Source organism: Gluconacetobacter dulcium, from assembly GCF_014174165.1.
GTDB classification, from domain to species: Bacteria; Pseudomonadota; Alphaproteobacteria; order Acetobacterales; family Acetobacteraceae; genus Gluconacetobacter; species Gluconacetobacter dulcium.
Genome location: NZ_JABEQN010000022.1, coordinates 1 through 57,325, shown reverse-complemented (window position 1 = coordinate 57,325; position 57,325 = coordinate 1). Strand labels below are relative to the sequence as shown.

Annotated in this window: 49 protein-coding genes, 4 pseudogenes and 1 riboswitch (1 of these 54 cut by a window edge); of the genes and pseudogenes, 33 read left to right on the top strand and 20 right to left on the bottom strand. The window is 62.5% G+C overall.

Annotated features, from left to right (window positions below; genetic code table 11):
• From HLH25_RS15840 to HLH25_RS15830, 3 genes are all read right to left on the bottom strand, one after another.
• Nucleotides 1-130, bottom strand: the beginning of a protein-coding gene (locus HLH25_RS15840; RefSeq protein WP_182974990.1) for a glycosyltransferase family 25 protein. The gene continues 605 nt to the left of window position 1, outside the view; the window shows 130 of its 735 coding nt (coding positions 1-130); the start codon lies at nt 128-130; the stop codon falls past the left edge of the window.
• A gap of 901 nt (nt 131-1,031) precedes the next feature.
• Nucleotides 1,032-1,964: a glycosyltransferase family 2 protein gene (locus HLH25_RS15835; protein ID WP_182974989.1), complete on the bottom strand. Its 933-nt coding sequence runs from the start codon at nt 1,962-1,964 to the stop codon at nt 1,032-1,034.
• 416 nt (nt 1,965-2,380) lie between these two features.
• Entirely contained in the window at nt 2,381-2,620 is a 240-nt protein-coding gene (locus HLH25_RS15830; protein ID WP_182974988.1) for a hypothetical protein, read from the bottom strand.
• Nucleotides 2,621-2,786: 166 nt separating this feature from the next.
• Between HLH25_RS15830 and HLH25_RS15825 the strand changes: the two genes are divergently transcribed.
• From HLH25_RS15825 to HLH25_RS15815, 3 genes are all read left to right on the top strand, one after another.
• Complete coding sequence (locus HLH25_RS15825) at nt 2,787-3,179, top strand: hypothetical protein (RefSeq protein ID WP_182974987.1); 393 nt, start codon at nt 2,787-2,789, stop codon at nt 3,177-3,179.
• Nucleotides 3,180-3,408: 229 nt separating this feature from the next.
• Entirely contained in the window at nt 3,409-5,757 is a 2,349-nt protein-coding gene (locus HLH25_RS15820; protein ID WP_182974986.1) for a TonB-dependent receptor family protein, read from the top strand.
• A gap of 14 nt (nt 5,758-5,771) precedes the next feature.
• Complete coding sequence (locus HLH25_RS15815; RefSeq protein WP_182974985.1) at nt 5,772-7,139, top strand: PepSY-associated TM helix domain-containing protein; 1,368 nt, start codon at nt 5,772-5,774, stop codon at nt 7,137-7,139.
• A 24-nt stretch (nt 7,140-7,163) separates the two neighbouring features.
• Here HLH25_RS15815 and HLH25_RS15810 read toward each other — a convergent pair whose 3' ends face one another.
• From HLH25_RS15810 to HLH25_RS15785, 6 genes are all read right to left on the bottom strand, one after another.
• Nucleotides 7,164-7,808 (bottom strand): SCO family protein, encoded by a 645-nt coding sequence (locus tag HLH25_RS15810; RefSeq protein ID WP_182974984.1) that lies wholly within the window; start codon nt 7,806-7,808, stop codon nt 7,164-7,166.
• 413 nt (nt 7,809-8,221) lie between these two features.
• The gene (locus tag HLH25_RS15805) at nt 8,222-9,880 is read right to left on the bottom strand and encodes a long-chain-fatty-acid--CoA ligase (RefSeq protein ID WP_182974983.1); all 1,659 of its coding nucleotides are present in this window, start codon (nt 9,878-9,880) and stop codon (nt 8,222-8,224) included.
• A 71-nt stretch (nt 9,881-9,951) separates the two neighbouring features.
• On the bottom strand, nt 9,952-11,253 hold the full coding sequence (locus tag HLH25_RS15800) for an OmpP1/FadL family transporter (protein ID WP_182974982.1): 1,302 nt from the start codon (nt 11,251-11,253) through the stop codon (nt 9,952-9,954).
• A 430-nt stretch (nt 11,254-11,683) separates the two neighbouring features.
• Nucleotides 11,684-12,619, bottom strand: a complete 936-nt coding sequence (locus tag HLH25_RS15795; RefSeq protein WP_182974981.1) for an electron transfer flavoprotein subunit alpha/FixB family protein — start codon at nt 12,617-12,619, stop codon at nt 11,684-11,686.
• Between the two features lie 2 nt (nt 12,620-12,621).
• Nucleotides 12,622-13,371: an electron transfer flavoprotein subunit beta/FixA family protein gene (locus tag HLH25_RS15790; RefSeq protein ID WP_182974980.1), complete on the bottom strand. Its 750-nt coding sequence runs from the start codon at nt 13,369-13,371 to the stop codon at nt 12,622-12,624.
• Entirely contained in the window at nt 13,368-13,553 is a 186-nt protein-coding gene (locus HLH25_RS15785; protein WP_182974979.1) for a hypothetical protein, read from the bottom strand. Before HLH25_RS15785 ends, HLH25_RS15790 begins: the two co-directional genes overlap by 4 nt.
• Nucleotides 13,554-14,139: 586 nt before the next feature.
• Between HLH25_RS15785 and HLH25_RS15780 the strand changes: the two genes are divergently transcribed.
• The 5 genes from HLH25_RS15780 to HLH25_RS15760 all read left to right on the top strand — a co-directional run bounded on the left by HLH25_RS15780 (nt 14,140) and on the right by HLH25_RS15760 (nt 20,807).
• Nucleotides 14,140-15,279 (top strand): thiolase family protein, encoded by a 1,140-nt coding sequence (locus HLH25_RS15780; protein WP_182974978.1) that lies wholly within the window; start codon nt 14,140-14,142, stop codon nt 15,277-15,279.
• Complete coding sequence (locus tag HLH25_RS15775) at nt 15,279-17,630, top strand: 3-hydroxyacyl-CoA dehydrogenase/enoyl-CoA hydratase family protein (protein ID WP_182974977.1); 2,352 nt, start codon at nt 15,279-15,281, stop codon at nt 17,628-17,630. The genes HLH25_RS15780 and HLH25_RS15775 overlap by 1 nt, the downstream gene beginning before the upstream one ends.
• A gap of 19 nt (nt 17,631-17,649) precedes the next feature.
• On the top strand, nt 17,650-19,440 hold the full coding sequence (locus HLH25_RS15770) for an acyl-CoA dehydrogenase C-terminal domain-containing protein (RefSeq protein ID WP_182974976.1): 1,791 nt from the start codon (nt 17,650-17,652) through the stop codon (nt 19,438-19,440).
• 76 nt (nt 19,441-19,516) lie between these two features.
• Entirely contained in the window at nt 19,517-20,002 is a 486-nt protein-coding gene (locus HLH25_RS15765) for a PaaI family thioesterase (RefSeq protein WP_182974975.1), read from the top strand.
• Nucleotides 20,003-20,213: 211 nt separating this feature from the next.
• Nucleotides 20,214-20,807 (top strand): chalcone isomerase family protein, encoded by a 594-nt coding sequence (locus HLH25_RS15760; RefSeq protein ID WP_182974974.1) that lies wholly within the window; start codon nt 20,214-20,216, stop codon nt 20,805-20,807.
• Nucleotides 20,808-20,918: 111 nt separating this feature from the next.
• On the opposite strand, the gene HLH25_RS15755 is transcribed toward HLH25_RS15760, so the two are convergent.
• Nucleotides 20,919-21,692: a TetR/AcrR family transcriptional regulator gene (locus HLH25_RS15755; RefSeq protein WP_246402569.1), complete on the bottom strand. Its 774-nt coding sequence runs from the start codon at nt 21,690-21,692 to the stop codon at nt 20,919-20,921.
• A 252-nt stretch (nt 21,693-21,944) separates the two neighbouring features.
• Here HLH25_RS15755 and HLH25_RS15750 point away from each other — a divergent pair, with 252 nt between their 5' ends.
• The 3 genes from HLH25_RS15750 (at nt 21,945) to HLH25_RS15740 (ending at nt 24,796) form a co-directional block, all read left to right on the top strand.
• Complete coding sequence (locus HLH25_RS15750) at nt 21,945-22,922, top strand: NAD(P)H-dependent flavin oxidoreductase (RefSeq protein WP_182974973.1); 978 nt, start codon at nt 21,945-21,947, stop codon at nt 22,920-22,922.
• 160 nt (nt 22,923-23,082) lie between these two features.
• Nucleotides 23,083-23,292: a hypothetical protein gene (locus HLH25_RS15745; RefSeq protein WP_114726614.1), complete on the top strand. Its 210-nt coding sequence runs from the start codon at nt 23,083-23,085 to the stop codon at nt 23,290-23,292.
• A 76-nt stretch (nt 23,293-23,368) separates the two neighbouring features.
• Nucleotides 23,369-24,796 (top strand): cryptochrome/photolyase family protein, encoded by a 1,428-nt coding sequence (locus HLH25_RS15740; protein ID WP_182975006.1) that lies wholly within the window; start codon nt 23,369-23,371, stop codon nt 24,794-24,796.
• Here HLH25_RS15740 and HLH25_RS15735 read toward each other — a convergent pair.
• Nucleotides 24,793-25,713 (bottom strand): delta(1)-pyrroline-2-carboxylate reductase family protein, encoded by a 921-nt coding sequence (locus HLH25_RS15735; protein WP_182974972.1) that lies wholly within the window; start codon nt 25,711-25,713, stop codon nt 24,793-24,795. The two genes, HLH25_RS15740 and HLH25_RS15735, sit on opposite strands and share 4 nt — an antisense overlap.
• 56 nt (nt 25,714-25,769) lie before the next feature.
• On the bottom strand, nt 25,770-26,801 hold the full coding sequence (gene add / locus HLH25_RS15730; protein WP_220791851.1) for an adenosine deaminase: 1,032 nt from the start codon (nt 26,799-26,801) through the stop codon (nt 25,770-25,772).
• 230 nt (nt 26,802-27,031) lie between these two features.
• Here add and HLH25_RS15725 point away from each other — a divergent pair, with 230 nt between their 5' ends.
• The 7 genes from HLH25_RS15725 (at nt 27,032) to HLH25_RS15695 (ending at nt 36,379) form a co-directional block, all read left to right on the top strand.
• Nucleotides 27,032-28,267 carry an acyl-CoA dehydrogenase family protein gene (locus HLH25_RS15725; protein ID WP_182974971.1) on the top strand — a complete coding sequence of 412 codons (1,236 nt, stop codon included), beginning with the start codon at nt 27,032-27,034 and terminating at the stop codon, nt 28,265-28,267.
• 276 nt (nt 28,268-28,543) lie between these two features.
• Complete coding sequence (locus tag HLH25_RS15720; protein WP_182974970.1) at nt 28,544-29,752, top strand: acyl-CoA dehydrogenase family protein; 1,209 nt, start codon at nt 28,544-28,546, stop codon at nt 29,750-29,752.
• 36 nt (nt 29,753-29,788) lie between these two features.
• Entirely contained in the window at nt 29,789-31,030 is a 1,242-nt protein-coding gene (locus HLH25_RS15715) for an SfnB family sulfur acquisition oxidoreductase (RefSeq protein ID WP_182974969.1), read from the top strand.
• An 8-nt stretch (nt 31,031-31,038) separates the two neighbouring features.
• The gene (locus HLH25_RS15710; protein ID WP_182974968.1) at nt 31,039-32,139 is read left to right on the top strand and encodes an ABC transporter substrate-binding protein; all 1,101 of its coding nucleotides are present in this window, start codon (nt 31,039-31,041) and stop codon (nt 32,137-32,139) included.
• On the top strand, nt 32,132-33,130 hold the full coding sequence (locus HLH25_RS15705) for an ABC transporter permease (protein ID WP_182974967.1): 999 nt from the start codon (nt 32,132-32,134) through the stop codon (nt 33,128-33,130). Before HLH25_RS15710 ends, HLH25_RS15705 begins: the two co-directional genes overlap by 8 nt.
• Nucleotides 33,124-33,927 (top strand): ABC transporter ATP-binding protein, encoded by an 804-nt coding sequence (locus HLH25_RS15700; RefSeq protein ID WP_182974966.1) that lies wholly within the window; start codon nt 33,124-33,126, stop codon nt 33,925-33,927. The genes HLH25_RS15705 and HLH25_RS15700 overlap by 7 nt, the downstream gene beginning before the upstream one ends.
• A 103-nt stretch (nt 33,928-34,030) precedes the next feature.
• Entirely contained in the window at nt 34,031-36,379 is a 2,349-nt protein-coding gene (locus HLH25_RS15695; protein WP_182974965.1) for a TonB-dependent receptor family protein, read from the top strand.
• 54 nt (nt 36,380-36,433) lie between these two features.
• Here the strand turns inward: HLH25_RS15695 and HLH25_RS15690 are convergent, their stop codons facing one another.
• The 4 genes from HLH25_RS15690 to HLH25_RS15675 all read right to left on the bottom strand — a co-directional run bounded on the left by HLH25_RS15690 (nt 36,434) and on the right by HLH25_RS15675 (nt 39,548).
• Entirely contained in the window at nt 36,434-36,679 is a 246-nt protein-coding gene (locus tag HLH25_RS15690; protein WP_182974964.1) for a DUF6587 family protein, read from the bottom strand.
• Nucleotides 36,676-38,520, bottom strand: a complete 1,845-nt coding sequence (gene feoB / locus HLH25_RS15685; protein ID WP_182974963.1) for a ferrous iron transport protein B — start codon at nt 38,518-38,520, stop codon at nt 36,676-36,678. The genes HLH25_RS15690 and feoB overlap by 4 nt, the downstream gene beginning before the upstream one ends.
• A gap of 15 nt (nt 38,521-38,535) precedes the next feature.
• Nucleotides 38,536-38,775: a FeoA family protein gene (locus HLH25_RS15680; protein WP_114726625.1), complete on the bottom strand. Its 240-nt coding sequence runs from the start codon at nt 38,773-38,775 to the stop codon at nt 38,536-38,538.
• 320 nt (nt 38,776-39,095) lie between these two features.
• Complete coding sequence (locus HLH25_RS15675; protein WP_182974962.1) at nt 39,096-39,548, bottom strand: hypothetical protein; 453 nt, start codon at nt 39,546-39,548, stop codon at nt 39,096-39,098.
• 261 nt (nt 39,549-39,809) lie between these two features.
• On the opposite strand from HLH25_RS15675, the gene HLH25_RS15670 reads away from it, so the two are divergent.
• The 5 genes and pseudogenes from HLH25_RS15670 to HLH25_RS15650 form a co-directional block, all read left to right on the top strand.
• The gene (locus HLH25_RS15670; protein ID WP_182974961.1) at nt 39,810-41,174 is read left to right on the top strand and encodes an Nramp family divalent metal transporter; all 1,365 of its coding nucleotides are present in this window, start codon (nt 39,810-39,812) and stop codon (nt 41,172-41,174) included.
• A gap of 106 nt (nt 41,175-41,280) precedes the next feature.
• Nucleotides 41,281-41,433 carry a hypothetical protein gene (locus tag HLH25_RS15665; protein ID WP_182974960.1) on the top strand — a complete coding sequence of 51 codons (153 nt, stop codon included), beginning with the start codon at nt 41,281-41,283 and terminating at the stop codon, nt 41,431-41,433.
• A 14-nt stretch (nt 41,434-41,447) separates the two neighbouring features.
• Nucleotides 41,448-41,861, top strand: a pseudogene (locus HLH25_RS15660) (transposase); the annotation flags it as partial.
• A 153-nt stretch (nt 41,862-42,014) separates the two neighbouring features.
• A complete protein-coding gene (locus tag HLH25_RS15655) occupies nt 42,015-42,635 on the top strand; it encodes a hypothetical protein (RefSeq protein ID WP_182974959.1) in 621 nt (206 codons plus the stop codon).
• Between the two features lie 106 nt (nt 42,636-42,741).
• Nucleotides 42,742-42,864: pseudogene (locus tag HLH25_RS15650) on the top strand (IS5/IS1182 family transposase); the annotation flags it as partial.
• 57 nt (nt 42,865-42,921) lie between these two features.
• Here HLH25_RS15650 and HLH25_RS20780 read toward each other — a convergent pair.
• A complete protein-coding gene (locus tag HLH25_RS20780) occupies nt 42,922-43,176 on the bottom strand; it encodes an integrase core domain-containing protein (protein WP_375288989.1) in 255 nt (84 codons plus the stop codon).
• Nucleotides 43,148-43,490, bottom strand: a pseudogene (locus tag HLH25_RS15640) (transposase); the annotation flags it as partial. The pseudogene HLH25_RS15640 and the gene HLH25_RS20780, both read right to left, overlap by 29 nt.
• Nucleotides 43,491-43,616: 126 nt before the next feature.
• Nucleotides 43,617-43,834, top strand: a riboswitch (cobalamin riboswitch).
• Nucleotides 43,835-43,953: 119 nt separating this feature from the next.
• On the opposite strand from HLH25_RS15640, the gene HLH25_RS15635 reads away from it, so the two are divergent.
• The 7 genes from HLH25_RS15635 (at nt 43,954) to HLH25_RS15605 (ending at nt 51,477) form a co-directional block, all read left to right on the top strand.
• Nucleotides 43,954-46,065 (top strand): TonB-dependent receptor plug domain-containing protein, encoded by a 2,112-nt coding sequence (locus tag HLH25_RS15635; RefSeq protein WP_182975004.1) that lies wholly within the window; start codon nt 43,954-43,956, stop codon nt 46,063-46,065.
• Nucleotides 46,040-46,912, top strand: coding sequence for an ABC transporter substrate-binding protein (locus HLH25_RS15630; protein ID WP_246402567.1), 873 nt, complete (start codon nt 46,040-46,042; stop codon nt 46,910-46,912). The genes HLH25_RS15635 and HLH25_RS15630 overlap by 26 nt, the downstream gene beginning before the upstream one ends.
• Nucleotides 46,909-47,913, top strand: a complete 1,005-nt coding sequence (locus HLH25_RS15625; protein ID WP_182974957.1) for a FecCD family ABC transporter permease — start codon at nt 46,909-46,911, stop codon at nt 47,911-47,913. Before HLH25_RS15630 ends, HLH25_RS15625 begins: the two co-directional genes overlap by 4 nt.
• The gene (locus HLH25_RS15620) at nt 47,910-48,677 is read left to right on the top strand and encodes an ABC transporter ATP-binding protein (RefSeq protein WP_182974956.1); all 768 of its coding nucleotides are present in this window, start codon (nt 47,910-47,912) and stop codon (nt 48,675-48,677) included. The genes HLH25_RS15625 and HLH25_RS15620 overlap by 4 nt, the downstream gene beginning before the upstream one ends.
• A gap of 205 nt (nt 48,678-48,882) precedes the next feature.
• Complete coding sequence (locus tag HLH25_RS15615; RefSeq protein ID WP_182974955.1) at nt 48,883-49,707, top strand: UDP-2,3-diacylglucosamine diphosphatase; 825 nt, start codon at nt 48,883-48,885, stop codon at nt 49,705-49,707.
• Nucleotides 49,708-49,779: 72 nt separating this feature from the next.
• Entirely contained in the window at nt 49,780-50,817 is a 1,038-nt protein-coding gene (locus HLH25_RS15610; protein ID WP_182975002.1) for a glycosyltransferase family 4 protein, read from the top strand.
• Nucleotides 50,818-51,198: 381 nt separating this feature from the next.
• Complete coding sequence (locus HLH25_RS15605) at nt 51,199-51,477, top strand: hypothetical protein (protein ID WP_182974954.1); 279 nt, start codon at nt 51,199-51,201, stop codon at nt 51,475-51,477.
• Between the two features lie 11 nt (nt 51,478-51,488).
• Here HLH25_RS15605 and HLH25_RS15600 read toward each other — a convergent pair whose 3' ends face one another.
• Nucleotides 51,489-51,722, bottom strand: coding sequence for a hypothetical protein (locus tag HLH25_RS15600; RefSeq protein WP_182974953.1), 234 nt, complete (start codon nt 51,720-51,722; stop codon nt 51,489-51,491).
• 1,193 nt (nt 51,723-52,915) lie between these two features.
• Nucleotides 52,916-53,050 carry a hypothetical protein gene (locus tag HLH25_RS20585; protein WP_259657260.1) on the bottom strand — a complete coding sequence of 45 codons (135 nt, stop codon included), beginning with the start codon at nt 53,048-53,050 and terminating at the stop codon, nt 52,916-52,918.
• A gap of 206 nt (nt 53,051-53,256) precedes the next feature.
• On the opposite strand from HLH25_RS20585, the gene HLH25_RS15595 reads away from it, so the two are divergent.
• The 3 genes and pseudogenes from HLH25_RS15595 to pstC form a co-directional block, all read left to right on the top strand.
• On the top strand, nt 53,257-53,451 hold the full coding sequence (locus HLH25_RS15595) for a hypothetical protein (protein ID WP_182974952.1): 195 nt from the start codon (nt 53,257-53,259) through the stop codon (nt 53,449-53,451).
• A 620-nt stretch (nt 53,452-54,071) separates the two neighbouring features.
• On the top strand, nt 54,072-56,654 hold the full coding sequence (locus HLH25_RS15590; protein ID WP_246402563.1) for an EAL domain-containing protein: 2,583 nt from the start codon (nt 54,072-54,074) through the stop codon (nt 56,652-56,654).
• Between the two features lie 365 nt (nt 56,655-57,019).
• Nucleotides 57,020-57,325: pseudogene (gene pstC, locus HLH25_RS15585) on the top strand (phosphate ABC transporter permease PstC); the annotation flags it as partial.

Below are 57,325 nucleotides of genomic sequence, written 5' to 3'. Positions count from 1 at the left end.
GACCTTGCCTGTCTTCTTCTTTATATATTATGGCTTCGAAGCGTTCGATGTTGGGGAGGTGCTCATTTGACTGTCTGAAGATGGTGTATTGACCTCTTGCATCCTGTCGATTTATAACAATGAATTTCATTCTGGGGTCCTTATTGAACAATAAACAATCTATGCAAAAATGTCGAAAACGACTCATTTCTTATTATATATCATTATTTTATTTGTGTCCAGAAAGTGCCTATAGGGTGTCGCCTCGTCTCTTTGCAATATCGCTTTATACAGGGGGTGTGGCTTCTATTTAAGCCCTGTCTGCAAGGTTATTTTGCGGATGATCCGACGCGGAATTTCCTATGTTTTCTTGATATTCGTCAATACATACTGATTATTCCGTTATACGACACGTTAGCTCGTCTGTTCTTAAGCCTGAACGGTGTCGATTACGTCCTCTCGGCTGACGATCGGATCGTCGCCGACGGAGTGATGGATGGCCGGTTACTGGCCGTGAGCACCGAAGCGCAGGAAACGCGCGGAGGACACGCCACCAGGGCGCATTTTCGGTCAGGCTCTGAAAGAGGTTGGAATCCTCACGTTGCGCCATCTTTTCAATGTCCTATGCTTGTCATCCGGGGCGCCATCCCCCCGGTATCTGTTCAGGGCACAAGGAAAAGAAGGGGTGGCCTTACTCTAACTCGGCCCGTCATGGCGTGGAAGATCCCGACCCGTCCCCTTCCTGTTGAGCCGGGGGTGGACACCCTCGGCTCAACGGTCCTTTATCGCACACGGCGACAGCACAGTCATAAGACAAGCAGATCCTGTTGAATGCGTGCATTCAAATAGGTGAAGATTCTCATGAAAACAATGAACTAGAGCATTTCAACCAAACCGGCTTTCGGTGGAAATGCTCTGGCATCGCGGTGTTCCATCAACGTACGAACCATTTTGGTATTCAACGGTGCATGAGCGAAGCCCAGTGGACGACGCTCATGCCGCGGATGATGTGTGGTTTCAAATCGAATAACGAGGTACCAGTCGTGGATAGATCAGAAATTTCTTTTTTCAATCTTGGCGGCTATTTCTGAGATGGCCTTGGACATCGCGATAATACTCATTCCTAATACGTGCATGTGATTAAGTATCTGATTGGTGTAGTGAGAATTTATGGATTTCCCGTGAATAAATGTGGCCTGGAAATCGGTCAGGTTGTCGCCGTTGTTTATGGCGTTTCTGATAACGTTATTTCGGTAGGCCAGATGATAGTCGAATTTCTTTTCATGTCGGCTGGTGTCGGAAGCGGTGCCCGTCGGCTCCCTGTGATGATAGGAGCATAGAAAGTCTTGTATGATTCCGATCTCACCGCGCATTATAAGTCTTATGAAGAGATCATAATCTTCATAATGCTGCATGTTTGTATTGACGTTTCCAGAAAGATCAATCAGCTTCCGTCTGAATAGGAAGGTGATTGGAAGTATGACGCCTATATGGGAAAGGTAGATGCTGACATCCACCAAGGTTCCTGTTTTTTGACCTCCCGTATCGGTCTTTTCTTTTGTGATGATTCGATCGCCGTCGACGTATTCGTAGACGTCATAATTACTTGTTGTTACGCCGCAAAAGACATCATCTTTGTCAGCATCAAGATACGAAACGGTTTTCTCCAGGAAAAGAGGTTCCAGAGTGTCATCATCATCATGTATGAGGATATAGTCTTCTGTTGCCACGCCGATCCCAAGTGACATGGCGCCCCCACGACCATATGAAATGGGGAGGTTTATGGACGTTATTTTTTCAGAGAATTTCTTTTCATATGGTTGAAGAATGGGCTTCAGTTCTTCGGCGTTTCCACCGTCGTTGATAATATAGATGTGCCAATTGCTGAATGTTTGACTTGAGACAGATTCGAGAGCCCTTTTGAGAAAAATCGGCCTGTTTTTTGTTCTTATAATGATACCAACCTTACTTTTCCTGGCTTCCATAAGATGATTTCTCCTGCGCGCCATTTTTAATGAATGGTATATTTTGTCAGAATTTCGTCGCGTTGTCGATTGTGAGTAGACGAAATTTTTTCTCTATTTATTTGAATAGAGTGTCCGAGCGCATTTAAAAATAGAGGAACAGTTTTGGATAATGAAAGCAGAGTATGCCAAGACCGTCTTGGTCGGGACATCATTGGCGGGACTCTTTCCCGTGATGCTGCGTATTTGCATGCGGGATCTGTGGAGGAATGTAGGCCGGCGAGCGAGAACGGTTCGCAAGGACCGGCGTGAGGCTTATCAGTCTCAGGATCGTCCGAAGACCCATGTGCCGGTTAATCGGGTTGTATGCTCTGTTGACGGCTCGCTCTGGCGGTGCCTTCGGCTGTGGACCGACCGAAAGCACCGCACGGCGGAGATCAGATCTCTTCTTCTTCTTCCTCGCCGTCGTCGCCATAGACAGGCTCGACGGTGATGGTGTCGTTGTTGCCGGCGCGGAGGGTTTCGGCGTCGCGTTCGGCTTCCTCTGCGGTCTCGTAGAGCTTGCCGTCGTCCGGGTCGTCGTTCCAGCCTGCTTCCGGGTCCCAGAACTGCACCTCGTCGTCGCCGATTTCCCGTATCACGAGATAGCCGACGATCACGTCGTTTTCGTCTTCCATGATGTCCCCCCTTCTTCCTGCTGGACGGCCGACGTATGGACGATGCGGCTAAAAAAGGAAGGGAAAAAATGGCCCGCCGGCGAGATGGGGGCCGGTTCCTGCATTTATGACGGTTCGGATATGCTAGGCAGGTCCGCGGAAAGGCCCTAAGAGCGAACTTATGGGCATGATGCGCGACAGCAAGGCGAGGTGGCGGGCCGCATGGCCGCTGGTTCTGCTTGCGCTGGTCGCGCGGCTGACGCTCGGCGGGTTGGCGAGTCCGCAGGCCGTGTTCGACGATCCGCTGGCGCAACTGGCCAGTCTGTCGGTGTTCTGTGACAGTGGTCATCCTGCGGCACCGGGGCCTGATGGGTCGCATCACGGCGGTAGTGGGCAGGCGGACGGCTTCGTGCTGTTGGCCGAGGCGCTCGACACGCCGGCCTTGACCGTGGGCAGTGTCGCTTTCGTGGCGTGCACTGTCATTGCCATAGGGATGGGGTGGGTGTTCCCTCCTGTTCGCGGGCCGCCCTTTCGGCATCGTTTCAGCCTTTATCCTCAAGGACCACCCGCCCTGGCCTGAGAGCCTGTTCGGTCATGCACGCTGGCGGCGATCCGACGCGCATTTTCTGGTTTTGGTGCTTGTGGTCATATGGCCGCCGGCTTTGAGGCGCGGGAAGGCACGGTGGAGGTGACCTCGGTGGGGCGCTTTCGTTTGCCAGCCCGTATCTCGAATCAGGTTCTGAATACGTTCTCGTGACCATCGTGCGCTGTGCGGTGGGCTTTCGTATCGGTCTTTCAGGTCTGAATTCATGTCCATCAGAATTGTCCACGCAGGTGGACCGGGGTTGGTGGCCGGCGCGTTGGCGCTGGTCTGCGTGCATGCTGCTTTTGCTCAATCGGTCGAGGAGAGGCGCCCGGCTGTCGTGCCGCATGATCGAGGGCGTCTCGCGCGTGCTGTGCCGGTTGCGCCCGTTGCTTTTGTTGCTCCGGCGGGAGAGCGGATGACCGTGCGCGGTTCGGGGCGGGGGGCAGCGACGGTTCGGCCGGCGGGGCAGACGACCTACAGTGCCGAGCGGGGCAGCTTTGCCAATCAGGTGGGGCAAAGTGTTGCGGATATGGTCGTGACCATTCCCGGCGTCAGCTTTGTTGCGGGGAACGGGCCGCGTGATGTCGTGGTGTCGGTGCGTGGGTCGGGGGATCGGCAGTCTTACGGGCTGAAGAACCTTCAGGTACTGGAAGATGGCTTTCCGGTTACCCAGCCCGATGGCACGGCGCGGTCGGATCTGATCGATCCGCATGCCTATGAGGGGGTGGATGTCTTTCAGGGACCGGCTTCCACCGTGTACGGGAATTATGCGATCAATGGGGCGATCAATTTCCGCACTCGCACCGGTGCCGATATCCATGGGCTGGAACTGGGGTCGGATTTCGGCAGTTTCGGCATGTTCAATCAATATGTCACGCTGGGTGTCGGCGGGCGGTCGTATGATCTGGCGGTCTTTGGCAGCGACGTGCGGGGGAATGGCTTCATTGCCAACAGTCGCTATGCGACCTCGACCGAGAATGTGCGCTTGCGCGTCAACCTGACGGAACGGGATCGGTTGATCCTGAAATTCGTCAATAACGTCACGGATGCGTTTCTGCCTCTGCGGCTGTCTCTGGCGCAGTATCGGCTTAACCCTTATCAGCAGGGCTGTGCCGTTGCCGCGGATGCGGCGGCGGGGTGTGCCACGGTGAATCTGCTGGTCAATGGCCATTATGGCGCGACCGTCGCCCGGACCCCGCAGCAGGCGGGGCTGGGCCGGTTTGACCGTCGGACCATCGTCGGTCTGCGCTGGGAGCATGATTTCGACAGTCGGACGACCTGGCGCAACCAGTTTACTTATGATCAGCGCCATATCGACCAGCCGACTTCTGTTGCCAGCTATGTGGGGCCTTATAATTCCTACAATGCCAGCAGCGATGTGACGAACCATGCGCGGCTGGGGGCAACCAGCCTGACGACGTTCGGCGGTATCAGTTTCGATTATCTGGATTTCGGATCGCAGGTTTATAACGTCACGCCGGCAGGCGGGGCGACGCGCGGGGGGTTGAACGGGACATCGTACGGGCATCAGTGGAATCTTGGCGCCCGGTTCCAGGAGGACTGGCAGTTCGCGCCGCAATGGCATGCGGTGGTCGGGTTGGGAGGGACCTATTCCGATCTCGGGGCGATCCAGAACCTGTATAGCTACAGTGCCGCCGGGCAGCGTGTGACCGGGATTACGGCCAATCGCTTCTTCTTCAATCTCGCGCCGGAAGCGGCGCTGATCTATGCGCCGGATCGCGACTGGACGCTGCATGCGCGCGTCGGCACCGCCTATGCCACGCCGACGACATCGAACCTGTTCGTGACCCCGCAGGGAAATTATGGCAACAATACCCATCTGAGGAGCGAGACCAGCGTGGGGGTTGACCTGGGGGCGGACTGGCATCCGTTTGCCGGGCTCGATCTTCAGGCGACGGGGTTCTACGAATTCTATCGCAATGAGTTGGTCAGCCAGTCGGCCGGGGTCGATACGGTCAGTTCCTTCACGTTCAATGCTCCGGCGTCGCAGCATCGGGGTGTCGAACTGGGAGCGGAATGGACGCCGCTGCGCCGTGCTCTTCCCGGCGGACGGATCAGGCTGAGTTATACCTACGACAACCAGATCTATACCGATTACACCGAGGTGATGTCCGGCAGCGGGGTGTCGCGCGCGTTCGATCGAAGCGGCAGGCGGATTCCGGGCGTGGTTCCGAATTTTCTGAACGCCCGCTTTCTCTATGACCAGCCGGACGGTCCGCTGGAGGGGCTTGGCGGGTATGTCGAGGTGACCTGGCGGAGCGATTACTGGCTGGATAATGCCAATCGATTGCGGGCGCCTGGTTATGCTCTGGTCAATCTGGAACTGCATTACGACCCGCCGAAACGCCTTGGCTGGGTGCATCGGCTGCATGCGTATGTCGAAGTGCAGAATCTCGCCAACCAGACTTACGTGGCTGGTGCGGCGAACATTGCAGATGTGTTGCGGGCCGATGGAACGCAGGCAAGGGCGGCGGTGCTGGCGACGCGGACCGGGTCGATCTATGCCGGGTCGCCGCGCGCCGTGTTTGGCGGCGTGCGGGTGCATTTTTGACGGAGGGCATGGTGATGCGTGAGGGACGAGTCGTCTTCTGGCCCCAATATCGGACGGTCTGGCGCTGGCATATGCTGGCGGGGCTGTTCTGCCTGCCCTTCGTTGCCTTTCTGGCGCTGACAGGCACGATCTATCTGTTCAAGCCTCAGATCGATGATCTGATCGACTGGCGCTATGACCATCGTGTGGCGCCGGGGATGGTGGCTCCCGCGTCGGCGGAGGTGCGTGCGGCGCTGGGAGCGGTGCCGGGAAGCCGGTTCATGGCTTATGAACTGCCTCGTCCGGCGCATGGCGCGGCGCGGGTGATCGTCCTGCGGGGTGACGAGGCGATCCGGGTTTATGTCGATCCGTCGTCGTTGACGGTTCTTGGGCAGGTGCCTGAAGAATCGCGGTTCGAGCGGCTGGTGTTCAAGCTGCATGGACAATTGCTGCTGGGCAATACCGGGTCGGTCATCATGGAGATGGTGGCGTCCTGGACGATCGTGTTGATCATGACCGGTCTTTATCTGTGGTGGCCCCGTGGGCGAAGGGGGCTGGCGGGGATTGTCTATCCGCGGCTTGGGCTCGCCGGACGGGCGCGATGGCGGGATCTGCATGCGGTGAGCGGATTGTGGCTGTCGCTGGTGCTGGCGCTGTTTCTGGTTTCGGGCCTGCCCTGGTCGTTCGTCTGGGGGCATGCACTGCAATCGGTCGAGCATCGGGTCGGGCGCCTGATGACGGTGTCGGATTGGGAAATCGGCGCTGTTCCCGTTCGCGATACGATCGCGGGGCATCCGGTTGCGGCTCCTGCCGGCATGGGGGGCATGGCCGACATGCCGGGTATGGAGATGGGGGGCGGGCAGACGGTGGAACCGGACGGTCTTGCCGGGCTCGATGCCGTGGTCGCGACGGGTGTGCGGCTGGGGTTGCCGGCACCGGCTCTTGTGACGCCGCCCGCATCGGCGGGAGCGCCATGGGAGGTCCGGTCGGATACGCAGGATCGGCCGTTACGGGCCAGTGTGCAGATCGGAGCGGATGGACGTGTGCTGGCGCGCCGGGATTTTGCCGGCAAGGGGCTGGTTGATCGTGTGGTCGGTTATGGTGTGGCGGCGCATGAAGGGCAGTTGTTCGGCTGGCCTAACCAGTTGCTCAACCTGCTGGTGGCCAGCGGGCTGGTGACCATGACTATTGCCGCGACCATTTTATGGCTGCGTCGTCGGCCACCTGGCGGTTGGGGCGTGCCGGCTGCCTTGCCGGACCGGCGGGTGGGAACAGGGGCCGGTCTGGTGATGCTTCTGCTGGGGGTGTTGCTGCCGGAGTTGGGCGCGTCGCTGCTGCTGCTGGCGATAGCGGCGTGGATGACCGGACGTCGTATTCCGCCTGACGGATCGGGGCGTATTTGAAAGGGTGAATGGTCCGGCAGGATGTCAGGCGTTGGGCAGGAGGGTGCGCAAGCGATCGGCGATGCTCTGGGGACTGGAATCGACGGGGAATATCGCCGCGAGATGGTTGTTGCCGTCCATCAGATAGAGGACGGAGCTGTGATCCATCAGATAGGCGCTGTCCGCATGGCTGGAGGTGGGGGTGTGGCGGCGGGCCAGGACGTGGAAGGAAGCGAGCACCGGCTCGATCTGGGCGGAACTGCCTGTCAGCCCGACGATACGGGGTGAGAAACGGGCAACATAGTCGTGGATGACCGAGGGGGTATCGCGCGCGGGATCGACGGTGACGAAGACCGGTACGACGGAGGCGGCGCGGGGGCCGAGCTGATCCAGCGCGGCGGTGACGGTTGCCAGCGTCAGCGGGCAGATATCGATGCAATGCGTGTAGCCGAAATAGATCAGTGTGTAGCGGCCGTGGAAAGCGGCCTGGGTGATGGGCTGGCCCTGCTGGTCGGTCAGCGCATATGGGCCGCCGATGGTGGGGTGAGGGCGGTCCAGCACCAGCGTGCGCAATCCGGCGGCGGCCAGAAGAAGGCCGAGCGCGGCCACCGTGAACAGCGCCGCGCGTGTCCAGGGGCGGCCCCGTGTGGACGGGGAGGAACGGAAGCGGGGCGGGGTCTTTTTCGGCATGCCTCTTGTCGTGCGGGGCGATGAAGCGTTGCATATTACTTGTTTTTGCAGTGGATTGCGACTCCTGCGGCGAATCCCGGCGCGGGGATGGCCCTTTGTGACAATTCAGTGCCTTAACGAAAAAACATGCTTCGCCAGGTTTCGGCATGTTTCCATTGGCAGCGCAGAGAGGCCCGTCCAGGCGCGCATCCATCCTGAAAAATGGTCTTCTTGATGGTGGTTGCGCTGCCGATATTGTCTGTCTGCGCCGATTGGGGCCGCCCGCTGGACGACGATGGCACGTCCTGCGCGGAAGATGAGGGCGGCAGGTCGGGGCGACGCAGTCCAGGTGGTATGGCGGTGGCCAGGGATTATGGGCGGAAGCCCTGCTTACCGCGACGCGGGTCGGCGTGGGCTTTCTGCACCATCGAATATCAGCTGGTGATGCCTTCCTGAATTTTCAGGTCCTTTCGAGACAGTTTTCCGATCAGGGTCTTGGGCAGGGAGTCGCGGAAGACGATCTCGCGCGGGCGCTCGATCTTGGAGACATACTGTTCCAGGTGGGTCGCCAGTTCGGCCGCCGTGACTGTGGAATCGGGGCGGAGGGTGACGAAAGCCTTGGGCGACTGGCCGCGATAGGAATCGGGCACGCCGATGACCAGCGCTTCCAGCACGGCGGGATGCCGGTGAAGGGCTTCCTCGATGACGTGCGGATAGACGTTGTAGCCGCCGCAGATGATGATGTCCTTGAGGCGGTCGACCAGGAAGAGATAGCCGTCCTCGTCGAGATAGCCGACATCGCCGGTGCGGAAATAGCCGTCCGGCGTGAAGGCGGACGCATCTCCCTCGCCCTTCCAGTAACCGGACATCACCTGCGGACCCTTGACGCAGACTTCCCCCTTTTCCATGACCGGCAGGCGGCGGCTGATGTCGTCGAGGCTGCGGATTTGCAGGTCGGTGTGCAGGACGATCTTGCCGCAGGAGCCGTCACGGACGGCATGAAGGGGATTGAGCGTGAGGACCGGCGAGGTCTCGCTCAGCCCGTAGCCTTCGATGACCGGGCACTTGGCCGTTTCCTCGAAACGCTTGCGCAGGGCGACCGGCAGGGGGGCGCCGCCGGAAATGATGGCGCGCATATGGCTGAACAGGTCGGGTGACAGGCCGGGGTCGCGGAGCAGGGCGGTCTGGATGGTCGGGACGGCGGGCATGAGCGTGATCCGGACCCGCCGCATGGTCGCGAGGGTGGATTGCGTGTCGAAGCGCGGCAGCAGCACGATCTCGCCACCGCGTTCGATGGTGAGCAGCATGACGGCCATCAGCGCGAAGACATGGAACAGGGGGAGGATGCCCAGCGTGGTCGGAGGTTCGCTCAGGGCGTCCCGCGCCATGTCCTTGATCTGTTCGATATTGGCCAGAAGATTGCCGTGAGTGAGTTTGGCCGCTTTGGGAATACCTGTGGTGCCACCGGTGAATTGCAGGACGGCGACATCGTGCATCGGGTCGATCGTGACATGCTTGACAACGGTCTTGCTGTGGGCGAGCGCGTCGTAGGTGACGATGCGTTTGTCGGCTGGGAAATGGTAGATGTCTTTTGATTTGAGGACTTTGAACAGGGCCCCTTTGACTGGCGGCAGGGCGTGCGAGAACGGGCAGACGACGATGCGCCGAACCGACGTGTTCTCCGCCGCCCGATAGGCGGGTTCGGCGATGGCTGCGAGGTCCGAGATCACCAGAACCGACACGTCTGCGGTCTTGAGGATCTGGTGGACCTCGTGCTGGACGTATAGCGGGTTGAGATTGACGACGATGCCGCCGATGCGTTGCACCGCGAAGAAAAGGATCACGGCGTAAGGCGTGTTGGGCAGCGAGACGGCGACGCGATCGCCCTTGGAGACACCGATATCCTTCAGGCCGCCGGCAACATGCTCCACCGCCTGGAAGACTTCGCGATAGGCGAGCTTGCGCCCCATGAAGTCGATGGCGAGGGCGTTGGGATGGCGGAATGTCGAAACGCGCAGAAGTTCGAACAGATCCTGAATCGAATCACCTGACGCGGTATGACGCAGTATGGTGCTTTCATTCATGGCATTCATGGGAAAACCCTTCAATCGGGCGGGATGGGAGACCCTGGTGGAGGGTCGATCCCGTGAGATCCCGCTGTCGTTCAGAAACGTGTCCTCACACCGAAGGCGACGACGTTGCCGTAATCGTTATAGGAGCCGATCAATCGGCCTGATGTTTCCGAGGCGGCATCGTTTATTTTTGGATTGGTGCCAAAAATATGGGCGTAGGACAGGGTAAGAGTCAGCCGTTTGATCGGCGTGTAGTCCACGCCGCCGGCCAGGTCGAACCGGTTGGTGTCGGGCGTGATCGTGTTGCGGTTCCTGACGGTCGTCGGGCTCTGGTCGTAGCTGAAGCCGCCGCGCAGCAGGACGGCCTTGGACACCTGGTATGTCGCGCCGATGCCGCCGAACCAGCTATTGCGCCAGTTGACCGGGATCGAGGAACTGAGGCCGCCGGGGTGGTCCGAGGTGTTGTTCAGCGAATGCAGGAGGGACCAGTGGGTCCATTCGCCCTGCAACATGATGGTCCAGCGTGGCGACAGAACACGGGTGATGCCGAAAGAGACGCTGTCGGGCAAGGTCACCTGCATGGCGCCATGGCCGCTCTGGGCGATCAGCGAACCGTTGATCAGCGGATTGGCGGCCAGGAGCGGGGGCGGTGAGAATTTGGTACGGGTGGAAAGGTCGTAGGAGATGCGCGACTGGTAGTTGATGCCGATCTGGGTTGCGTCGTCGGGCTTGTAGAGGATGCCGGCATCGTAGCCGAAGCCGAAGGCGTTTCCGGCCATGTCGACCGTCGTCGGACCCAGGGCGTTCAGCGGACCCAGATTGACGCCGCGCGTAAAGCGGCCGGCGAGAAAGCCCATGCGGGGGCCGACACCGATGGAAAGACGCTTGTTGAAGCGGTAGGAGGCCATGATCCCGAGTTCGTAGTCCGTGACCGCACTGACAAGGCTCTGGTAGCGCCCGACCCAGTTGGAGGGGTAATTGGCGCGCTGGCCGTAGGGGGTGTAGAACCCGTAGCCGATCGCCCAGTGCGGATCGATCTTCAGGACACCGTATCCGGCGGCGGTGGCGGCGTCGGTGATGCCGCGATTGCCCTGCACGCCTGGCGTGGTGACGCCGGGGCCCATATAGTTCTGGCCCGAGAAGCGGGCGACGGGGCCGGCGTAGAAGACGTTGCTCTGCAATTCGCTGTGGTCGAGAAAGGACATGCCGGCCGGGTTCATCAGCACGGTGGACGCATCCCCCGCGCGGCTGACGGAGCCGACATAGGCGTTGCCCAGCGAAACAGCATCGGTCTCGCGCAGGGCGAAACCCGAAGCTGCGGCCCGGTGGACGGGGATGAACAATGTCTGGGTGAGGAGGGCGCTGCATGCCATCAGCGTGATTTTATTTTTCATTATTGGACTGACCATCTCAGCATTTAAACCAAACATTTGGTAGGTTAAGCCGGCAAGCGCTTTCTCCATGTCTCTGATCCGGGAAAACTATGGGCTCCGTTTGGCAGGCTTGCAAGAAAATCAGGGCTGGAATCGGAAGAAGCGCGCTTCACACTCTCTCGACTGGCAAAGCCGCGAACGGGCGGCCCAAACGTCAAAAAAAGGCTGAAGTTCCAATGAGTGTTTGGACGGGAGCTTTTTTGCGAGGAAAAGGAGCCCAGGCGGCATGTGCCGGGGCTGAGCCGCCGGCTAAGCGGTCGATGCTCGGTTCCGCTGCGGGATGCGGGTGCCCGGTTTGCGGTGTGGACGCGGGGAGAGGCGGTCTTCTTGCAGAACAGTCGTTAGGTGAGGGGCGGCCACGCCGCGCGTGGTCGCCCCGCCATGGCAGGGATTATCCGAGAGCTTCGGTCAGGGCGGGTACGATCTGGAACAGATCGCCGACCAGGCCGTAATCCGCCACCTGGAAGATGGGTGCGTCTTCGTCCTTGTTGATGGCGACGATCACCTTGCTGTCTTTCATGCCGGCCAGATGCTGGATGGCGCCGGAAATGCCGCAGGCGATATAGAGGTCTGGGGCGACGATCTTGCCGGTCTGGCCGACCTGATAGTCGTTGGGGACGAAGCCCGAATCGACGGCCACGCGAGAGGCGCCGATGGCGGCGCCCAGCTTGTCGGCCAGTGGTTCCAGAATCTTGAAGCCTTCCGCGCTTTGCAGGCCGCGACCGCCGGAGACGATGATCCGGGCGGCTTCGAGCTGAGGTCGCTCGGTGCTGGAATGCTCCGCCGAGACGAAATGCGCTTTCGACCGGCAGGGGGGCGGCGTGACGGTTTCGATCGGGGCGGTGCCGCCTTCGGCTGGTACGGGGTCGAAACTGGCCGTGCGGATGGTGAGGAGTTTCTTTGCGTCCGATGAGCGCAGGGTGACCAGCGCGTTGCCGGCGAAGATCGGCCGCACGAAGGTTTCGGCGTCCTTGATCTCCATGACATCGGGGATGATCTGCACGTCGAGCAGGGCGGCGGCGCGGGGGAGGGCGCTTTTGCCGATGGTGGTCGCGGCGGCCACGATGTGGTCGTACTCCGGAGCAAGGGCGACGAGCAGGGCCGCGAGCGGCTCCGCAAGAGCGTGGGCGAAATCCTCGCCCGATACGGTGCGGACCTTGCGGATGCCGGGGATCTTCGCGGCAGCCGCCGCCGCGGACTCGATGGTCTCCGGGCCGCCGGTGACCAGCACATCCACGTCGCCGAGTCTGGTGGCCGCCGCGATGGCCGAGCGGGAGGTCTGGGGAATGGTGCCGTCTTCGGCATCCAGCAGGACGAGTGCGGTCATGATCAGATCACCTTGGCTTCGTTGCGCAGTTTTTCGACCAGTTCCGCGACGCTGCCGACCTTGATGCCGGCCTTGCGGGTCGGGGGCTCGGCGATCGAGAGCGTGGTGAGCCGGCGGGTGAGGTCGATGCCGAGATCGGCGGCCGACAGGGTTTCGAGCGGCTTCTTCTTGGCTTTCATGATGTTGGGCAGGGAGGCGTAGCGCGGTTCGTTCAGGCGCAGATCGGCGGTGACGATGGCGGGGAGCGTGAGGGAGAGGGTCTCCGAGCCGCCATCGACTTCGCGCGAAACGGTGAGGCTGTCTCCGGTTTTCTCCACGCGGCTGGCGAAGGTGGCCTGCGGCCAGTCCAGCAGGCCGGCGAGCATCTGGCCGGTGGCGTTCATGTCGTCGTCGATGGCCTGTTTGCCGAGGATGACCAGATCGGGCGTCTCGCGCTCGACGAGGATTTTCAGGATCTTGGCGACGGCGAGCGGTTCGGGGCTTTCCTCCGACTGGACCAGGATCGCGCGGTCGGCGCCCATGGCCAGGGCGGTGCGTAACGTGTCGGCGGCCTGCGGGACGCCGATCGAGACGACCAGGACTTCGCTGGCGATGCCTTTTTCACGCAGGCGCAGGGCTTCCTCGACGGCGATTTCATCGAAAGGGTTCATCGACATCTTGACGCCGGCGGTCTCCACGCCGCCGCCATCGCGCCTGACGCGCACCTTCACGTTGTAATCAATGACACGTTTGATGGGGACAAGGATTTTCATGGGACCTCGGGGATGAAAATGCGGAACGCCTCGCGTTCGGTCTGGGTATGGATGGTCTCGTGCGCGACCGGGCTTTGGCACCTCGGGCGCTGGGGCTGCCTCAGCCCGGTCGCCATCGCCGGGCCGGCCGGGGCACGGATGCGCGCGGCGGCGGACTCCATGGCATCCTGTGGCTCATGCATGCGTCTCCCGCGCTCCCGCACCGGCCGCCTGGAGCGGCCTCTGACGGAGCGGCACCGTTCAGCAAGGGCAGTATATCGCCGTGCCGTTTTATCGAACAGTCGATAGGTAGAAATATGATGGCGGCACAGGATGATGGGAGTGGCTTCCTGGGGCGGGAAATATCGTAGAATAATGATAAGAAAAGGAATTGTTCGTGTTCTGTCCTTTCGTCACATATTTGAGATCGCATTCGGGCTTGCGCGTGGTGGCTGGGTGCAAGGGTGATCCGGCGTTTGGTGATGGGGATTCTTCCGTCGATTTTCGGCGGAAGAAAGGAATTTCTAACGATCGTTCGTATTAATTTTCAGGGGCATGAAGGGGTGTTGGTCTGTAAAAATATGAGATTAATCTATTGATATAAGATGATTTTTACTCTGATCGGCGCTGCCGGGATGGTGGCTGGCACCATCAATGAATCGTGTCATCACGACAAAGCGTCTTTTCTGAAGCGGCCTCGTTCCCTTATCAAGGCGAGGCACAATGCGCGCCTTCGCTTCGAACAAACGTTAGACATAATAAACGAAGGCATTGCCAGGAGCGCTATTCATGAATTCCGTTGTCATCGCAGGGTATGCGCGATCGCCGTTTCAGCTCGCGCGCAAGGGGCAGTTCGTCAGGACACGCCCTGACGACATCGCCGCACAGGTCGTGCGTGGGCTGGTGGAGCGCACGGGAGTTGCGCCGGAGGATATCGAGGATCTGATTCTGGGCTGTGCGTTCCCGGAAGGAGAGCAGGGCTTCAATCTGGGCCGGATCGTGGCGTTGCTGAGCGACCTGCCGCTTTCGGTGGGCGGCGTGACGGTCAACCGGTTCTGCGGGTCGTCGATGCAGTCGGTCCACATGGCGGCCGGGGCGATCCGCATGGGGGCGGGGGAAGCCTTTATCTGCGCGGGCGTGGAGAGCATGACGCGCATCCCGATGGGCGGGTTCAACCCGCTGCCCAATCCGGCACTCTACAAGAAGCGGCCGGGCGCCTACATGGACATGGGCATCACCGCCGAGAATGTCGCGCGGAAATACGAAATCAGCCGTGACCAGCAGGAACAGTTCGCGCTGCGCAGCCAGGCGCGTGCCCGCGACGCCATTGCGGCGGGTCGGCTGGAAGCGGAGATCGTGCCGATCCAGACCCGTGACGGTGTGGTTTCGGCCGATGGCTGTCCGCGTCCGGATACCACGGCGGAGGGGCTGGCCGGCCTGAAGCCCGCTTTCGATGCGGCCGAGGGCACGGTGACGGCGGGAACGTCTTCGCCGCTGACCGATGGGGCGGCGTCGGTGCTGGTCTGTTCCGAAGCGTATGCCGACCGCAAGGGGTTGCCGAAGCTGGCGCGTATCCGCTCGATCGCCATTTCGGGCTGCGAGCCCGAGGTGATGGGGCTGGGGCCGATCCTGTCCTCGCGCAAGGCGATGGAGCGCGCGGGGATCACGATCGAGGATGTGGGCGTCGTCGAACTGAACGAGGCCTTTGCTTCGCAGTCGATCGCCTGTGCCCGCGAACTCGGCGTGCGGGATGCGACGCTGAACATCGATGGCGGCGCGATCGCGCTGGGCCATCCGCTGGGTGCCACGGGGGCGCGCATCGTCGGCAAGGCGGCGCAGCTTCTGGAGCGTGAGGGCGCGCGCTACGCGCTGGCCACGCAGTGCATCGGCGGTGGACAGGGCATCGCCACGGTCTTGGAGCGCATCTGATGACCCAGGATGTGACATCTGGCGGGGGCGGCGGCGTGCGGCCGGTCTTCTCCCGCGTCTGCGTGATCGGCTCGGGCGTGATGGGGGCGGGGATCGCCGCCCAGATCGCCAATGCCGGGGTGCCGGTGGTGCTGCTCGACCGCAAGGTGGAGGGGGCGGACCCGAATGCCCTGGCCAACGGCGCGATCGCCAAGGCGTTGAAGACCGAGCCGGCGCCCTTCATGGACCCGGCGGCGGCGAAGCTGATCGCGACCGGCAATATCGACGACGACCTGCCCCGTGTGGCCGATTGCGACTGGGTGGTCGAGGTGATCATCGAGCGGCTGGACCTCAAGCAGGCGCTGTATCGCCGCCTGGATGCGGTGCGGCGGCCGGGGACGCCGGTTTCGTCCAACACCTCGACCATTCCGCTGGCGCGGCTGGTGGACGGGATGCCGGAGAGCTTCCAGCGGGATTTCCTGATTACTCATTTCTTCAACCCGCCGCGCTACATGCGGCTGCTGGAGGTCGTGGCCGGGCCGATGACCGATCCGGCGCATGTCGCCGCCGTTTCGGATTTCTGCGATCGGTGGCTGGGCAAGACCGTGGTGCGGGCCAAGGATACCGCAGGCTTCATCGCCAACCGCATCGGCACGTTCTGGATGCAGGCGGCGGCGCGGGTGGCGGTGGATCAGGGGCTGACGGTGGAGCAGGTCGATACCATCATCGGCCGGCCGTTCGGCATTCCCAAGACCGGCGTGTTCGGGCTGCTCGATCTGGTGGGCATCGACCTGATGCCGCATATCTCGGCCAGCATGAAATCGCTGCTGGCGGCCGGGGACCGGTATCACACCTTCGCCGAGGACCTGCCCCTGATCGCGAAGATGATCGAGGGAGGCTATACCGGCCGCAAGGGCAAGGGGGGCTTCTATCGCATCAACAAGGCGGGGGGCGGGAAGGTCAAGGAATCCATCGACCTCGTGACCGGGGACTATGCGCGCTCCGAGCGGTTTTCGCTGCCGCCGGGCGCTGGGGATGCCGCCGGGCTGCTGGCCTCGGACCACCGGTTCGGAGCCTATGCGCGCACGGTTATGGGTGAGACGCTGGCGTATGCGGCCTCGCTGGTGCCCGAGATTTCGGACGATATCGTGGGCATCGACCGGGCGATGGAGCTGGGCTTCAACTGGAAGAAGGGGCCGTTCGCGCTGATCGACCAGATCGGGGCGGCGAAGCTGGCGGGGGTGCTGCGCCAGGAAGGGATCGCGGTGCCGGCGCTGATCGAGGCGGTCGGAGACGGGCGGTTCTATCAGGATCGGGACGGCGCGACCCAGGCTTTCGGCGTGGATGGCGCCTGGCATCCGGTGACGCGGCCCGACGGGGTGATCCTGCTGGGCGATTTCCGCAAGCGTGGCAAGCCGGTGCTGTCGAGCAGGTCGGGCGCGCTGTGGGATATCGGCGACGGAGTGGCGTGCTTCGAGATCACGACCAAGATGAACACGTTCGACGAGAGCGTGATGACAATCCTCGAAAAATCCATTGCTTATGTCGGGGAGCATTTCAAGGCGCTGGTGCTGTATTCCGATGCGGCCCATTTCTCGGCCGGCGCCAATCTGGGCCTGGCGGCCTTTGCCGCCAACATGGCGGCCTGGGGGGAGATCGGCAAACTCGTCTCTCGCGGGCAGAGCGTTTACAAGGCACTGAAATATGCCTCCTTCCCGGTCGTGGCGGCGCCGGCCGGCATGGCGCTGGGCGGTGGCTGCGAAATCGTGCTGCATGCCGACGCCATTCAGGCCCATGCCGAGAGCTATATCGGGCTGGTGGAGTGCGGTGTGGGGCTGATCCCAGGCTGGGGCGGCTGTGGCGAAATGCTGGACCGGCTGCGGGCCGATCCGCGTACGGCGAAAGGGCCGATGCCGCCGACGCGCGAGGTGTTCGAGATGATCGCCACCGCGCGGGTTTCGAAATCGGCCGCCGAGGCGCGGCGGATGCATATCCTGCGCGATCGCGACGGCATCACCATGAATCGCGACCGGCTGCTGGCCGACGCCAAGGCGCTGGCGCTGTCGCTGGTCGAGGGGTACCGGCCGCCGCCGAAGCCGGAATTCCACCTGGCGGGCGCGGGCGGGAAGCTGGCGCTCGACATGGCTGTCGAGGGCATGGCGCGGCAGGGCATCGCCACGCCGCACGACGTGACGGTCGCGGGCAAGCTGGCCGGCATCCTGACCGGCGGCGACCACGACGTGACGGAGATCGTGACCGAGGAGGATATGCTGGGGCTGGAACGCGCGGCATTCGCCGAACTGGTCCGGAGCATTCCGACATTGGACCGGATCGAGCACATGCTCGAAACCGGCAAGCCCCTCAGAAACTGACGCAAGGGGAGCCAGAAAGATGCAAACCTATACACCACCCCTGCGCGACATGAAGTTCGTGCTGACCGAACTGCACGATTTCTCGCGGCTGACGGCGCTGGAGGCATTTTCCGAAGTCGATGCCGACCTGGCGGAGACGGTGCTGGAGGAAGGCGGGAAATTCACCTCCGAAGTGCTGTTGCCGCTGAACATGTCGGGCGACCGCGAAGGGTGCCGGCTGGAGAATGGCGTCGTCACGACGCCGCACGGGTTCCGCGACGCCTATCGGCAGTTCTGCGAAGGGGGCTGGTCGGCCCTCTCCGCGCCGCCGGAATATGGCGGGCAGGGACTGCCCGAGACGATCGGCATGATGCTCTCGGAGATGATCTGCGCGACCAACCTCTCCTTCGGGCTGTATCCGGGCCTGACCGGCGGCGCGATGGTGGCGCTGCGCAAATATGGTTCCGAGGAACTGAAGGCGCAGTACCTGCCCAAGATGATCAGCGGCGAATGGTCGGGCAGCATGTGCCTGACCGAGGCGCATTGCGGCACCGATCTGGGGCTGCTGCGGACGAAGGCGGTTCCGCAGGAGGATGGAACCTATCGCCTGAGCGGGGCGAAGATCTTTATTTCGGCCGGCGAGCACGACCTGTCCGAGAACATCATCCATCTGGTGCTGGCACGGCTGGCGGATGCGCCCGCCGGGATCAAGGGGATCAGCCTGTTCCTGGTGCCGAAATTCCTGTTGCGCGACGATGGCACGCCGGGCGAGCGCAATGGCGTGCTGTGTACGGGCATCGAGCACAAGATGGGCATCAAGGCCTCCGCGACCTGTCAGTTGGCGTTCGATGACGCGAAAGGCTGGCTGGTCGGCGCCCCGCACAAGGGGATGCAGGCGATGTTCGCCATGATGAATGCCGAGCGGCTGGGCGTGGGCATTCAGGGGCTGGGGATTGCGGAGGTCGCGTACCAGAGCGCGGTGGCCTATGCGAAGGAGCGCTTGCAGGGGCGGTCGCTCGCGGGGGCGAAATATCCCGCGCTGCCGGCCGACCCGATCGTGGTGCATCCCGACGTGCGGCGCATGCTCATGACCATGCGCGTCAACGCCGAGGGCTGCCGGGCGCTGGGCGCATGGGTGGCGATGGCGCTGGATGTGGCGGAACATGGCGGCGATGAACGCGAGCGCCGCGATGCCGAGGATTTCGTGGCGCTGATGACCCCGGTGGTCAAGGCGATGTTCACCGATCTGGGGTTCGAGTCGGCCAATCTGGCGATGCAGACCTATGGCGGACACGGTTATATCGCCGACCATGGGGTGGAGCAGTTCGTGCGGGATTCGCGGATTGCGATGATCTATGAAGGCACCAACGGGATTCAGGCGCTCGACCTCGTGGGGCGCAAGCTGCCGGCGCATATGGGGCGCAATCTGCGCGGGCTGTTCCACCCCATCGCGGCCTTCATCGCGGAGAACAAGGAGAACCCGCTGCTGGGCGAGATGGTCACCGGGCTGGAACGCGCGTTCGGCGCGCTGCAACTGGCAACCGGGCAGATTGCCGAGCGCGGGATGAAGGACCCGGAGGAAGCGGGTGCCGCCGCGACGGATTATCTGCGGCTGATCGGCTTGGTCTCGCTGGCCTATCTCTGGGCACGCACGGTGGCGATCGCCGTACCGAAATCCTTCGCCGCCGGGCCGGATCAGGCGTTCTATAGCACCAAGATCGCTTCGGCCCGCTTCTTCTATGATCGTGTTCTTCCCGAGTCAGCGTCGCTTTATCTGAAGATCAAGGCGGGCAAGGCGTCAATGATGGCGCTGGCCGACGACGCATTCTGACTGGAATGTCGTTCCACTTCCCAAGGGAGGTGGAACGACATCTTATGTCGGATCTGTCCGCTTTCTGGAGAAGAATATGATGGTCCATGTGTCTCAAACGCCGCCGGTGGGCTTTCGTCCGCTGCCCGTGCTGAACGAAACCGGCTTCGATGCGATCATCGGCGGATTTGATGTGGCGGAGGCGGATGGGCGATTGCTGGCCGGTTTCAGGGTGGAAGCCCGGCATTGCAATCATGCGAGGACGTGCCATGGCGGCATGATCGCGACCGTTTTCGACGGGTATATGGCCATGGCGGCGATGTTCGAGCACGACCTGCAGGTGCCGATCCTGCCGACCATGTCGTTATCTGTCGATTTTCTGGCGCCCGGCCTGCCGGATGACTGGATCGAGTTCAGTGCCGACGTGCTGCGGGTGACGCGCAGTGCCGTCTTTGTCCAGGGACTGGCGCGGGTGAAGGGCAAGCCGATCGCCCGGGCAAGCGGGGTCTATAAACGGCCGGCGCCCGACCCCGAGATCCGGCTGGATACCGGAAAGCTGCTGCGGAGTTTCATGCGAAGCTGATGTTAGCCTGCGGCCCTTGCCGCACCTGGCAATTTCTGTCGCGGATATCCGGGTTGCGCGCATGGGTGGCGTCTGGCGGGCATTTTTATGTTTCACACTCATTTCCCGCTCATTCCGAACCGGGGCGGCGCTGGTGCGCGCCCATGACGGAAGGGTGACGGGTTCGGATACCGCATGTGGCGGTATCCGGCCTCATGTGGAGGATCGCGTTATGTCTGGATTACGCAGGTCGTCGTTCCGTATCAGTCTGGCCCTGGCGGCGGGGCTGACGGTTGCATCGTCCGCCGGTCATGCGGATACGAGGGTCGGAGGGGCCGTCTTCCCCGAAGATCTGAAGATCGGCAGCACGTCGCTGAAGCTCAATGGCGTAGGTGTTCGTGTCTTCTATCATCTGGTCGATGGTTACGCGACCGGCCTGTATGTCGTCTCGCCGAGCCGGGACGAGAAGGCGCTTGCCAACGGCCCGAATCCGAAAGTCCTCTATACGGAGTTCCTTCACGACGCTTCCCTGGAGCGGGTAAAGGGCGAGTATGAGTCGATTCATACGCATTATTGTAAGCTTTATGCGTGCGACGCGCAGAACGAGGCCTCCTTCGCCGCGCTGACCGCGCATCTGGCGGCCGCGAAGAGGGGGGAGGCCCAACTCATCCTCGTTACGGATCAGGGCGTCAGCATTCAGCGCAATGGCGCCGTGGTGGCGTCCATCAATGACCCGAATTTCGGCAAAGGGCTGGTTCAGTCGCTGCTGAGTGAGGCGGCACCGACCGACGGGTTCCGCCAGGGCTTGCTGGGGAAGGCGAATTGAGAAGAAGCGCTTCTCTTCCCGAAGAAAAAGAAGAAGAAAGACTCTTATTCGTTCAGGGGCATCATGCGTTCCCCGTACAAGGCTCCTGAACGAATACGACCGCTGCCGATTTCATATCTCCGAAGAGACAGGCGCGCCTGTGCCACGCGCGGCCCGTGAACGCCGCGGGGGGGCGGCGGAACGGCTGCGCGGGCGGGGGGAGGCGGTTATGTCGGTCTCTGATTCCGCCTGGTGTTTGAAGATCGTGAAGATCTGGTGTGCGATCTGAGCGTGGGACATGCGGCCGCTGCGGTACCAGTCGTTTGCCGTGTTGAGGGCACGCAGAAGCAGGATCCGATAGATGTCGCGGTCGATCGTCGCGGGGAGCGGCAGATCGTCGATGATGTTGCGGAAGATCGATTCGAACTCGTCGCGCTTCTTGACCAGCGCGTCGCGCACGTCCGGCGGAGCCGAGACGATACTGTTCATCATCGGCAGGGTGATCGAAGTGAGGCTGAGCTGGATATCCAGCAATTCCGTGCAGGCGGCCTCCAGCCTGGCCCACGGCGCGGTGTGGGGCGCGATGGCCGAGAAGATCCTGCTGGCTGCCGCGTCGAGCGCGCGATTATGGATCTCGACGAACAGCGATTCCTTCGACTCGATATGGTAATAGAGCGACCCCGCCATCATGCCTGCCGCGTCGGCGATCTGGCGGATCGAGGTGGCCTTGTAGCCGCGTTCGGCGAAAAGCTGGGCGGCGGCTTCGAGGATTTCCTGTCGCCGTTCGGCGTGGGCGCCGGTTTCATCGCTATTGGGGCTGAAGGGAAGGGCGCGCATGGCGGAGAGGATGGCACCGCCGGTCTTTGTACGGGTTTTTCTGTTCGGTGGCGTGCGCGATGACGTCATGCTCGGTCGCTTCCAGACTTTCTTCGTTCCAGCCTATCGGCCCTGGTTCCGGAAGACTACAGGATTTTATGGGATATTTGTCATTTTCCGTTGGCATTATAAGGTTTTGTGCCCTCAACCATCCGTGATGGAAAGGAATGCGTTTGCGTCTCGACGGCGGTCGGCCGGTAGCGTAGTGATGGGCTAACAAATGTTAGAATTTCTTGCCGCGGCCGCCGCAGCGTCACGGGAAGGAGCGGCCGGGAGAGCGCCATGTCGATGCCGATATCCTTGCTGGGCAGGCTGGCATTGCCGGCTATCGCCGCGCCCATGTTTCTTGTCTCGACGGTCGAACTCGTGCTGGCCTGTTGTCGGGCCGGGGTCGTGGGGGCGTTTCCTTCGCTCAATGCGCGGCCGGCATCGGCTCTGGAAGAGTGGCTGCGTCGTCTGACATCGTCCCTGACTGCCGAGGATGCACCGTTTGCCGTCAATCTGATCGTCCATCGCAGCAATGCCCGGTTGGAGGAGGATCTGGCGCTGGTGGTGAAATACCGGGTGCCCGTCGTCATCACGTCGCTCGGAGCCCGGCCGGAGGTGAATGATGCGGTCCACGCCTATGGCGGTATCGTCCTGCATGATGTGACCACCGATGCGTTCGCGCGCAAGGCGGTCGCGCGCGGGGCGGATGGGCTGATCGCGGTGGCCGCAGGGGCTGGGGGGCATGCGGGCACGCAATCGCCCTTCGCGCTGGTGCAGGAAATCAGGGCGTGGTTCGACGGGCCGCTCGCGCTCTCCGGCGCCATCGCCAGCGGTCAGGCGATCGTCGCGGCCAGGGCGCTCGGGGCCGATCTGGCTTATATCGGCTCGGCCTTCATCGCGACGGAAGAAGCCGCGGCCGATCCGCGCTACAAGCAGATGGTCGTGGAGTCGTCGGCTGAAGACATCGTTTATTCCAATCTGTTTACCGGCGTGTACGGCAATTATCTGGCTGCGAGCATTCGTGCGGCCGGTCTGGACCCCGCGGACCTCGCCTTGTCCGATCCGTCGCGGATGGATGTATCGACCTTCTCCAGCGGGACGAAAGCGTGGCGGGATATCTGGGGGGCGGGGCAGGGGATCGGGGCGGTCGATGCCGTGGTGCCGGCCGCGGCATTGATTGCACGGTTGCAGCAGGAATATCGGGACACGCTCTCTCTTCTGGCGGAAGAAAGCCGTTTGCTGAACGGGGATGATCCGAACGCTGACGGATAGGACCCATGAATTGCGACAGTGATGTCCGTTGTGGCTGGCTGGGGCGCTTCGCGTTGTGCCGGCATCGGGTGTCCTGAATGTGCGAAAAATTTTCCGTTCTCTTTTTTTCGAGAGAGAACAGGACCATATCCTGATCGATATCATCTGAAAGGTGGCTGAAATGTCGTTTTCCATCAACTCGACCGTGCGTGAGATCCTGGCCGACGAGCAGGCCAAAGGGGTGGTCGAGAGCGTGCTTCCCGGCTTTTCCAAGCATCCGCAGATCGGGATGGCCAAGGGCCTGTCATTGAAGACGCTGGCGAAATTCTCGGGTGGCGTGATGACGGACGAGGTTCTGGCAAAGATCGATACAGGTTTGAAAGCACTGTAGAGGCTGGTATCTGATCGGGCGGCTGACCGGCCGGACTGGCGTTCGTCCGGCATGTGCGCAGGCCCGAAAGGATCGGATCGTTGTGACTTCCCCGGTGATCGTCTGGTTTCGACAGGATTTCCGCCAGGCGGATAATGCGGCGTTGACGGCGGCGGTGAAGACCGGGGCACCCATATTCTGCGTTCACATTCTGGATGAGGCGGTGAAGCAGGACGCGGCGCGCTGGTGGCTGGGGCGGGCGCTGGACCTGTTCGATGCCGATCTGCGGCAGGCTGGCGGGGCTTTGCATGTGTTTCGCGGGCCGGCGATCCGGGTTCTGCCGGTGCTGGTCGCGGCGACCGGCGCGCGGGCGGTGTTCTGGAACCGGCGCTATGACCCCGATGGACGGGAGGCGGATACGCGGCTGAAGGCGCTGCTGAAGGAGGGAGGAACCTCCGTGCACAGCTTTCCCGGCGCGCTGCTGCATGAACCATGGACGATCCGCACCCGGGCGGGGCAACCTTATCATGTCTTCGGCGCGTATTGGCGCGCGGCGTGCCAGGCGGGGCATGAACGGCCGCCGCTTCCGGCGCCGGCGAGGATGACCTTTGCCATGCCGGATCGGTCCGGCTTGCCGCCGATGGTCGAGGCCGGAGCGATCGGGCAGGAAATGAGCGCCACCGGCTGGACGGACGGGCTGGCGGACATGTGGCAGCCTGACGAGGCATCGGCGCAGGAGAATCTGGCACAGTTTCTGGATGGGGCGCTGGACGATTATGCGCGGGATCGGGACTTCGCTGCGCGGCCGGCAACCTCCGGCCTCTCGCCCTTTTTGCGCTGGGGCCATATCACGCCCGCGCAGGTGCGGCAGGCGGCTGCGGCGCAGCCGGCATCGGGTGGGCTTGCAAAATTCATGGCCGAACTGGGCTGGCGGGAATTCGCGTGGTCGGTGCTGTTTGCGCAGCCCGATCTGGCATCGCGTAATCTGCGCCCTGAATTCGACGCCATGCCGTGGCGAAAAGATCCGGATGCCGTGCGGGCATGGCAGCGCGGGCGGACCGGCTATCCGCTGGTGGATGCCGGGATGCGGCAGTTATGGCGAACGGGGTGGATGCACAACCGCGTCCGGATGGTGGTGGCGTCGTTCCTGGTGAAACATCTGCTGATCGACTGGCGGGAGGGCGAGCGCTGGTTCGCCCATACGCTGGTTGATTACGACCCGGCCAGCAACGGCATGAACTGGCAATGGGTCGCCGGAACCGGGGTGGAGGCCGCGCCCTTCTTCCGGATGATGAATCCGTTGATCCAGTCCCGCAAATTCGACCCGTCCGGCGCCTATATCCGCGAATGGGTGCCGGAACTGGCAAGGCTGCCCGATGCGCAGATCCACACGCCGTGGCTGGCGGGCGGCATCTCGGGCTATCCGGCGCCCATCGTGGTGCATGAGGCGGCGCGGGAGCGGGCCTTGTCCGCCTGGCGCGCGTTGCGCGGCACGGCGGAAGGGGGCGGCGATAACAGCGGTTAGGGCGCGGTCGTGGCGCCATGCTGCGTCAGGCGGCGGCGGGCGAGGCGGCAGGCTGCCAGATCCCACGCCGCGCAGCCGACCGATTTGAACAGGACCGGTATGTCGGGGGGCGGTGGGGTGTCGATCGCCGTGGCCAGGGGAAAGACGTTCTGCCAGTCCACGCCGGCCTGGATCAGGTCGCCGGCTTCGGAAGGCGCGCCGATCGGATCGTCGACGAAAAGCCGGCTGTTCAGGACCAGATTCGGACCGATTTCGATCATTTCCGGACGGTAAGCGCCGACGCCGATAACCAGGCGCCCGGCACGGGGGGCAACGTCATAGACGATTTCGTGGCTGCTGGTGGTGGTGATGACGATATTGGCGGCTTCGGCATCGCCGGGGGTTTCAGGGCGGACATGGTGGCCTGTCGGGTCCAGCGTGGTGCAGAGGGCGACCACCCCAGGCGGTTTGCGGCCGCGCACGCTGATGACGGCTTCGGGGTACAGGGTTCGCAGTGCGTTGACATGGCCCCTGGCCTGGGTGCCGGTGCCGATGATCAGGACATGGCGTGGTGGGTTATGGTGCAGCATGCGGATGGCCAGCATCGACATCGCAGCGGTGCGGCGCCCGGTGGTCTCCGGCCCGTCGAGAGTGAACAGGAAGGTGCCGTCACGGGCATCGCAGCATGTCACCTGCCCCTGGATGACGGGCAGCGCCTTGTTGCCGTGAAAGATCGTGATCAGCTTGGTCGCCATGATGTCGTTGGCGACGGACGGCATGCAAAGCAGGTGGCCGCCGGCATCAGCCGTGTCGACGACCATCCGTTCGGGTGACAGGATGTTGCCGGCGGCATAATCGCGCACGACATCCTGCAGGGTATCGACCAGTTCGGGGATGGGAAGAAGGCTGGCGGTCTGCCCGGCGGTGAAAATCTGCATTGGAGCCCTCTGCATCGTTACGGAGGGAAAATATCCCGCCGCAACGATGCAGGCAATCAGGCTTCTTCGGCCTGGAGAGCGGCGAAACGGTCCAGCGCTTCGAGATAATGGCTGCGTTCGGCGTCGGAAATCCATGCCGACGCAAAGGCGTTGCGGCTGATCGCCAGCAGTTCCGCCCGTGTCAGGTCGGCGGTTTCCTGGGCGCTGCGCAGGCATTCGGTCATGTAGGCGCTGTTCATATAACCCGGATCGTCGGAATTGATGGTAATCCGCAACCCCGCATCCAGCATGCCGCGCAGGTCGCGCCGGCCGCAGCCTGGCCGGATGACGTCGTTGGGGGACGGGCAGATGGTGAAGACGATATCGCGCTCGCGGGCGCGGGCGATCAGTTCGGGGCGGTCCAGCACGTTCAGCCCGTGGTCGATCCGCTCGCTGGCGAGATCGTCGAGTGCCTGGCGGATATGTTCGTGGGTGTTTTCCTGGTCCAGGTCGCAATGCATGGTCAGATGCAGGCCGGCAGCGCGGGCGCGGGCGAAGACTTGGGCGAATTTTGCGGGGGGATTGCCGGTTTCGTAGGAATCGAGCCCGACGCCGACGATGTCGTCGAGGTAAGGCAGGGCCTGGGTGAAGGTTTCATCGGCCGATTCCGCGCTCATTTCGCGCACGAAGCACATGATCAGTTGCGAACGGATGCCGAAGTCGCGCTCGGCGGCCTCGCGGGCCCGGGTAATGCCGGTGATGACCGTGGCGAAGGGGATGCCCCGGCGGGTGTGAAGCTGCGGGTCGAAGAACATTTCGGTATACAGGACGTTCTGGGACGCGGATTTTTTCAGATACTGATAGCAGAGATCGTAAAAATCCTTCTCCGTTAGAAGAAGTTCGACACCTTCGTAATAGAGGTTCAGGAAGGACAGGAGGTCGTGATAGGTGTAGCCGGCACGGATGGCCTCTTCGCTGCTTTCCTTCAGCGGGTGGTCATTGCGCCGGGCCAGGTCCATCTTGAGCGACGCTTCCAGAGTGCCTTCCAGATGCACATGCAGTTCCGCCTTGGGCAGCGCGTCGATAAAGGCGGCGATCGAGCCGGTCATGATGTCTTGCTCCAGCGGGATGAATCGTTCGCGCCGATGATGCCCTGTCGCGTGCCTGATGGCACCTCTTTCTTTCGGAGGGTGGAACGATAAGTCCACTCGTTTCTTCCGTGGGGACGGGTCAGGAGTAATTTTAACTAAATATTATAGTGAAATTAAAATAAGCTATACATGACGATCTTGGTGAATTACGATTCACGTAATAACGCTTTCATATGGTGATTTACGACATGGATCAATTCTCATCCGGGGCGGTGCGCGCGCCGTCGCTCGAAGCGCGCTTTGCCCCGCTTTTTGCCGAGATTGCGGCGGGTGCGGTAGAGCGGGAGCAACATCGGGAACTGGCGCGCGAACCCGTAAGGGCCTTGCTGGATGCCGGCTTCGGGCGGCTGCGCGTGCCCGGCGAGGCCGGTGGGCTGGGGGCGTCGCTGCGGGAATCGTTTGCGCTGTTGCGCACGCTGGCGGCGGCGGATTCCAATATCCCGCAGATCGTGCGTGCGCATTTCGCCTTCGTCGAGGGGCGGAGGCAGAAACCGGGGGCATCGGGTGGCTGGTTCGACGTCATCAATGACGGCGCGCTGTTCGGTGCGGCAATGGCTGAACGGAGCGCTGAGACGGCGGTCAAGACGACCCTGCGTGAAACGTCGCAAGGCTGGGTACTGGACGGGACGAAATATTATTCCACCGGGACGCTCTATGCGGACTGGATCGTGGTGTGGGCGATCAACGACACCGCTCGCGTTCATGCCGCCGTACGGGCCGACAGCCCCGGCGTCACGCGGGTCGATGACTGGGACGGGTTCGGTCAGCGTCTGACGGGTAGCGGAACCACGATCTTCGACCACGTGGCGGTTCCTGCGGCCCATATCCTGGACCAGACTCCGCTGACGGAATTGCCGGCTCCCGATTATCTGGGCGCGTATTACCAGCAGTTCCATAATACCGCGCTTGCCGGCATCGCGCAGGCCGTGCTGCGGGACGCGCTGGAGTTCGTCCGGCCCCGGACCCGGCTCTTCGGTGTGCCGGGCAAGGTGATCCAGCGGGATGATCCGGTCGTGCAAGGCGTGGTGGGGCGGCTGTCGACCCTCGCATTCTCGACGGCGGCACTGGTCGATACGGTTTCTGATGCACTGGCGGCGGCCGAACCGTTCTGGGAGAAGGGCGAGACGCGCCATCCGGCAATCGAGACGGCACAGGAAATCGCGTTCAAGGCCCAGCAGATCATCGTGGAGCAGACGCTGGAGGCGGCAACGCTGCTCTTCGAGGTCGGCGGCGCGTCCGCCACCAGTGAGACGCGGCGCTACGACCGGCACTGGCGCAACGCCCGTGTTCTGGCATCGCATAATCCCGCGGCGCAGCGTCAGAGAGAGCTTGGAGATCTTGCATTGAATGGCACCCGGCTTTGGACGCCCTATTTCGAAGGGCTGAAGCGCCAGAACGCGGCGGCCGGCAGGGTAACGGCATAAGAGACACGCCCAGAATCATGCGCGCGGATGGGGCGGTCGGTCTGCGTGCTTTCAGCTTTTGCAGGCCGGCAAGCCACGGCCCGGCCCGCATCTGCTGGAGATAAATCACTAATTAATTTGTTATATAAATCAGACTTCCGCATTTTTTGCGGAAAATTAAACGTTGCGTATTGATTAAATAATTTATGTACGTTACGCCATGATTGTTGAATTTAATTCAAACTCTTGTGGTCGTTGTTTATCCGATCGCGTGGAACGGGTGTGACGGACAGCCTCATGATTTCGATCCCAACATCTCGCGTCCTCGTCTCCCGTGGGAGGAATGGAGAATTTGCCGATGGCGCGGGCCTGGACGAGATTCTGGCTCGGGCGGCGGCGTTGCGCGTTCTCTTCGCCGGCCGGGCCGCCGCGCATGATCGGGATGCCGATTTTCCGTTTGATGATATTGCCGATTTCAGTGCTTCCGGCCTGATGGCGCTGCCCAGCCGGGTCGATGCGGGCGGGCTGGGTGGGTCGCTGCCGGCGGCGCAGGCGGTTGTCGGCAGTCTCGCGCAAGGCGACCCGTCCGTCGCACTGGTGATCGTGAACCATTACATGGTCCACGCGACGATCGCGGCACGGGTGGGTTGGCCCGAGACACTGGCGGCCCGGCTCGAGCAGGAGAATGTGCGGCAGCCGGGGCTGATCAATGCCGCGCTGGCGGAACCCGACCTGGGTTCGGCCTCCTATGGCGGCCTGCCCGAGACCGTGGCCACCGCCACGCCGGACGGGTGGCGGATTTCGGGGCGCAAGGCCTATGTGACGGGTATTCCCGCACTCTCATGGCTGCTGGTACGGGCCCGGACCGACGACGCCGATCCGCGCGTGGGATTGTTCCTGGTGCCGGCCCAGGCAGATGGGGTGATCGTGCATCGCAACTGGGACCATATCGGCATGCGGGCGACGCACAGCCATGAGGTCGAGTTTCGAGATGTTCTCGTTCCAGCCGCCGATGTTACGGACCTGGTGGACGGTGGTGCCCGGCATCCGGTGCTGAGTGGCATGATGCGCTGGAATGCCGGCCTGCTGGGTGCGCTGTATGACGGCATCGTGCGCGGAGCGCTGGACTGGACTGTGGGCTTCCTGCGGGAGCGGGTGCCATCGAATCTCGGCCAGCCACTGGCCACGCTGCCTTCTGTTCAGGATGCGGTCGGCAGGGTTGCTCTGGCACTGGATGAGAACCGGATGCTTCTCGACCGGTATGCCGACGATGTTGTCGCCGGGCGGAGCGACGCCGCCGATCGCGGGGCGGCGGTGATCAAGGCGCGGGTGATCGACGGGGCGGCGGATCTGACGCTGCATCTGCTGTCGCTGGCGGGCAACGCCGGACTGAGCGCGCGCAACCCGCTGGAGCGATGTCATCGGGATGCATTATGCGGCCGCATTCACGCGCCGCATGGCGAACTGGTTCGCCGCAAAGCCGGGCAGCGCGTCCTGGCCTTCTGATTTCCGGGCTGACGCCCCAGAATACGGACAATCATCATGAGCACTCTTGTTGTTGGTGACGGCCGCGTGGTTCCCGCGCCGGCCGCCCGGCCTGCGGCGCACGTGATCCGCGACGATGAAGAAGCGATCGCGGTGGCGCGGGATGTCGCGGCAAGGATCGCGGATGGCGCGGTGGAACGCGATCGCCAGGACCTGTTTCCTGCCACGGAACTGGATCTCTATTCCGATTCCGGCCTGTGGGGGATCACCGTGCCGCGCGCTTATGGCGGCGCCGACGTGTCGTATGGAACGGTCGGGCACGTCATTCGGCTGATCTCGGCTGCGGATTCCTCGATCGGGCAGTTGACGCAGAACCATCTGGCCACGGTGGCGGTTATCCGTTCTACCGGCACCGAAGCGCAGAAGGCCGATCTGTTCGCCGAAATTCTGGCGGGAAAACGCTTTGGCAATGCGTTTTCCGAGACCGGAACGCGCACTGTCCGCGACCTGAAGACCCGTTTCGTGCGCGATGGGCGGGATGTCGTCGTCAATGGCGTCAAACATTATGCCAGCGGGGCGCTCGCGGCCGATCTGGTGCAGATCGTGGCACTGGATGACGAGGGGCGAAGCTGGCTTGCCATCGCCGACCGTGCGGCGCCGGGGCTGACCGTGATCAACGACTGGGCCGCCTTCGGCCAGCGCGGCACCGGCAGCGGCAAGGTGCTGGTCGAGAATGTGCGCGTGCCGGAGCAGCGGGTCGTCGCGGCATGGAAGGCGTACCTTCCGGAAACACCAACGGCGGATAGTGCGATTTCGCAGTTCATCCAGTCGGCGATTGATGCCGGTCTGGCGGAGGCGGCCATTGCGGAGACCGAGCATTTCGTGCGCACGCGGGCCCGCGCCTGGGTCGACAGTGCTGCCGGGCGGGCGGGCGATGATCCCTACACGATCCATGCGCTTGGCGGGCTGCATGTGCGGTTGAGCGCGGCGAAGGCGCTGCTGGATGTGGCGGGGCGGGCGATCGACGTGGCGGTGGAGGCGCCCAGTCCGGATTCCGTGGCGGCCGCCCAAATCGCGGTGGCGGAATCGAAGATCCTGACGACCGAAATCGCGATCGAGAGCACGAACCGCCTGTTCGAACTGGCAGGCACGGCATCGACCGATCGGGCGCTGGGGCTGGACCGGTTCTGGCGCAATGCGCGGGTGCACACGCTGCACGATCCGGTGCGGTGGAAATACGCGATCGTGGGCGATTATTACCTCAATGGCCGCCGGCCGCCCCTGCATCCCTGGAGCTGAGGCGCGCCATGTCCAATCCATCACATGATCCTGCGTTCGACGATATCCGCGAGCCGCCGCCGCCTGAACCCGGTGTGCGCTGGGGACGGCGGGCCGTCGTGCTGGGCGGGCTGGCCGGTCTGGCCGGTGGCACTCTGCTGGCGGCCCGGCATTCGGGCGCGCGGCCACTGCCGCGTACGCCCGACGGGCTGCGGATCGTACGGCTGTCGCTGCCGGTGAATGCGCCCTGCGTGGCGCCGCTGATCCTGGCCGAACAGATCGGGCTGTATCGCGATCGCGGGCTGAAGGTCGAATTTACGAACTGGACCGATACGCCCTCGCTTCTGGAGGCGGTGGCGACCGGCAAGGTCGATCTGGGCGCCGGCATGATCATGCAGTTCATGAGGCCCCTGGAGCAGGGGTTCGACCTGAAGCTGGTGGCGGGCACGCATGGCGGGTGCATGCGCATGGTCGGTTCGCGCCGTGCCGGTGTAACGGACGATATCGCCAGCGTACGCGGCAAGACCATCGGCATCGCGGATGCGACGGGCTTCGCCTACAATACTTTCGCGCTGCTGCTGAAGAGCAATGGCGTCGATCCGCTGCGGGATGTGGCATGGCGGGTCTATCCGGCGCCGCTGCTGGAAGCAGCCTTGATGAAGGGCGATATCCAGGCCTACGCCGATTCCGATCCATTGATGTACCTGGCGCAGCGGCGTTCGGGTGGAGATCTGGTCGAGATCCTTTCGAACCTGTCGGCGCCCTGGCAGGGGCGGGTGTGCTGCGTTGTGGCGGCGAGCAATACGCTGCTGCGCCGGGACCGTTCGGCCGTGCTGGGGCTGGTCGATGCCATGGTGCAGGCATCGGAAATCTGCGCGGCCGATCCGATGCAGGTGGCTCGGGCCTTTGCGCAATATGGCGCGGTCAAGGCACCGGTCGAGGATATCGCCGCCGTGCTGCGGATGCAGACGCATCACATGCATCCTCTGGGGCACGATCTGGCGGCCGAGGTGGCGTTTTATGCCGCGCAGCTCAAGACCATCGGTGTCATGAGCGCGGACCTCGATCCGGAGGCATTCGCGCGCGGCATTGTCGATGATGTGACGAAAGGAGACACGGCGCATGTCTGACGTGGCTGGATCGGCCGTCGGCGCGGTTGCGCCGGTTGCCGTGCATTCCGTCTTTCGTCCGTGGTGGCCCGGTGTCGCCAGCACGGCGGCATGGGCGGTGGCGGCTGCCGTGACCGGGCTGCTGCCCGATCATGTGCGTGCGCCTGCCGGGCGGCCGCTGGTGGAATATGAGGTCGTGATTGCGATCCTCTCCGCTCTGTCCGTCCTGATCGGGCAGGCCGGCTGGTTCGCGCCGCTGGCTTATCACGGGCGGCGTATTGCCGTGCTGGGTGGCGCGGTCGCGGTGTGGGAGATCGTCACCGCCAAGACGGGGTGGTTGCCGCTGCCGTTCTTTCCCTCTCCGCAGGCGGTGCTGGATGTCTATCGGGTCGATTCCGGGCGGCTGGCGCAGAGTGTTTTCAGTTCGTTGCTGATCCTGGTTCCAGGTTTCCTGCTGGGCGCGGTGACGGGGTTTCTGGCGGGCCTTGCGATGGGATGGTCGCCGGAGGCCCGCTATTGGGGGCACCCGGTCATTCGGCTGCTGGGGCCGTTGCCGGCTATTGCCTGGCTGCCGATCGCCTTGTTCGTGTTCCCGACGATTTCTACCGCGAGCATCTTCCTGATTGCTCTGGCGACCGCATTTCCGGTCGCTGTGCTGACGGCCTCGGGTGTGACGCTGGTCGATTCCCGGCTGTACGATGTCGGGCGGACACTGGGCGCGTCGGAGGGGTTCCTGATCCGCACCATCGTGATCCCGGCGACTCTGCCGCATGTGTTCGTTGGCCTGTTCATGGGGCTCGGGGCCTCGTTCATCGTCCTGATCGTGGCCGAGATGCTGGGGGCGAAGGCGGGGCTGGGCTGGTACCTGCAATGGGCGCAGGGATGGGCGGCCTATGCGAATCTTTATGCGGCGCTCGCTGTGATGTCGGTCCTGTTTTCAGGCGTGACGATGGCCTTGTTCGCCGTGCGTCGCCGCGCGCTGCGCTGGAACCGGGAGACGGTCGAATGGTGACGGCGTCGGTGGCAAGCGCAACGTCAGCAGGCGGGCTGGCCGGAGCGTCGGTCCAGGTGCGCGCGGTCTCGCATGCCTTTGGCGATGCGGGGCAGGCTTTGCCGGTTCTCGACGACGTGACCTTCGACGTGCCGGCCGGCGAGACCGTGGCATTGCTGGGGCCGAGCGGGTGCGGAAAATCGACCCTGCTGCGCCTGATTGCCGGGTTGAGCGTGCCGCAGGCCGGGCGGATCGGGGTGGATCTGGTGCGCGTCGTCGGGCCGGACCCCAGCCGGCTTCTGGTGTTCCAGGACCCGTTGCTGCTGCCATGGCGGACGGTGGAAGCCAATGTCGCCTACGGGCTTGAGGCCAGGAAAATCGGCGACGGGCAGGAGCGCGTAAGGCAGGCCTTGCGGATGGTGGGGCTGGCTGCGTTTGCCGCGGCCTATCCGCATGAACTTTCCGGCGGCATGGCACAGCGCGCGGCCTTTGCACGGGTGCTGGTCAATCACCCGCGCGTGCTGCTGCTCGACGAGCCTTTCGGCAAACTGGATTCGCTGACCCGCATGACGATGCAGGAGGAATTGCTGGCACTGGCGCGGCGTCATGCCTTCACGACCATTCTGGTGACGCACGATGTGGAAGAGGCATTGCTGCTGGCCACCAGGGTGCTGGTGTTCTCGCCACGTCCGGCCCGGATCATCCTCGATGTCGACAACGGTTTGCCGTTCCCGCGCTTGCGCGATGACCCGGCCTTCATCGCGCGTCGGCGCGAGATCCTGATCGCGCTTGGCCATGGCGAGGAGTTCGCACGGTGAACAGCGTCCCTTCGCGCGGCGTCCGGCCGCCGGTCCGATGTCGGTTGTCCCTAAGGTGGAAAGAAGAGTGAACAAGACGAATATGTTACGAACAGGACAGAGTATGCCTTATCAGGACAGGACCCGTTACGGCGCCATGAAGAATGTGGTGACGAAATCACTGGCTACGCTGCTGCTGGGCTCCGTATCGTTTGAAAGCCTCGAGGTCGCGCGGGCACAATCGGCGGATATGAGCGGGATGAGCGGGATGAGCGTTCAGATGAACAATCATCATCATGCGATGAACGCGCCGCCGGCGAAGTCCGTAGCGCAGAAGCCTGCTGCCGAGGTATCCTCGGGCAAGGCCGGGGCTGCGGCGCATACGGCAAAAGCAGCAAACGCCGCTGATGACGATATGGGCGACATGTATATGGGGGGCGCCAGCGCGTCAGACGCGGAGAAGGTGGACGTGACGGCTTCCCGTATGGCCCCGATCCGCCGGGCTGGTGCGCAACTGCTCTCGATTCCCGGCGGAACCAACATCATCGATTCGAAGATGGTGCTGAAGCAGCGCAACGCGACCTCCGCCGATCTGTTGAGCTATCAGCCCGGCGTGTATGCGCAGGCTCCGGCCGGGTCGGACGATCTCCGCCTGTCCATCCGTGGGTCCGGCCTCCAGGTTGGAGCGAACGCGACGCGTGCCGGCGTCATCGTGCTGTTCGACGACCTGCCGGCCACCACGCCCATCGGTTCGTTCAACGAACTCATGGAGCCGCTGGGTATCCAGTATACGGAGGTCCTGCGTGGCGGTAACGGGCTCGACAAAGGCTCGCTCCAGCTTGGCGGCCTGATCAATTTCCATAGCTTCACGGGCTATGACGCCAAGACCTATCAGGCGCGCGTCGAAGCGGGCAGCTTCGGCTATGTGAAGGAACAGCTGTCCTCCGGAAAAGTTATCGGTAAATCAGATTATTATATCAGTGTCACGAATTCGTACCGTGCCGGCTATCAGGACCAGACGAAAGCGACATCGTTCGGTATTAATGCCAACTATGGGTACCGTTTCAACGATTCGGTCGATACGCGCTTCTTCTTCCGCTATCGTCAGACCTACGAGGGCAATCCCTACTATCTGACGCGCGCCCAGGTCAGGGAAAATCCGAAGCAGGCTCAATATCCGTACAATACCTGGGGAACTTACACGATTGAGCCGGGAACGAAGTATTTCGGAAATCGGACGACCATCCATATCGACGACGCCTCCCGCATCATGATCGGTGCCACCTATATTGATGCGCCGATGGACCATCAGTTGGGCAATACCTCGTCGATCTATAATAACTTCTATCTTAGCGGCGTCATAAACTACACACGCAACGACACGATACTGGGGCATAAATCCGAGACGACCGCCGGCATTTACGCGACCGGCGATCTGCCGGGAAGCAACTTCATGAACCTGGTTCGCCGCCAGGCCGCCTATCCCGGCGTACCGGTGGGCACGCTCCTGACCAAGCAGAAGCTGGGCGGCAGCAGTACGCTGTTCCATGTCAGCAATAATACAGAAATTTTCAAGAATTTGTGGCTGACGGCCGGAGGGGGGCTGAGCTACGATCCACGTTCCGGGTCGGTGGTCTACCCGGTTCAGAACCATTTCAGCACGACGCCGCTGAATTTCGCGCCGCGCGGGGGCTTCCGCTATCAGTTCACGCCGGATATCCGGATCTACGGCAATGTAAGCCGCAGCGTTCAGTCGGCGCAGGACTGGCAGTTCCTTTCAGGCTCGCGGTATACCTCCGGCCTTGCGCAGGGGCAGACCGAAGGCTGGCAGAAGCTGGAACCACAGACCGCGACGACCTTCGAGGTCGGCTCGGAGGGGACCTACAAGGGACAGCACTGGAGCGTCTCGTATTACCATTCGGCCGTGCATAACGAGCTTCTGTCGGCCGTCACGCCGGTCTCGCAGCTTTATAACAGTGCCGTCTTCACCAATGCGTCACGCACGACCCATCAGGGCGTCGAAGCCGGTATCAATGGTACGCTGTTCAAGTGGAACGGCAACGCCATTACCTATATGCAGTCCTATACCTGGTCGGATTTCCATTACAATCATGACCCGGTCTTCGGGCATAATCGCCTGCCCGGCGTGCCGCAGCATTATTACCAGGGCGAACTGCATGCGGACTTCAAGAACGGATTTTATACGACGTTCGATGTCGAAGCCGCATCGTCAATAGTCGCATCCTACGACAATGGGGCAAGAACCGCGCCCTATCATATCTATAGCTACACGCTTGGCTATCTCTGGCCGAAGAAAGACCGCCGCGTTTATCTACAGTTCCATAACCTTGCCAACAAGCACTACGCGATGGGCGTCGTCCCCGTCTACACATCGACGAACGGCGATGCGGCAGCCGAACTGGTTGGAGATGGCTTCGGCATCTTTGCCGGTGTCGATGTCGGTTTTAACTGAAGCTGGTTTGGGAGTCTGCCCCGGAACACGGGGCAGGGGGAATGAGGCGGCGGCTCAGTGGCAGCCGCCGCCGCCACATTTGGTGCAGGCGCCGCAGCCGGTGGGGCGCTTTTCGGTCTGCCGGGCGCGTCGCGCAGCGCGGTCGCGGAGGGGACGCGGAGCATGGATCACGCGCAGCATGTCGGCGCTGGTGCGCCAGAATATGCCGTGGCTGGCCGGCACCAGCCGGCGCACCCAATAGAGCGCGGAGGCGGTGACGATGGTGACGATCACGATGGTTTCCACAATGGTCTCGATCATGGACTGCCCCCCCAACCCAAAAGAAGCGAAATGCGCCACATGACGAACGCGGCGCCGTAGGCCATGGCGAACAGATAGCCTGCCGTCATTCCTACCATACGCCACGACCCGGTTTCACGCCGGATCACCGCCAGGGTTGAAAAACATTGTGGCGCGAAGATGTACCATGTGAGCAGCGACAGCGCCGTGCCCAGGCTCCAATGCGCCGACAGCAGGGGCTGGAGCTGGTTGGCGGCGTCGCTGTCCGTGGCGCCCAGGGAATAGACGGTGGCCAGGGCGCTGACCGCGACCTCGCGTGCCGCCAGGCCGGGGATCAGGCTGACGCAGATCTGCCAGTTGAAGCCGATCGGGGCCATGACATAGAGCATCCAGTGCCCGATGCGGCCGGCCAGGCTCCATTCGATCGCGGGGCCGGCGGCGCCGGCCGGTGGGGCGGGGAAGCTGGCAAGAGCCCAGAGCAGTACGCTGACCGTGACGATGATGGTGCCGACGCGCGACAGGAAGATCACCGCCCGCTGCTTCAGGCCCAGGGCGAGATCCCGCGGGTTGGGCAGGCGGTAGGCCGGCAGTTCCAGCAGCAGGGGATGTTCCTCCTGCCGGTCGCGGTTCTTCAGCACCCGCGCCACCACCAGCGCGCTGAGGATGCCGGCCATATAGAGGGCGAACAGCACCAGCCCGTGCAGGTTGAAGAGGCCGGCGACCCGTCGTTCTGGTACGAAGGCCGCGATCAGCAGCGTGTAGACCGGTAGCCGGGCCGAACACGTCATCAGCGGGGCGATCAGAATCGTGATCATCCGGTCGCGTGGGTTCTGGATCGTGCGGGTGGCCATGATGCCGGGAACCGCGCACGCGAAGCTGGACAGCAGCGGGATGAACGACCGGCCGCTCAACCCCGCCGTGGCCATGATCCGGTCCAGCAGGAAGGCGGCACGGGGCAGGTAGCCTGATTCCTCCAGCGCCAGAATCCACAGGAACAGGATCAGGATCTGCGGCAGGAACACCACCACGCTGCCCGCGCCGGCGATGACGCCATCGACGATCAGGCTGCGCAGCGCGCCATCCGGCAGCAGGGTGCCGACCGCCTGGCCCAATGCGGCCGTGCCGGCATCCAGCAGGTCCATCACCGGCTGGGCCCATGAGAAGACCGCCTGGAACATGATGAACATCAGGGCGAACAGGATCACCATGCCCCAGACGGGGTGGAGGAACCAGCGGTCCAGCCGCTCCTCCAGCGCCATGCCCAGTCGCGACGGGCGCGTGACGCAGTCGGCGAGAATGCGCCGGGCCTCGGCATGGAAATCGCTGCCCGACGGCATGGCGGGCGGTGGAGGCGGGGGCGGCAGGTCGAGCGCGCGCAGGACCTCCTGCCCGCCATCGCGGCGGATGCCGACGGCCGTGACCACGGGGGCGCCGAATTCGGCCTCCAGGCGGGGCACGTCGATTGCGATGCCCTGCCGCTTCGCCGCGTCGATCATGTTCAGCACGAGGATCATCGGCCTGCCCATCTGCCGGACCTCGAGCGCGAAACGCAGATGCAGGCGCAGATTGGTGGCATCCACCACGCAGACCAGCAGTTCGGGCGCAGGTTCGTCGCGATAGGTGCCGGCGCAGACATCGCGCGTCACGGCCTCGTCGGGACTGGTGGCGACCAGGCTGTAGGCGCCCGGCAGGTCGAGCAGGCGCACCGCCAGCCCCTTGGGGGTGGTCAGCCGCCCGACCTTGCGCTCGACCGTGACCCCGGCATAGTTCGCCACCTTCTGGCGGCTGCCGGTCAGGAGATTGAACAGCGCCGTCTTGCCGCAGTTCGGGTTGCCGACCAGGGCGGCGTTGAGGACGCTCATGCGACGGCCCGCGGATCAGGCCGCGTCGCGGAGCAGCACGCGCGCCGCTTCCGCACGACGCAGGGCAAAACGGGTAAAGCCGATGCCGACCGCGATCGGGTCGGCGCCGATCGGGCCCACAGCCACGATGCGGATCGGTTCGCCCGGCACGAAACCCAGGGCACGCAGCCGCTCGGCCACCGGATCGCCGGCCGTGTGGTCTTCCACATGGTCGATGATGGCGCTGCCCCCCAGTTTCAGTTCGTTGAGTCGCATCCCGGATCCGTTCGACGCTTCAGGTTCAGTTGAGAATAATACTTAATATTTAAGTGTGCCGATGTCCATTGTGTCGGGCGCATTTCACCGCTCGGGTCCGCAGAGGGCGCGCGCGTTACGGAAGCCGCACGCAGGCTTTCCGCAACAGCCTGGTGTTGCGGAAAGCGTGGTCGGACATGTGTGGCGGACAAGCGAAAGCCGCCCTTCAGGGGCGGCGTGCGTTCCGGGGTATAGGAGCGGGACGGCCCTGAGGACCGTGGATACTGAAGCGCAGGGAACCTGCGCCGGATCGCCACCGGCGCGCAGTCCCGGCCATGCTCTCAGTGCGAGGGGCGCAGGTGGAACGTGATCCGCATGGCTTCGGCCGACAGGCGGGCGCCGCTGGCGGTCGCGGCCGTCAGGTTGATATCCACGCGGTGATTGTTTTCCAGCAGCTTGCTGCCCACGCCCCTGCCCATTGTCGCTTCGGCCTGCACCGCCCAGTAGGTGCCATCGAAATCCTGCAGGCGGGCGAGGTTATGCACGGTACCGTGGCCCGAGATGTGCGAATAGCCGACGCTGCCCAGCCCTCCGCCGGACATTGTGAAGTCGTAGGAACGGCCGCCATAGACCAGTTGCCCGGTGCCCCAGGTGTAGCCGGCACCGACTCCGATCTCCTTCATCACGAACGTGACCTGCCCGGTCGTCATGGCCGACGGGTTGGGTGTTGCGCAGACCGCCGGAGACAGGCCCAGGGCGTAGAGAGACAGTCCGGCGGACAGGATTTTCTTCACGCTGCATCCTCCTCGACAGGGTGCGTGCCGGCGGGCGGCTCGTCACTCAACCCTGATCTCACGGATTTTACAATGTGCCTGATGCGTGATCGGATTCGTGCGACGGCACGAAAGCGGAGAATCTGGCGGAATGGGTGGGATTCCGGTCTTGCCGCATTGCCTTGGCCACATCATATAGCATATTGCATATTTCTCTTGTCCGGCCCTACGCTGGTGTCAGGCAGTTCGTAATCCCGTTTCTGGTGGAGGGCGTTCCAATCGATGTCTGATCGTTCTCCTGGCGTGAGTGCGTCCGCCGGCCTGCAAGCGGGCGGCGGCAGGACGCGCGGGGTGTCGACCTCCAGCCTGGCCGATATCAGCGGTTCGATACGGATTCCGGCGGGGGCTGTTGGTTGGCGGCGGCTGCTGGCGTTTCTGGGGCCGGGTTATATGATCTCGGTCGGGTATATGGACCCTGGCAACTGGGCGACCGACCTTGCCGGTGGTTCGGCGTTTGGCTACACGCTGCTTTCGGTCGTCATGCTCTCGAACCTGATGGCGATTCTGTTGCAGGCGCTGTCGGCGCGGTTGGGTATCGCGACTGGCCGCGATCTGGCGCAGGCCTGCCGTGACCGGTTCGCGCCTTGGGTGGTGATGATGCTGTGGGTGGCGTGCGAGGCTGCCATCATCGCCTGCGATCTGGCTGAGGTCATCGGCACCGCCATCGCGCTGCAATTGCTGTTCGGGATTCCGCTCCTGCCGGGGGCGGTGATCACCGCGCTGGATGCGGGCGTGGTGCTGATGCTGATGAACCGAGGGTTCCGCGCTCTGGAAGCCTTCGTGATCGGGCTGTTGAGCGTGATCGCGCTCTGTTTCGCGATCCAGATCGTTGCGGCGGCACCTCCTGTGGCGGCAGTGCTGGGGGGGCTGGTGCCACGGCCGGAGATCCTGACCGACCCGGGGATGCTGTATGTCGCCATCGGGATTATCGGGGCGACGGTGATGCCGCATAATCTCTACCTGCATTCCTCTATCGTGCAGACGCGGGCTTATGACCGTTCCGAGGCCGGGCGGCGCGATGCCATTCGCTGGGCGACCTGGGACAGCACGCTGGCGCTGATGATGGCGTTTTTCGTCAATGCCGCGATCCTGATCGTTGCTGCCGTTGCCTTCCATGATAGCGGGCATCGCGATGTCGCTGACATTGGGCAGGCGTGGCGGTTGATTTCGCCTCTGCTGGGGCTGGGAGCGGCCGCCACGCTATTCGCCGTGGCGCTGCTGGCGGCGGGGATGAATTCGACCGTGACCGGAACCCTGGCCGGGCAGATCGTGATGGAGGGGTTCCTCGACCTACGCCTGCCGCCCTGGGCGCGGCGGCTGGTCACGCGGGGGCTGGCGATCGTGCCCGTGGTGGGAGTGACGGCCCTGTATGGCGATTCGGGCGTGGATCGGCTGCTGGTATTCAGTCAGGTGGTGCTGTCGCTGCAATTGCCGTTTGCCGTCATCCCGCTGGTCTGGTTTGTGTCTGATCGGCGGATGATGGGGCCTTTCGTCATTTCTCGCCCGGTTGCCGCGCTTTCCTGGGTCGTGGCGGTGGTTATTCTTGGGCTGAATGGCAAGCTGCTGTGGGATGTGCTGGCAGGCTGATTGCCTGCAGTGGAAACAGCCGCTGCCTTGTGGCGGTGAGGAAGCGGGCTGGTCGGGCGTTCTGCCGCGTGCGAGGGCGTGGAGTAGCGGGCGGTAGCAGGCCGCCGTGGGCGATGATTCCGGCCGGCTGACCTTCGCGCAGCAGATCGGTCCAAAAGGACAGGACGCGCTGGCGCAGCGCGGCACCGCTCTCGCTGTCTGGGGTGCGAAATCCTTGGGGGTCTTGGCCCAGGGGCCAGGCTGTGCGGTCGATATTTGACCAGGGGTGGCTCTCTGAGCTGGACTTTGGCGGTTTTGAAAGAGGCGTTGGCCCGCTACGGGACGCCGGAGATTTTCAACCCGGATCAAGGCAGCCAATTCACCACGCCGCACTTCACCGAAGTGCTGCAGGAGCGGCAGATCCGCATCGGCATGGACGGGCGCGGCCGCTGGATGGACAATGTCTTCATCGAACGGCTCTGGAGGTCATTGAAATATGAATGCGTGTATCTCCACGCTTTCGAGACCGGCTCGGAACTTCGTGCCGGCCTGGCAAAATGGATTGGTCATTATAATTCGCGGCGTCCGCATTTGGCTCTCGCTGGACGCACGCCCGATGAGGCGTATCATGGGTTCGCTCCGACACCGTTGCCGGGGTTAACCCCGGCAACGGTGTCGGTCAGCAACAACGAGAAATTGGCGGCATAGCAACACCGGGCAATAGCTTATTCAACCCCAAAATCTGCCCGAACGGATGGGTCCACCTCTCACAGTAATGGAATTTGGGAGAACGAGACTCGGAACTGATCTGGAATAAATAAACCAAATGTACATGAGTCACCAATAGAATTGGAGGTATGAGTGATAAAATATTACATTCTATGTTCTATTTATTTTGTCTTTTTCTTAGGGTATATCCACAATAGAGCGAACGCAAATGAGCCCCGCAGCACGATTTGTGCATACGATGAGGGTAAAGTTCTTTCCCAGAGTTATCTCGACTTTGATCAAAACCCACATTCGGGTTGGCGTTTTTTGGACAGTAAGGGGTGCCGTGTTTCCGCGATTCACATAATGAAAGCTTATAATAAGGGAGCTAGCAGCTTAACATACGACCAGCATAAAAATATACTATGGCATATTGGTCAGCTTTACGCGCTGGATGGACATCGTGAGGAAGCAATAGTCTATTTCAGAGAAAGCAAAAAGGATGGCCTTGATGTATGGAATGATTATGTTGATGTTACGATTGCTTTTATGCTCCGCAATCACAAGGATTTAATTAGGTATGAAAATAAGTTGAGGCACGAGCCTATGCCGGAGGCGGGATATTATTACGTCCGAAATGGCAAGAAAATTGAGTTGTCTTGGCCCCCAAACCTTGATGTCGCGGAGCGCCTAGACCGGTGCTTCGATCAATCATATAATATAGCGTATGATAAATGTACCGTACCCACCGCAAATCCAATCATTTTAAAGTAGGCTCCGGTCGAGAAGGGAGCGTTACACAGAGCGTTTTTCCATCATTCTCCGGTTTATATCCCCTTGAACTGCGCACGCGCGGGGCTGGAAGGCAAAAGGGTTTTAAATCTTGCCGCTTCGGTGGGTCGTTGAACCAACATCGGCTGGATGGCGCCGACGGGTGAAGGATCCCGAGCAGCGTATCGCCGTGGCAGAGGCCATGATCCACATCGCCATGCGAAGGGGTTGAGGTGGCCCTATTCGTTCGGACAGATTTGCGGGTTGAATAAGCTATTGCCCGGTGTTGCTATGCCGCCAATTTCTCGTTGTTGCTGACCGACACCGTTGCCGGGGTTAACCCCGGCAACGGTGTCGGAGCAAACCCATGATACGCCTCATCGGGCGTGCGTCCAGCGAGAGCCGAATGCGGGCGCCGCGAATTATAATGACCAATCCATTTTGCAATGGCCGGCACGAGGTTCCGAGTGGGACTGTCAGGAATTTCGTGTGCGAGGCGTTGAGCACATTGTTGATCAGACGGTGGCGCGCGCGAAGCGGTCACCGAAGAGAATAGCGAACTGTGCCTTTGCCATGGACCATTCCCTCGGGCGCATGATCCATTCTTTCTCGGCTCGGTTCAAGGCCAGGAAGAGGAGCTTGAGGGCCGCGTCGTCATTGGGGAAATGTCCCCTGGCCCGGACGGCCCGCCTCAGCTTGGCGTTCAGCGCCCCTATGGCATTGGTGGTGTAGATCAATTTTCGGACCTCGGCGGGGAAGGCATAGAAGGGTATGATTTCCTCCCAGGCCCGCTCCCTGGACTGGACGATGGCCACGTATTTCCGGCTCCCAGGAGCTTTCGGCAAAGGCGGCCAGGGCCGCTGCGCATTTCCCCGTTGCGTGCGATCACGCCGGACGAGGCCGAGGGCGCACTGGCATCTTGAGGGTGAAAGGTGAGTTTTATTGCGGCTGCGCATGGGTTTTTCTTGACAGGCAGGACGCAGATTCTATGTAGGGCGCGATGGTTCCTCTCGATGAGGATTAAAAGGGAACACAGTGTGGGTCGGAAGGCCCAAGCCTGTGGCTGTCCCCGCAACTGTAGGCGGCATGTTCACGCATCGCCGGGCGTCATGGCCCGGGGCCACTGGGTTTCGTCCGACCCGGGAAGGCCATGTGGAACGACAACCGCGAGCCAGGAGACCTGCCGTCAGCACTGGTTGCGACCGGGAACCGTCAGGCGGGGTGATCTGGCGGGCGGGACAGGGACGTTATCCCGGCATCGGATAACGGATCGTGGCCTGTGGTCTCGTGGCAGCCGCGCATGGTCACGAGAACGGTCCCGATGCACGATTTCCGCTCGATTCTTTTTTTCTCCACGCTGTTTACGGCCGTTGGCTTCTCTGTTGCCCTGGCGCAGGAAACGCCGGTTGCGCTCGCGTCGGGAAAGGGGACTGCCGCCCGCCCCGCACGCGCGACGACACGCCCGGTGGCACCCGCCGGCAGCCATGTCGCGCTGACGCAGCAGGATCGGGGGGAGGCGATTACAGTCAGCGCCGCCCGTCGTCCGGTCAGCGTGGATGATATCGGCTCTAGCGTGACCATTATCACCGAACAGCAGATCCAGACCCAGCAGCGTCGCGGGCTGGCGGATATCCTCGATCGGCAGCCGGGTCTGAATGTCGTGCAGACAGGCGGCGTGGGTGGTGTGACTTCGATTTTCATGCGCGGGAACAATTCGAACGAGGTCAAGGTCCGGATGGACGGCATGGATGTCAATGACGGCAGTTCGACCAGCGGTGCGTTCGATGCCGGGCAGTTCGTGACCGATGGCATGGGGCGGATCGAGATCCTGCGCGGGCCGCAAAGCGGCCTGTATGGTGCGGATGCCATGGCCGGCGTCATCGACATTACCACCGCCCAGGGGCAGGGGCGTTTCAAGCCGTTTGTCCGGCTTGAGGGCGGCGCGTATGGTACGTTCAACCAGGTGCTGGGTGCGCGGGGCAGCAAGGGGCGGTTTCACTATAATATCGAGCTGTCCCATTACCGCATGGATGGGTTCAACAATATTCCGTCCTATATCGAGCGGGCCTATGGCGCCGACCGCCAGCAGCGGAACGAGGGGAATCGCAACGACAACCGGAGCGCCAACATCCGGCTGGGATATGACGTGACGCAGACGTTTGACCTGGGGCTGACGGCGCGCCTGATCCAGTCGAATTATCATTCCTATTCGCTCTATGATCTGCAAAGCGAGAATCTGTATGGGGATTCCGGGGTGCGGGAACGGAACAACAAAAACCAGGCGATCGTGCGCGGCACGGCGCATCTGGTCTCGTTCAACGGGTTGTTCGATCAGGTGATCGGGCTGGGATACATGACCAACCGCAATCGGTGGACGGAGACGGGGACGAGCTATGGCAGTCCGATCAATCCGGACCCCAACTATTATCGTTCCGAACGCTTGAAGATCGACTGGCATGGAACCTTCGATTTCAAGAAGTATGGCCAGTTTCTGATTGGTGCCGAACATTTCCACGATCGCTTCAATACCAGCCATACCGCGTCCAGCATGTGGGACAGTGGGTATGATAATTCGGCCGGCATGGATACGACGGCGGGATATGGGCAGTATCAGGGGAACTGGAACCGGATCCTGTATGGAGCGGCCAATATCCGTTATGATGCCAATTCGCGCTATGGCAACCATGTGACGTGGCGGGTGGCGCCTGCCATCCATGTGCCGGGCACTGGTACCATCATCAAGGCCAGTGCCGGGTCCGGCTTCCATGGACCTTCGCTGTATCAGCTGTTCGCCAATCAGGTTGGTGCGGGGTATTCCGAAAAAGGCAACCCGAACCTGCGGGCGGAGCAGTTGATCGGCTATGATGCCGGGGTGGAGCAGAAGCTGCTGCATGATCGCCTGAAATTCGGTGCGACGTGGTATGATAACCGGGTTCGGCATCTGATCCAGTCGTCATTGTCGATCGATTCCGCGTATAACTACAATTATTCGTACGAGAATGTGGCGAAGGCGCGCATGTATGGCGTGGAAGCCTTTCTGAACTGGAAGGCCCGTAGCGATCTGGAGTTCAACCTCAGCTATACCTGGACCCATGCGCGCGACGAGACGGTGCATGCTGAATTGCAGCAGCGTCCACAGCATAAGTTCAATTTCAATACGACGTGGACGCCGATCAGGGACCTGACTTTCTCGGGCAACATTCTTTATACCAGTGGTTGGCGCGACCTGCCGGTAATCGGTAGCGAGACATGCAGCATCTGCGCCAAAGGGCATGGATACGTGACCATCGACGTGGCGGCCAATTACAAGATCAACCGGTTTGTTTCGGTCTATGCCCGTGCGGATAATCTGCTGAACAGGCAATATGAGGAGCCGATCGGGTATTTGCAGCCGGGGCGCGGCGGGTATGGCGGTTTCACGCTCTCCTACTGACAGGATGCGGGCCTGGGGTTGGCGCTCCGCGATCTTGCTGCTGGCGGTGGTGCTGGCGGGGGGCGCGCGGGCCGAGTCCCGGCATCGGATTGTTTCGTTGAATCTGTGTACGGACCAGTTGCTGCTGCAACTGGTGCCGGCCCACGATATCGTGGGTTTGTCGCCGCTGGCGCGGGATTGCGCCTATTCCGTGATGTGTCACGAGGCGGAGGCGGTGCCGGTCATTCGGCCTACGGCTGAAGCCGTGGTGGCGGCACGACCGGATCTGGTGGTGGGTGGGCGCTATGCCAGCGTGACCGCTTTGTTGGCGGCGCGGCAGGCGGGAATGCCGGTTGAGCTGTTCGACCCTGTTGAACGCCTGGTGGATGTTCCGGAGCAGATCGTGGCTGTGGCGAATGCGGCTGGCGTGCCGACGCGGGGGCGGGCACTTGCGGAGGCTTTCAGGGCACGTCTGGCGGCTCATCCTGTGCCGGTTGGAGGAGCCGCTCCCTCGGCGGTGATTTATGCCGCCAATGGTTTTGTGACCCGTGCCGGTTCGCTGGCTGACGATATTCTGGTGCGCGCGGGTTTCCGCAATGCGGCGAACGGTCTGGATGGGCGGCACGCGCTCGGCGTGCCGCTGGAGAGTCTGCTGGCGCGGCCGCCCGATCTGCTGGTCGTGGCGCGCTCCGATGTCGGCACGTCGATGGCGCAGGCGGTACTGGATCATCCGGCCCTGCGTGAGGCGTTTCCGGCCCCGCATCGGCTGTCGTTGCCTGACCGGATGTGGCTTTGTGGCTTGCCGCAGACGCTCGACACGCTGGACCGGCTGATCGAGGCCCGCAAGGCACTGGAGAGTTCCCGATGATCGACCGCCGCGACTATCCGCTGATCGCCGCGCTGGCGGTCGGTGTGCTGATGATGCTGGGGCTGTCGTTGGCCTGGGGGGACAGCCCGATTTCGCTGCCGTCTGCCCTGGGGGATCTGATGGCTGGACGGCATAGCGTGGGGGCGATCATCGTTGGCCAGTTGCGCCTGCCTCGTGCCATCCTTGGGGTTTCGATCGGAGCGGCGCTGGGGCTGTGTGGAGCGGTGATGCAGGGGTATCTGCGCAATCCACTGGCCGATCCTGGGTTGCTGGGTGTTTCAGGCGGTGCGGCGCTGGGGGCGGTACTGGTGTTCTATACCGGGCTGGCCGGTGTTTCGGCCCTGTTGCTGCCGGCGGGCGGGCTGGTGGGGGCGCTGCTGGCGGTGCTGCTGCTGCTGGGGCTCGTGGGGCAGGGCGGGACGCTGGTGCTGCTGCTGGCAGGGGCGGCGATGAGCAGTTTTGCAGCCGCGCTGACGGCCATGGCGATGAACCTGATGCCAAGTCCCTACGCGGCCTACGAGGTGATGCGCTGGGTGATGGGGTCGCTGACCGACCGGACCATGACCGATGTGTGGGTCAGTTTGCCGGGGACCGTCGCGGGGTGCCTGCTGATGTTGACGGTCGCGCGGGCGCTGGACGCGCTGGCATTGGGCGACGAGGTAGCCGAGAGCATGGGGTTTCGCCTGCGCGGCCTTCTGGGCATCCAGACGCGGGTCGTGGTGGGGGCGGCGGTCGCGGTCGGATCGTGCGTTGCGGTCAGTGGGGCGATCGGCTTCGTGGGGCTGGTGGTGCCGCATCTGCTGCGGCCGCTGACGGGCCACCAGCCTTCGCGCCTGCTGCTGCCTTCGGCATTGGGGGGCGCGCTGCTGCTGCTGGTTGCCGATGCGGCGGTGCGGTTGCTGTCGGGGGCCACCGAGATCCAGATCGGTGTGCTGACGGCGCTGATCGGGGCGCCTGTCTTCTTTCACCGGGTGATCGCCATGCGTCGGACCATGCCATGACCGGCCTGTTTGCGCGGGGGGTGACGCTCTCGCTGGGGGGGCGGCGGGTCCTACATGACGCGCATGTCGCGCTGGCGGCCGGCGAGGTTGTGGGGGTGATCGGCCCGAATGGCGCGGGCAAGAGCACGCTGCTGCGCGTGCTGGCCGGCCTTCAAGGGGCCGATGCGGGAGAGGTGCTGCTGGAGGGCCGCGCACTGTCGGCGATGATGCCGGGTGACAGGGCGCGGCGGCTGTCCTTTCTGCCCCAGGAGGGCGTGCCCCCGCCGCCGATGCTGGTCGCGGATCTGGTGGCGCTTGGACGTTTGCCGCATCGGGGAGCGCGGAATGACGTGCGCGATCATGCGGCGGTGGAGGCTGCGTTGGCGGAAACGGGACTGCTTGATCTGCGTGACCGGCCGGCCAATCAGTTGTCGGGTGGGGAGCGGGCGCGCCTGCGGCTGGCGCGGGCGCTGGCGGTGGAGGCGCCCTATCTGCTGGCGGATGAACCTGTGGCAGCGCTGGACCCGGCCCATGCTCTGGCGGTTATGGCATCGTTCGGCCGCCTGGCGGACGCGGGCAGGGGAGTGGCGGTGGTGCTGCATGACCTGACGCTGGCGGGGCGGTTCTGCCATAGGCTGGTGCTGATGCGCGACGGGCGCATCGTGGCGCAGGGGCGGCCAGCGGAAATTCTGACCGATGCGGCCATGCGTGCGGTCTATGGCGTGACCGTCCGACGGGTGGATGATGCGGTCGTGCCCTGGAGCCTGACGGGCGAACCGGCCTGAAGAAGGCGTGACATTTCTTAAAAAACGAAAAAAAAATAATTTAAATCATCAAATTTCTGAAATTTGTATCGTAACGGTGTGGTCGTTTGTCGCCCCGTCTGCACTCGCTCCGGTGACGGGCGGATAGTTTCATGAAAGATACACGAAAGAAACGGGCGGATACGGTTAGAGAAGGCGCGTCCCTCATCAGGGTGTACCGCTTGCGATGAACGTGATTCTGAACGATCGACTCACTTCTGCCAGCTATCGGACCGTCTTTGTTTCGGACGTCCATCTGGGAACGCGCGATTGCCGTGCCGACCTGCTGGCGGAATTCCTGCGCAACATGACCTGTCAGCGCCTGTATCTGGTGGGCGATATCATCGACGGCTGGAAGCTGAAGCGGTCATGGTTCTGGAACAGCCATCATGACGACGTGCTGAACCTGATCCTGCGCATGGCGCGCAGCGGGACCGAGATCATCTACATTCCCGGCAATCATGACGAGATGTTCCGGCGCTGGCTGCCGCATGAGTTGGAAGTGGCCGGAATCCGCCTGCGTAACCAGGCCGAGCATGTGACCGCGACCGGGCGGAAATTCCTGGTGCTGCATGGTGACGAGTTCGACAGCGTGGTGCGCTATGCCCCTTTTCTGGCGATGCTGGGCGATCGGGCCTATACGCTGGCGCTGATCGTCAACCGCTGGTTTAACCTCGTGCGGCGCCGATTGGGCCTGCCCTATCGTTCGCTGTCGCAATGGCTGAAGCGACAGGTCAAGAGCGCGGTCATGGCCATCGACCGCTTCGAGACCGCCGTGGCGGATGAGGCCCGGCGCCGAGGCATGGACGGGGTCATCTGCGGCCATATCCATCATGCCGTGATCAAGGATCTGGGCGGCGTGTTGTATATGAACGACGGTGACTGGGTCGAAAGCTGTAGCGCGCTGGTGGAGCATCACGACGGCAGCATGGAACTGCTGGACGTAACCGATGTGTGCAACCGGTTCCCCGTGGCCGCGCCGCTGGCCTCGCGGTCGTTTGCCGGTGCCTGAGTGACGGTGGACGCGGTTTCCGCCGTCGCGCCGCCCGAGGTTAGGCCGGAGGCCGGCCTTGCGGCGCCGCCATTGCGTATCCTGATGGTCAGCGATGCCTGGTATCCCCAGGTCAATGGCGTGGTGCGCACCGTTTCACGCCTGCGCGACGCGCTGGGGGCGATGGGGCATACGGTCGGGATCATCGGCCCGCATCTGTTTCGTACCATGCCGTGCCCGACCTATCCCGAGATCCGGCTGTCTATACTGCCCGGTAGCCGGCTGAACCGGCTGATCGAACATTTCCGCCCCGATGCGCTCCATATCGTGACCGAAGGGCCGCTGGGGCTGGCGGCGCGTCGCTGGGCGCTGCGCAACGGGCAGTGCTTCACGTCGTCCTTTCATACGCGCTTCCCAGAATATATTCGTGCCCGAACGGGATTTCCGATGGGGGTGCCCTATCGCTTCCTGCGCTGGTTTCACGACGCGGCGGCGTTGACGCTGGTTCCGACCGCCAGCCTGCAGGAGGAGTTGCAGGGGCGGGGCTTCATGCGTCTGGAATGCTGGACGCGGGGGGTTGATGCCGACCGGTTCCATCCCGAGGCCGCCGCGATCGACTGGCAGGCAATGTATGACGTGCGGGGGCCGTATCTGCTCTATGTGGGGCGTGTGGCGGTAGAGAAGAATCTGGAGGCGTTTCTGTCTCTGGATCTTCCGGGCACCCGAATCGTGGTGGGGGACGGGCCGGACCGGGTGGCTCTGGCCGCGCGTTATCCCGATGTGCTGTTCACCGGCTATCTCACCGGCCCGGATTTGGCGGCGGCCTATGCGGCCAGCGACGTCTTCGTGTTTCCCAGTGTGACCGACACGTTCGGACTGGTGATTCTGGAGGCACTGGCCTGTGGCGTACCGGTGGCGGCCTTCGATGTGACGGGGCCGCGCGACATCCTGCCGCCGGGAATATCGGCGGTCGGTGCGATCGGGCCGGACCTGCGGCGCAATATCCTCGCCGCGTTGAATGCGGACCGAGTCGCCTGCCGGGTACATGCCGCACGGTTCAGTTGGGAAGCCTGCGCACGTATGTTCCTTGATGCCGTCATCAGGGCGCAGCGGGTTGGGCGCACCGTCTGAGCGTTTGCCGGGTGATCGGGCGACGACCTCGCCGAGTGCCGGATCGTGAAGGAGGATTTCGTCGCTCAGCATGGTGGTAGAGAGCGTGAGGTTGGTGTCTTCCTGGCCAGTTCGCCCGTTTCGGTGACCAGTCGTTCTCCGGCCTCCTGCATGACGCGTAAAACGGGAAGGGTCGAGCCGTCGGAGGTGCCGGTCTTTCCACGAAGGGATTACCTATCGCAGGGCATTGCCGGATGCTGAATAACTTCCCAGGTTGAACGGGCGGCCGGGCAGGGCGTTTCTGGTGGAGGCGGTTCGGTCGGGTGGATCGGCGGCTGAAAACATCTTAACGGGGCTCGATGCCGAGGATCAGCCCGGCGCCGTCAGGAAGGAAGAATTGTCATGGAAGGCGCCATTGCCGTCGTTACCGGCCTGTTGGTGGGCCTGTTCGGCCTGATCTTGGCGGCCGTCGCCGCGATCGAGAATCTGGCGCGTGAGATCCTGGCCAGCGTGGGTATAAGGGGCGAGTTACAGACGGCGCTTTTGATCATCCTGCTGGTGAGTCTGGCAATCGGCGCCTTTCGCCTGTTTGGGGGCGTTTTCGCCGTGCTGATCGGTGTGGTGTTGACGCTGATCCTGTTGCACGCCCTGCTGGTGACGGCGGGCGTGCCGATGCATTGAGGCGTCCTGAGTTATTGGACCGGAGGACTGAAGGAGCCGGTATTGTAGACGACCTGCCCGCCGGTGGGATTGGGGGACGAGGTTGTAATGCCGGCGCGCTGGAGGGCCGCGCTGTTGGCCGACAGCGAATGGCCGAAGGAGGGCGGGACGATGATGGGGCGCGTGCTATCGATGGAATCGAGAGCGGCCTTTTTCGTACGCAGGCCGGCGGCCTGCATTGCCTCATAGAACCAGTCGCGGACCACGCAGCCAGCCGGACGCCGTGCGATAGGCGGAATTGGCGGCGCATGTGCGGACGTTGGTGGTGAAGGCGTCTGCGGTCAGCAAAAGATAGTCGAGCGGGCAATCTACCAGGTGCTGGCCATCGACCAGGCGGTCGTCCCGGATGGAAGTTGACGTGATATTCCGCCATGATGAGCAAGGTGTTGCGATATGTTAATGAGGGCGCGGCAAGGACGCATTCGGCGACGCCCCGCCTGGACGTGGGATTGCGCGTTGATTATCGCTGTCTGCGGAAGGCGACGCGGCGTGACAGGCCAGCCGACACCTGGCGCATTGAGGCGGCATAGCTGGGCCACGACAGGGGGCGGTTGCCTGCCCAGCCTTGCCATTCCGCGCGACGGAACCTTCTTGGCGGCTGTGCCTGAGACGTGTTGGGATGGTCCTCGGTACAGGCAGATTGTCTGGCGTCGATCCAGTCACGGACGAGGATATGCCCGATTATGCTGGCCGCGTGTGTCATCGACATGGTCCTTCTGTCCAGGATGTCTGAAAATGGAACTCGGACACATCAGCAAAGTTCAGACACAAACACGAGAACTATTCATCATGCGGGCCTTAGTGGCCATCTCCGTGGTCTTCGTCGGGAGATCCCGCATTGGGCATGCCGCTGCTCCGATGCCCGCCGCCCCGGTTGTTGCCTGGCGGCGGCGCGCGTCCCGGTCCGGCCGGGCCTAACATCTAAAACCGCCATGGTGGTCCGCCTTGATTGCCGCCACCGTGGAAATCCTGGTCATCCCGCCAGCCTCCATCGCCTTAGCGATCATAATTGGAAAACCAGGGGCGATTAAGATAATGCGCGTTCCGGTAATTGCTGATCGTAAAGCCGATCAGGGGCTGGCCCATCATAGTGGCATACGTAATCTGGGGACGCCCTCCGACGACGGGTTGCCGGTAAAGGGGCGGTGAAAATACCCGTGCCGTCCATGACCATGCCGGGGAAAATGATGGCCGCCGCTGCGAAGCCGACGCCACGGACGGAGCGGATAGGATGATTTATCGCTCTTCTGGCTCCGGGCGGCAATTTGGAGCATATCAGCCGCGTTGCGGCCATGGATCATGTGCTGCGAGATTGAGCGAACTTTCCGGAAAGAAAAACCCTTCCGTGATGTGGCGGCCTATCGTGCGGACTGAGCCATCCTCTTGGCTACCACGTTGGCTACCACGCCTGCCCGAACAGCAGGATGCCAGCGTAGAATCCCACAAGAGCGATGATCCCGCCCACCATGAAGGTCCAGTAACCGATTGAGTGGGGTGGCGTGGCGGAGACGCCGCGTGTGATCATATGAGCCATGACTGCCTCCTTATTTGCCGAGGGTCGTTTTTTTCCATCCTGCCCGTTATTTGATCTGGCCCGTTATTTGATCTGGGATCGGCATCTGTGGGAACAAGGCATGTCACTGATCACATCCGCACGATCCATCGACATGGATTCTCTTGTCCGGTGCCGGGCAATGCGGGCATGCTGACACTTTCCACCTTGCGATCAGGATAATGCATATGCGTTTACGCCTGCTTTTTTCGAGTCTGGCCGTTATGGCGCTGATCGGTGCCTCGGACCCGCTTTCCGCCGCCACGCCGTGCCGGGATGCCAAAGGCAAGTTTATCGCTTGTCCAAAGCCAAAACCTGTCAAATGCCGCGATGAAAAGGGGCGATATACCAAATGTCCGGGTCAGGCCGCCAATCCGGGCTGACGGCATTGTCACCAGGTGTGTGTTCTGGCGAATGTCCTTGTTGATTTCGTTATATTCTGCGTTTCGGGTCGGGAGGTGCCAGGCCTTCCGGCCAGTTGGGCGATATAGGTTTTCGCTGAGAACTTTAATGAATCCGATCACCAATTAAGACTATGATATTTATTGTTTATCGTTGCAGCCTTGTTACCCTGAGATCGTTGTCTGGAAGACATGTTTTGAAATAATAAATGGACTGCTTGGTGCGGCGACACATGCCGATCTGCCGGTTCCTGACCAGATGGGCGCCGGTCTATCGGGGGCAGGGAGTATGGCTGGTGTCGATGTCGCTGTTCGCGGCGCCAGGATAAATAATATGGTGCCTCCGACTTTTCTTGCTGCCCCAGTGGCCTATCCACGCCAAGTGGCGGGGTGTATTGACCTATGTCATGTTGTATTTTTACTTGCTGTATGGCTGGTATGTGTAGAAAGTGTGGAAACATGATCTGCCGAACATTGCAGGCAGCCGTCGATATGGAATAAGAAGTGCCCAAGTATCGGGTCGGATAGGCTGGCCGTCGCTATCGTCTCCAAGCAGTCCGGGATGTCCTGCGCGAGGTGATCGCAGGGTGGAGAGGTGATTCATGGGGGAGCCGGCGTTGCAGAGTGGGCCGTCATCTCTTGCGTCGGTTCTGAACGCGCTGGCTGATGGCGTGATCGTGGTTGATGGCGGCGGCATGGTGGCTTTCGCCAACAATGCGGTCACGGCGATGTGCGGTGTACGGGCTGACTCATGGGCAGGGCAGCCGCTACGCGTGATGTTGCCCGCGCTGGAACTGGCATCTGGTCTGGCACCACGCGAATTTTCTCTCGCTTCCCCCGGTTGTCCGGTGCGTTGGCTTGAAGCGGTCGTCGCGTCAGGCGATGCATTCGGAGGGGCTGCATGGATCGTCACGCTGCGTGACGTGACTGAGGCGGTCGGGCAGCGTGAGGCGGCGCAACTCTGCTCCACCGTTGTCAACCGGACCGACCGGGGGGTGATGGTCCTCGATGGGTTGGATCGGATCACCTATGTCAATCCGGCCTTTACGCATCTGCTCGGCTATCGTCCGGAGGATGTCCTGTTGCGGGATGTCTCGGTTGCCCTGGCGACGGAAGAGGCGGACATGCCGGTCCTGCGCGAGTTCCGGTATAATCTGCGCACCCGCAGGCCGTTCGAGATCGATCTGCGGGCGCGGTCGCGCGCCGGGCGGGAAATCTGGCTCAGCACGGCGGTCAGCCCGGTTCGGGACGATGGTGCTGCGGATGGTGATGTTATCGTTCTGCTGGCCGACGAAACCCAGGCAATGGAATTGCAGGGGCTCCGGCAGGATGTGACGACGGCCCTGAGCGGTGCGACGGACTTCACGGATGTCATGTCGCTGATCTGCAGGCGGGTGGAGGCGATTTCACCGGATGTCCTGGTGTCGATCCTGTTGGTGACCGACGAAGGACGTGCCTGGATGGCCGGGCGGGGGGCGATGCCGGAAGCGTTTGCCTCGGCCTGCGACGGAATGTTCGTCGGCCCGATGGTGGGGACCTGCGGTGCAGCGATCTATTCAGGTCATGAGGTTCTGACACCCGATATCGAAATTGATCCGCGCTGGGCGCCGGCCCTGCGCGACGCAGTGCGCCCGCTGGGGGTGATCGCCTGCTGGTCGGTGCCCGTGCGCCTACGTGACGGCACGGTAGCCGGGAGCCTGGCCCTGTATTTCCGCGACCGGCGGGAGCCCACGCTCTGGCAGCGTCGGGTGGTGGATGCCTGCGTTCATTTCTGCACGCTGGCGGTCGAGCAGGAGCGCGCCAGGGCGCGAATCACGCAACTGGCGCATTACGATGCGGTGACCGGCCTGCCTAACCGGACGTGGTTGCGCGACCATCTGGCGGGCCTGCAGGACAGGCCGGGCTGGTGTGGTCTGACCCTGATCGCGATCGATCTCGATCAATTTCGGACGATTCGCGACGGGTTGGGGGGCGTCGGCGCGGACGAACTGCTGGAGAGGGTCGCGCGTCGGCTGAAATGTGCGGTGGGACGGAACGACACGTTAGTCCGTACTGGTGAGGATGAGTTTTCGATCGTGACCGGCTGTGGCCGCACGCCGATGAGGCCGGGATGCTGCGTGGACGGGGACGGGTTTCTCGCGGTCGATCACGCGTCGGTGATGGCAGGAGCGATTGTGCGGGCCATGGCGGAGCCCCTGGTGATCAATGGCCTGCCTGTTACGTCAAGTGTGAGCATCGGTATCTGTGCTGGCCGTGAGAAGGGGGGGACCGTCGACACGTTGCTGCGCAATACCCGGATCGCCGTTTCGCGTGCGCGGGATGCCGGCGGCAATTGCTACCGCTTCTTCAGTCCGGCGATGAATCAGCGGGCGCATGACCGCGTCATTCTCACCAGCGTGCTGGGGACCGCGTTGGCATCCGAGCGGTTGCGGCTGGTTTATCAGCCCCAGGTCTCGCCTCATACCGGTGCCATCCATGGGGTGGAGGCTTTGGCACGCTGGCATGACCCGGTGCGCGGCAATATCTCGCCGGTACGCTTCATCCCGCTGGCCGAGGAGGCTGGGTTGATCGAGGCGCTGGGGGAATGGGCGCTGCGGCAGGCCTGCAGGCAGATGGCGCAATGGATGACGGACGGGATCGCGATCCCATCGGTGGCGGTCAATCTGTCCGCGCGGCATTTCCGCGAGTCGGGCCTGCCTGCGATGATTGCCGCCATCTTGGAGGAAACCGGCATTCCGCCCGGCCGTCTGATGGTGGAGATGACTGAAAGCACGATGGTTGCCGATCTGGACAGCACGATCGAGGCGGCGCGCGCCATTCGGGCGCTGGGGGTCGGCCTGTCGATGGACGATTTCGGCACGGGATTTTCCACGCTGGCGAATCTGGTCAATCTGCCGCTGAACGAGGTGAAAATCGACCGCAGCTTTGTGGAGCGGATGGATCGGGTGGAGGAAAGCCGCCAGATCGTAAATGCCGTTATCGGCATGGGCCGCAATCTGGGCATGTCGATCGTGGCCGAAGGGGTCGAGACGCAAGAGCAGCTTGCGCTTCTGGATGAACTGGGATGCCCGCTGGTGCAGGGATTCCTGATCTCTCATCCGCTGGAGGCGGAGCGTCTGCCGGATTGGGTTCGTACGTGGCAGCAATCCTGCTCGACCGGTCTGACGCGGCTTCCGGCGGCGTAACCAGGGGGCTACGGTCGGTATGGCCCCTGGAGACTGTTTCAAAAGCCCCGACGAGAACGGCTCGATGGCGACTTTTTATGCTTGTTTCCTGCGAGAGGCGTGATGCCGCAAGGAAACCTGCGCCAATGCGGCGCGCGGTGAGGTGGCTATTGCATTCTGCTCATCATCGGCGTGCTTGAAGCTGGCACTCATGGAAATGGCATGGATGTCATAAAAACTTAATTGCCCTTCCGATCCTGTTCGATTGAAGCCCGTTGGACCGAAATGTATTGGATGAACGGATTAAGGACGGCATCGGGAATAAATGGATGCAGCAGATGCCGCGATCCCGGGACATGGTTCCGGCGGGACGGAATACAGACACGTTGACCGGTGACCATGTGTTCGCGGGGCTCGTGCGGCTCTCGGGATGGCTGATGCTTGCCCTGTTGGGGGGGCTGATAGCGGTTCTGGCGTGGGGCGGGCTGTCGGCGTGGTCGGCATTTGGGCCTGGCTTTGTGTGGAGCGCGGTATGGAACCCGGTGACGCAGCATTTCGGTGCGGCGGCGCCTGTGTTCGGCTCGGTGATGACGACGCTGCTGGCGCTGGTGTTCGCGGTGCCGCTGGCGTTCGGGATTGCGTTCTGGCTGGTGGAGATGGCGCCCGCGATGGTGGCGGGGCCGATCGGGATG

Bases quoted from the DNA above. Each gene is read 5' to 3' on its own strand.
- HLH25_RS15835 (WP_182974989.1), bottom strand. From the start codon at position 1,964: ATGGAAGCCAGGAAAAGTAAGGTTGGTATCATTATAAGAACAAAAAAC.
- HLH25_RS15830 (WP_182974988.1), bottom strand. From the start codon at position 2,620: ATGGAAGACGAAAACGACGTGATCGTCGGCTATCTCGTGATACGGGAA.
- HLH25_RS15825 (WP_182974987.1), top strand. From the start codon at position 2,787: ATGATGCGCGACAGCAAGGCGAGGTGGCGGGCCGCATGGCCGCTGGTT.
- HLH25_RS15820 (WP_182974986.1), top strand. From the start codon at position 3,409: ATGTCCATCAGAATTGTCCACGCAGGTGGACCGGGGTTGGTGGCCGGC.
- HLH25_RS15815 (WP_182974985.1), top strand. From the start codon at position 5,772: ATGCGTGAGGGACGAGTCGTCTTCTGGCCCCAATATCGGACGGTCTGG.
- HLH25_RS15810 (WP_182974984.1), bottom strand. From the start codon at position 7,808: ATGCCGAAAAAGACCCCGCCCCGCTTCCGTTCCTCCCCGTCCACACGG.
- HLH25_RS15805 (WP_182974983.1), bottom strand. From the start codon at position 9,880: ATGAATGCCATGAATGAAAGCACCATACTGCGTCATACCGCGTCAGGT.
- HLH25_RS15800 (WP_182974982.1), bottom strand. From the start codon at position 11,253: ATGAAAAATAAAATCACGCTGATGGCATGCAGCGCCCTCCTCACCCAG.
- HLH25_RS15795 (WP_182974981.1), bottom strand. From the start codon at position 12,619: ATGACCGCACTCGTCCTGCTGGATGCCGAAGACGGCACCATTCCCCAG.
- HLH25_RS15790 (WP_182974980.1), bottom strand. From the start codon at position 13,371: ATGAAAATCCTTGTCCCCATCAAACGTGTCATTGATTACAACGTGAAG.
- HLH25_RS15785 (WP_182974979.1), bottom strand. From the start codon at position 13,553: ATGCATGAGCCACAGGATGCCATGGAGTCCGCCGCCGCGCGCATCCGT.
- HLH25_RS15780 (WP_182974978.1), top strand. From the start codon at position 14,140: ATGAATTCCGTTGTCATCGCAGGGTATGCGCGATCGCCGTTTCAGCTC.
- HLH25_RS15775 (WP_182974977.1), top strand. From the start codon at position 15,279: ATGACCCAGGATGTGACATCTGGCGGGGGCGGCGGCGTGCGGCCGGTC.
- HLH25_RS15770 (WP_182974976.1), top strand. From the start codon at position 17,650: ATGCAAACCTATACACCACCCCTGCGCGACATGAAGTTCGTGCTGACC.
- HLH25_RS15765 (WP_182974975.1), top strand. From the start codon at position 19,517: ATGATGGTCCATGTGTCTCAAACGCCGCCGGTGGGCTTTCGTCCGCTG.
- HLH25_RS15760 (WP_182974974.1), top strand. From the start codon at position 20,214: ATGTCTGGATTACGCAGGTCGTCGTTCCGTATCAGTCTGGCCCTGGCG.
- HLH25_RS15755 (WP_246402569.1), bottom strand. From the start codon at position 21,692: ATGACGTCATCGCGCACGCCACCGAACAGAAAAACCCGTACAAAGACC.
- HLH25_RS15750 (WP_182974973.1), top strand. From the start codon at position 21,945: ATGTCGATGCCGATATCCTTGCTGGGCAGGCTGGCATTGCCGGCTATC.
- HLH25_RS15745 (WP_114726614.1), top strand. From the start codon at position 23,083: ATGTCGTTTTCCATCAACTCGACCGTGCGTGAGATCCTGGCCGACGAG.
- HLH25_RS15735 (WP_182974972.1), bottom strand. From the start codon at position 25,713: ATGCAGATTTTCACCGCCGGGCAGACCGCCAGCCTTCTTCCCATCCCC.
- add (WP_220791851.1), bottom strand. From the start codon at position 26,801: ATGACCGGCTCGATCGCCGCCTTTATCGACGCGCTGCCCAAGGCGGAA.
- HLH25_RS15725 (WP_182974971.1), top strand. From the start codon at position 27,032: ATGGATCAATTCTCATCCGGGGCGGTGCGCGCGCCGTCGCTCGAAGCG.
- HLH25_RS15720 (WP_182974970.1), top strand. From the start codon at position 28,544: ATGATTTCGATCCCAACATCTCGCGTCCTCGTCTCCCGTGGGAGGAAT.
- HLH25_RS15715 (WP_182974969.1), top strand. From the start codon at position 29,789: ATGAGCACTCTTGTTGTTGGTGACGGCCGCGTGGTTCCCGCGCCGGCC.
- HLH25_RS15710 (WP_182974968.1), top strand. From the start codon at position 31,039: ATGTCCAATCCATCACATGATCCTGCGTTCGACGATATCCGCGAGCCG.
- HLH25_RS15705 (WP_182974967.1), top strand. From the start codon at position 32,132: ATGTCTGACGTGGCTGGATCGGCCGTCGGCGCGGTTGCGCCGGTTGCC.
- HLH25_RS15700 (WP_182974966.1), top strand. From the start codon at position 33,124: ATGGTGACGGCGTCGGTGGCAAGCGCAACGTCAGCAGGCGGGCTGGCC.
- HLH25_RS15695 (WP_182974965.1), top strand. From the start codon at position 34,031: ATGCCTTATCAGGACAGGACCCGTTACGGCGCCATGAAGAATGTGGTG.
- HLH25_RS15690 (WP_182974964.1), bottom strand. From the start codon at position 36,679: ATGATCGAGACCATTGTGGAAACCATCGTGATCGTCACCATCGTCACC.
- feoB (WP_182974963.1), bottom strand. From the start codon at position 38,520: ATGAGCGTCCTCAACGCCGCCCTGGTCGGCAACCCGAACTGCGGCAAG.
- HLH25_RS15680 (WP_114726625.1), bottom strand. From the start codon at position 38,775: ATGCGACTCAACGAACTGAAACTGGGGGGCAGCGCCATCATCGACCAT.
- HLH25_RS15670 (WP_182974961.1), top strand. From the start codon at position 39,810: ATGTCTGATCGTTCTCCTGGCGTGAGTGCGTCCGCCGGCCTGCAAGCG.
- HLH25_RS15635 (WP_182975004.1), top strand. From the start codon at position 43,954: ATGCACGATTTCCGCTCGATTCTTTTTTTCTCCACGCTGTTTACGGCC.
- HLH25_RS15630 (WP_246402567.1), top strand. From the start codon at position 46,040: ATGGCGGTTTCACGCTCTCCTACTGACAGGATGCGGGCCTGGGGTTGG.
- HLH25_RS15625 (WP_182974957.1), top strand. From the start codon at position 46,909: ATGATCGACCGCCGCGACTATCCGCTGATCGCCGCGCTGGCGGTCGGT.
- HLH25_RS15620 (WP_182974956.1), top strand. From the start codon at position 47,910: ATGACCGGCCTGTTTGCGCGGGGGGTGACGCTCTCGCTGGGGGGGCGG.
- HLH25_RS15615 (WP_182974955.1), top strand. From the start codon at position 48,883: ATGAACGTGATTCTGAACGATCGACTCACTTCTGCCAGCTATCGGACC.
- HLH25_RS15605 (WP_182974954.1), top strand. From the start codon at position 51,199: ATGGAAGGCGCCATTGCCGTCGTTACCGGCCTGTTGGTGGGCCTGTTC.
- HLH25_RS20585 (WP_259657260.1), bottom strand. From the start codon at position 53,050: ATGGCTCATATGATCACACGCGGCGTCTCCGCCACGCCACCCCACTCA.
- HLH25_RS15595 (WP_182974952.1), top strand. From the start codon at position 53,257: ATGCGTTTACGCCTGCTTTTTTCGAGTCTGGCCGTTATGGCGCTGATC.
- HLH25_RS15590 (WP_246402563.1), top strand. From the start codon at position 54,072: ATGGGGGAGCCGGCGTTGCAGAGTGGGCCGTCATCTCTTGCGTCGGTT.